Source organism: Streptomyces sp. NPDC044106 (assembly GCF_056433985.1).
Window position 1 is genome coordinate 393449 of record NZ_JBWKFZ010000004.1, and the last position, 55353, is coordinate 448801.

The window sequence follows — 55353 nt, forward strand, 5'->3', positions numbered from 1 at the left end:
GAAGGGGATGAAGAGCAGCCCACCGCGGATGCCGGTGATCCGCAGTCGGCCGCGCGGCGTCGAGACGTCCACCAGATCGCCCTCGCCGAGCCCGAGCGCGGCGGCGTCCTCGGCGGCGGCCTCGACCCACACATCGGGCGCGGCCTCGTTCAACTGGGGGACGCGTCCCGTCTTCGTGCGGGTGTGGAAGTGGTAGATCGTCCGGCCCGTGGTCAGCCGGAAGGGGTACTCCGGGCCCGGTTCCTCGTGCGGCGGGAGGTACTCGGCCGCACGGATCATCGCCTTGCCGTCGGGGTTGGTCGCGCGGTAGTCCGTTTCGGCGTAGGCGGTGCCGGTCGCCAGGTCCTTCCCGCACCTCTTTCGCGGGACCCCACCTGATCCCTCTGCCGCCAGTGCTGCATCAGCCACACGTACCCGGGCCGCCGGGTCTCACCCGATTCGCTGTCGCAGCCGTCCGGGGGATGCGCCGCCTGTGAAAAGCCGTTCCGGGTATACGGCTCTGCGTGAAGGCTCCTCATACGACACTCGAGACACCACAAGCTCCCGCGCCGCTCAAGAAGGCCCTGACCACTCCTCTGCTCTACTTCTTCATCCTCGGAGACGTCCTCGGCGCCGGCGTGTACGTCCTGGTGGGCCAGGTCGCCGCCGACGCGGGAGGCGCGGTGTGGGTGCCGCTCGTCGTGGCGTTGTGCCTGGCCCTGCTGACCGCGACGTCGTACGCGGAGCTGGTCACCAAGTACCCGCGCGCGGGCGGCGCCTCGCACTACGCGACGTTGGCGTTCGGCCCCTTCGCCGGGTTCCTCGCGGGTTTCTGCATGCTCGCCGCCGGCATCGTGTCGGTCGCCGCGCTGGCCCGCGGGTTCGGCGGTGACTACCTATCCGAGTTCGTCACGCTCCCCGTGGCGCTCGTCACCGTCGTCTTCCTGGCCGTCCTCGCACTGCTCAACGCGCGGGGCATCCGCGAGTCGACGCGCGCCAACGCCGTCGCCACGGTCGTCGAGGTGAGCGGGCTGCTGCTCGTGGTCGGGCTCGGGGTCTGGATCGTCGTACGCGGCGACGGAGATCTGGGAAGGCTGACCCAGCTGGGCACCGCGAGCAAGGGGCCTGCCGCGGCCGTGCTGAGCGGCGCCGTGCTCGCGTACTACTCGTTCGTCGGGTTCGAGACGTCCGTCAACGTCGCCGAGGAGACCCGCGATCCCCGGCGCTCGTACCCCAGGGCGCTCTTCGGCGCCCTGGTCACGGCCGGCGCGGTGTACGCCCTGGTCGGCGCCGCCGCCGCGGCAGCCGTACCGACCAGGACGCTGACAGAGTCCAGCGGGCCGCTGCTCGAAGTCGTGCACAAGGCAGGCGGCGTCCCCGCGGAGCTCTTCAGCGCCGTCGCCCTGGTGGCCGTCGCCAACGGCGCGCTGCTCACGGGCATCATGTCGTCGCGGCTGGCCTACGGCATGGCGCGGGACGGCCTGCTGCCGCGGTTCCTGACGAAGGTGCTGCCGGGGCGGCGCACGCCGTGGGCCTCGATCGCCGTCACCACGGCGCTCTCGCTGCTCCTCGCGCTCACCGGCGACGTGGCCACGCTCGCCTCCACCCTGGTCCTGCTCCTCCTCGTGGTCTTCTTCCTCGTCAACACCGCGGCTCTCGTGCTGCGCCGTGGCGCGCCGCCCGGGGACCACTTCGCGGCGCCGGCCGTCGTGCCGCTCCTGGGCGCCGCGTCCTGTGTGCTCCTGGCGACCCAGATCGAACGCGACGTCTGGCTGAGGGGCCTGGCCGTCCTCGCGGTGGGCGCGGCGCTGGGCATCGTCGCCGCCCTGCGGGTACGTCGCGCCCCCGAGGCGGGCCGTTAGCCCGAAGGAATGCGCAAGGGAACAGCTGGTAGCCGAAGCCCGTCACCGCGCCCGGTTGCCCGTGCTCTCCTCGGTGGGTTCGTCGGCCAGGACGACGGCGGCCTTGATGCGTTTGCCGACGGGCTCGCGGTGCACCTCGAAGCTGCGGCACACCGCCATCACGATCTCCAGACCGTGCTGGCCGATACGCCCGGCGTCCGGGGGCTGCACCACCGGCATCGCCGCGCTGCTGTCCCACACCGTCACCTCGACCGCCCCCTCGCCGAGCCCCAGGGTCAGCAGGCACGGTCCCGGAGCGTATTTGCGGGCGTTGGTCACCAGCTCGCTCACCACGAGCTGGATCATGCCAACCACCCGTGCCGACACCGGCACGCCGTGCAGAGTCTGCAACGATGCCAGGAAGTCACGGGCCAGTCCGCGGGCGACAGCGATCTCTTCGCTGCCGTCGAAAGCCGCGGACGTCTCGATCGGGCGGCCCGCGAGAAGCCGCTGCTTCTCGCTCTGTTCAGCCAGGTTCATACAGTTCGCCTCACTGCCGAAGCGTCGTCATTCAACCACCCGCTTACCCCGGAAACATCACCGCATTCCCCGGACATTTCTCCCCGGGATGTTTGAGCGACAGCGGCTCGCCGGGATCCGTAGGGGTCGTTACGACACCCATCAGCCCTCCGGGGATCCCGGGGGTTCCGGAGGCTCCGGCGGGTCCGCCGGATCCGGCAGGTGCAGGCCTTCGTGGACGATGGCGTGGGCCACGTCGGAGAGGTCAGTATGACGCGTGTGGGCGTGGGCGCGCAGGAGGGCCAGTGCCTGGGCGGCGGTGAGGTCGTGGCGGTAACTGATCATGCCGGTGGCCTGGTGGACGATGGCGTCGGTCGGCAGGAGCCAGGCCTCCGCGACCTCGTCCCCCTCGGGGGCGGGGACGGACAGGAGCAGAAGTTCGGCGGCGTCCGCGTGCGTGCGGGCGGTGTCCAGGTCCTGTTCGGGGAGTGTGCCGGTGCGGTCGCGGTAGAGCGAGAGGACGAGGCCGGGCTGCGGGGTGCTGGGCCGGGGGCCGACGACGGGAAGCGCGAAGACGGCCCGGATGCCGTGGGCGCGGGCCTCCGTCGCGTACATGGGCCAGTCGGCGACGACCTTCTCGTCGTCGAGGTCCGCGGCGAGGACCGGGCGGTAGCGGCGGAGGGCCTCCACGCAGGGGCCCTCGCCCAGATTGATCTGCAGGGCTTCGCCTCGTGCCGCCAGCGGGCCCTCGGCGGCGAGGGAGACGCGCTGGGCCAGCGCGGCGTCCGCCGCGAGCGTGAGACCCACCGAGCAGGACACGCTCAGCGAGGAACGGCACGCTCGGGTGAGGCTCTTTGCGGGGTCGGAGCGGTCCAGATGCAGGGCGGCGAGCTCGACGGCGGGCGCCCGGGGGCCGGTCACGGGATACAGACGTAGGGCACGGACGAGAAGAACGCGCCGGGGTGTGTGCGCATGGCCGTGCTTTCCGATCTTTGGCACTCACCGCCGATGCTGCCCAGGATCGGAAGGAAATGTCAGGGTTGCCGTACGGGGCAAAACCATCTGATGGATGCGGGCAGCCTGCATTTCCACCCTACGCCCCCGCGGACCTCCCGCGAGGTCAGTACTGCCGATGAGTCTTGGCGCCATAGACTTGGGGAAGCCGCTTCCCGTAGGGGTTCGGCCAGGCAGGAGGTGAGTGGCCGTGGCCACGAAGGGCGACCTTGCCGCCGTGCTGGGGAGCCTGCGCCCGGAGCCCGGTAGCGGGGGCCTGGTCGGGGCGGATGCGGCGCGGTGCGCCGATGCGCTGGGCTTCGACGGTGTGGCCGTGTCCGTGACGGTCGGCAGCGACTTCAACGAGTTGCTGTGGGCCACCGCGGGGACCAGCACGCACCTGGAGGACCTGCAGTACACGCTGGGGCAGGGGCCGGGCCCCGAGGTCGCCGCGTCGGGTGCGGCCGTCGCGGCTCCGGACCTGGCGCGGGAGCGGGAGAGCCGGTGGCCCGCCCTGCTGCCCGAAGCCCTGGCGCTCGGGATCGGCGCGATCTTCTGCCTGCCGTTGCGGGCGGGCAGCGCCTGCCTCGGCACCATGACGTTGCAGCGTGCCAGACCCGGCCCCCCGGCGGAGCCGCCGCCCGCCGACGCGTGGCTCGTCACGCACGCCCTGACCGCCGCGCTGGTCCAGGACAGCGGCCAGTGGGAGGCCTTCGCCGCCGGAGAGGACGGCTCGCACTTCTACCGCGCCGCCGTGCACCAGGCGGCCGGGATGATCAGTGTGCAGGCGGATGTGTCACTCGCGGAAGCACTGATCCGGCTGCGTGCCCATGCCTTCCGCCACGGCCGGCCGGTGGTCGAGGTCGCCGATGACGTGGTGGCCCGACGGGTGCATTTTCGCCAAGATGATGGAGACGAGCCGGGCGCCTATGGCCGGCGGAGGGACTGAATGGCCATGACTCGAGAAGAACGCCTGCTGGCGGCCGTCATCGACGCGGTCGACACGCTCGTCGACGACTTCGACCTGATCGACTTCCTGCACACGCTGTGCGATCGCTGCACCGAGCTGCTCGACGTGTCGGCGGTCGGTGTCATGCTCGAAGATCCCGGCGGCACGCTCCAGTTGATCGCCGCCTCGGACGAGCACACCCGGCTCCTTGAGCTCTTCGCCCTCCAGCACGAGCAGGGCCCGTGCGTCGACTGTCACCGCACCGGCGCCATGCGACTGAACATCGACCTCACGTCGCCCGTGCAGACCGCGCCGTTCGCCGTGTTCGCGGCCAAGGCCCGCCAGGCCGGGTTCACCGTGACCCACGCGCTGCCGATGCGGCTGCGCGAAGAGGTCCTCGGCGCGCTGAACCTCTTCGACGTCCGCAGGCAGGACCTGTCCGCCGCCGACGTACGGGTGGCGCAGGCGCTGGCGGACGTGGCGACCATCGCCATCCTGCAGCACCGCACGATCACCCACGCCAACCAGCAACGCGCCCAGATGCACGCGGCCCTGACCAGCCGCGTCGTCATCGAGCAGGCCAAGGGCATCCTCGCCGAGCGCTGGAACACCAACGTGGACGCCGCGTTCGACGCCCTGCGCCGCTACGCCCGTTCCCGCCAGCTCGGGCTGACCCAGCTCTGCCGCCAACTCGTCGACGGCGAGGTCGACACCGCTGCCATCGGCCGCCCCTGACCCCCTCCCCCACCCGGCCTTCCACAACTCCCCGTTGGGACACCCGATGCATGAGGACGACCACGCCGCCACTTGGCGCAGGATCGGCGACGCAGGCGGCGGCATCACCCTCGCCACGGCCTCCCGGGCCTGCGCGGCGGATCTGGAGGCCGACTGCCTCGGCGTCTCCCTGGTCGTCGCGGGAGAGCTGCGGCTCCTCGGCTACGCGAGTGACGAGCGTGCCCGAGGCCTGGAGGACGCCCAGCTCACCACGGGAGAGGGGCCCTGCACCGATGCCTTCGTGCAGCGAACCCTGGTCGAGGAGGAGGATCTGCACCGGGCGCACCACCGGTGGCCCGCCTTCGCCCAGGCCGCCGCGGGGCTGAAGGTGCGCTCCGTGACAGCGCTGCCCCTGACCACCGGCCACTTGCGCATCGGTGCCCTGGACATCTACCGCACCACGCCCGGCTCCCTCTCCGACCGGGACAAGTCCGTGGCGTACGCCTACTCCCGCATCCTGGCCATGCTCGCCCTGGACGAGCACCCCTACCTGCTCACCAGCGACCATCGCCCCATCCGGCCCGGACCGCAGGGCTACCCGCCCAGCGTCCACCTGGCCGCGGGCATCCTCGCCGAGAAGTACCAGCTGCCTCCGGACGACGCCCTGGCCCGTATGCGCGCCCACGCCTTCCGCCACGACCGGCCGCTCCACCAGATCGCCGACCACGTGCTGACCCACCGCTCCCTCGACTGAGAGCCTGCCTGTTTCAGCGCGTCGCGGGGGCGGGTTCCAGGGTCGCGAGGAGGTCGGCGAGGCCGCCGGGGGCCCGCCCGCGCAGGCGGGCCGCGGTGTGGACGGGGTGGCGGTCGGTACGGGCCAGCCGATGGCCGCTCGCGGCCAGCCGCCGCACCAGATCGCGGTCCTCGCCGGTGGGCAGCGCGGCGAAGCCGCCCGCGCGCCGGTAGGCCGGGGCGGACAGGCCCATGTTGGCGCCGTGGACGTGCGGGTGCTCCCACGTCGCGGCCATGCCGGCCCGGGGCCTGGAGCGGAAGTAGTCGGCGTCGTGCCGCGCCACGACAAGGGTGCCGGACGGGTTCGGGGCCAGCCGGATGGTGCCGAGGACGGCGTCGTAGCCGCGCCGGGCCCACGCGACCTGGTCGGTGAGCCAGCACTCGGGCACGGTGGTGTCGGCGTCCGTCATCGCCAGCCACACGTCGGGACCGGCGTCCGCGAGCAGTTCAAGGGCGACATCGGTGCCGATCGCCCGTGCGGCTCCGACGTTGTGCCGGTCGATCTCCACGACCTCGGCCTCCTCTGCGGCCAGGGCGGCGGTGGCGTCCTTGCAGGCGTCCGCCACCACCACGATCAGCACGGGCAGCGGCGCCGCCCGTGCCGCCGCTCTGTGCAGGCTGCGCAGGCAGGCCGTTATGCGGTGCTCCTCGTTGTGCGCGGGGACCACCACGGCCAGGGCCCGGGGGGTCACGCAAGCCCTTCCGCGCGGGCCGGCGAGAGCGCCGGGGCCGTGTCCGGGCGGTGTTCGTGGACGGTGAGGGTGAAGTCGGGGTCGTCGTAGCGGGCCAGCGGGCTCAGGCCCGTCAGGGTGTCGAGGCGGGAGGCGATGTCCCGGCCCGTACAGGTGTGTTCGGCGACGGGATGGTTCCAGTGGACCGTGACCAGGTGGCCGCCCGCGTGCAGGCTCCGCACGCTCCGGTCGAGCAGCCGGGCACGGGTGCCTTCGTCGAAGTAGTAGAGGAGTTCCGAAAGGACCACGAGGTCGAAGGACTCCTGCGGCCACTGCTCGGGCACGGTCATCCGGCGCACGTCGACGTGGTCGAGGCCCGCGGTACGCCCGGCGGTCGTCCCGACGGCCGAGGCGGCGCGGTCGGTGGAGAGCAGGCGGTCGCACCGGGCGGCGAGGAGTTCGGTCAGGACGCCCACCGAACAGCCCGGTTCGAACGCCCGCGCGTAGCGGGGGCGGGGCAGGGCCGCGACGGTCAGGTCGTACTTGCGGCGGTCGTACCAGCGCTCGCCCAGGTGCCAGGGGTCGGCGGCGCGGGCGTACTGGGCGTCGAAGTAGGCGGCGGGCGTGTTCATCGCAGCACCGTCTCGAAGGCGCGGGTGTGGTGGGCGATCTCCTGCGCGGGCAGCACCGGGGCGCCGCCGGGCCCGCGCGGCTCCAGCTGGCTGACGAAACGCGCCACGGCCGCCTGCTTCCGTTCGAGCACCTCGTCGCTGAGCGGCAGGACGCCGGAGCGGTGCCACGGGACGCGCAGGTCGTGGGGGCGGGCCCAGTGCCACATCCACACCGGGTACGACCACAGCGGCAGCGAGCTGCGGCGGCAGGCGCGCCCCGCGGCCCGTCCCGCGGCCTCGTGGTCGCTGTGCAGATCGCCCTCCCAGGGCGCCACGCACACCGCCGCCCCGACCCGGCCGAGGAGTTCCCCGATCACATCGGTGGCGTCGTCCTCGTACGCGTCGAGTGCTGTATCGGGCAGGGCGGCGAAGACAGGGTCGGGCAGCGGCCCGAGCTCGCCCAGGGCGGCGGCCAGCTCCGCGCGGCGCCGGGCCGCCAGCTCCGACTGCGCGGACGCGGACGCGGGGCCGTGGGACGCCTCCCCGTCGGTGAGGCACACCGTGTGCACCTCGGTGCCCGCGTCGAGCAGCGCCGCGATGGTGCCGCCGAAGCCCAGGACCTCGTCGTCGGGGTGGGCCGCCACCACCACGACAGGACCGGCCGGAACGGCCAGGTGCGGAAGGCGTTCGGACAGCGCCGCCTCCTGCCACTCGGCCTCGTCGGTCCCCTGGCCGTCGATGGCCGCGGCGGCGGCCCGCCTCGTGAGGGAACGGCCTGCGGTCCGCGCCGCGCTCATCGGTCCGCTCCCGCGGCCTCCACGGTGGCCAGGCGGCCCAGCGCCGCGAGATCCGCCTCGGCGTGGTGCTGGCGTACGTAGACCGTCAGGTCCGCCACCGCGCGGGCGTGCGGTTCGTCGTGGCACAACGGCCCCGCTCCGGTGGCGCGCCCCACGCGGTCGAGGATCTCCGTGCAGGCCTGCGCGACGAATGCCCGCACCCGCAGGCCCCGTATCCGTGCTTGCGCCCGCTCGTCCAGAGGGTCGGCGTCGATGTTTTCGCCCGCCTGCCGTACCAGGGTGTCCGCGGTGTGCAGCAGCAGGTCGACGGCGCCCAGGTGCGTCGCCGCGTGGTCGTTCAGCCGTCCGGCGGCGGCCCGCTCGTACAGCGGCGCGGCCACCGCGTGGGCGCCGCCGAGCCAGCAGGCGGCGACGCCGGCCCCGCCGTGCTCGAAGCCGGGCCGGTCCAGGTAGGCGTCCGCCTCGCCGACGGCGCGCGCGGGGACGTCGGTGAAGGACACGTCGAGGCTGTCGCTGCCGGCCATGCCGATCGCGGGCCACGTGCCCGGCACCGGCGCCACGCCGGGCTCCGCGAGCGACACGGCGAAGAGCCGGTAGCCGTCGTCCGCGTCCGCGCTCACCAGGGCGTGCGTGCAGGCGCGGGCGCCCGAGCAGTACGGCTTGAGGCCGCTGAGCGTCCAGCCCTGCCGCGTCCGGGTCGCGCGCACGCCGGGACCCGGCGGACGCGCCGCCCATACGCCCCACCGCTCCCCCGCTCCCGGTGAGGACCCGGCCAACTCGTCGAGGATGGCGACCGCGTCCAGATGCCCCTCGGCGAGCCGTGCCAGGGACAGGTCGCGCCGTCCCAGGGCGGTGAGGGCGGCGAACCGGCGGGCCGTCCCCCGGCCGGGCAGCGGCACACCGGCCGCCTCCTGCTCGACGAAGCGGGCGAACAGGTCCGCGGTGCACCGCTCCGGGTTGTCGAGCGGCTGAACGGGGGCGGACAGCTCGGGGGGCGTGGTGATCACGCGGGCCTCCTGTACATCCTCGGCGACGTCGTCCCGCCTCTCGTAACCGGAGGATGGGGCTCAAAACCGACGTATACGGAGGTGACGGGCCGGGAGAACAGCATCCACCGGCGTAGGGGCCGCCGCCACTTCGGACACCGGCCCGCCGTGCGGCCGGGGCCGGCACGCCGCACCCTTGAGACATGGCACCGGCCCCGATAGTCGTCCACCGGCCGTCCCCTTCGGGCGGCCGACGGGTGACGGTGCGCGGGCAGATCCTCGGCCTCGCGCACTGCGACCGCGACGTCGTGGAGTTCCTGCGCCGTGCCGGGCTGCCGGACGCGGAGGAACTGCTCGACGACCGTACGTGGGTGACGTGGCGGGGCGGACGCGCCCACCACTACGAGGCGGCGTAGGAGCCTGTCTTCGAGCGCGTGCGGTGCGCGAGGCGGGCCGTGCGCGTGGCGATGTCGACGGTGTACGCCTCGATCGTCATCGCCCGCTCGGACACCTTGAGCACCATGAAGCCGTGCTCCGAGAAGTTCTGCCAGGCCGAGGGGTGGTCGAAGTGGGCCTTGCCGTCGCCGGACTTGGCGGCGGCGCCGCAGACGACCTGCCGGGTGCCGCCGGTGCGCGGGGTGGGCTCCAGGATCTGCAGCGTGTGGTCGTGGCCGGACAGGATCAGGTCGGCGCGCCCGCACACCACCTCCTCGTACAGCTCCTTGAGGTGGATGCCGCTGGTGTAGTGGCCGATGACGAAACCGTCGTACGAACCCGCGCTGCCGTGCTGCCCGTTGTTCAGGTAGGGGTGGTGGCCGAGCACGACCTTCCAGCGGGCCCGTGAGGCCGTGAGCGCGCCCTCCAGCCAGCCGCGCTGCTCGCGCATGTAGGGGCCGTTCCACCAGTAGTGCGGGTCGGGTTGGGCGACGTACGACGAGACGGGATTGGTGTCGAGGGCGAAGAACTCCACCAGCGGGTCGCCGTCGGTGCCCGGCGCGGCGGGCAGGGCGACGTTGTAGTAGCGGCTCGGCATGTACCAGCGGGGGGAATGCGCGGCGTAGGCGACCTCGCGGTCGCCGCGTGCGGGGGACCCGCCGCTGCCCGGGATCAGTCCGGAGCAGTCGTGATTGCCGAGGACCATCAACCACGGGATGTCCAGACCGGAGTTGGGGTCCTCGAACTTGGTGCGGAACTCCGAGTCGTCGGCCGACTCGGGGCCGTTCTCGTAGATGTTGTCGCCGAGGCCGACCGCGAGAGCGACACCTTCGGCGCGGCACACCTCGCGGGCCGCCGCGGCCACCGCGTGCTGGGCCTCCTCGCCGGTACCGGCGTCGCCGGTGAGGAGCACGGCGTACTCCCCTGACCGGTTCGGGGCGGTCGGCAGGGGGAACTTGCCGGTGCGGGCGGCGGGCGCGGCGGTGGCCGGTGTCCCGCCCGGCAGGACCGCCAGGGCCGCCGCTCCCGCGACCACGCCGCCGAGCACGGTCCGCCGCCGCGGTGCCCGCATCTGACGGATCCGCTCCCCCACCGGGCCTTCGGCCAGCGCCGGATCGGCCCGCAGCCACTGGTCCTCCGTCAGATCCGCGCGCGGCGGTATCAGCTCGTCATCGCACATGGAGGGTTTTCTCTCACGGGCGCGCGTGCCGATGGTGGGGAACCGATGAACTCCTGGTGGACGAATGGACACGGCTCGCCCTGCGGCAGGGCCGACGGGCCTTCAGGCCGCCTCCACGACCTCCGGCGCGTCCGACGGCTCCGTCGGTTCCGTCGGTTCCGTCCCCTTGGCGAACTGTGTCCGGTACAGCTCCGCGTACCGTCCGTCCAGGGCGAGGAGTTCCTCGTGCGTGCCGCGTTCCACGATCCGGCCAGCCTCGACGACGAGGATCTGGTCGGCGGAGCGGACCGTGGAGAGCCGGTGGGCGATGACCACGGCGGTACGGCCCTCCAGCGCCTCGCCCAGGGCCTCCTGGACCGCGGCTTCGGAGGTGTTGTCGAGGTGGGCCGTCGCCTCGTCGAGGATGACGACCCGCTGCCCGGCGAGGAGCAGCCGCGCGATGGTCATCCGCTGCCGTTCGCCGCCGGAGAGGCGGTAGCCGCGCTCGCCGACCACGGTGTCGAGGCCGTCGGGCAGGGAGCGTACGAGGTCTTCAAGGCGGGCTCGGCGCAGTACGTCCCACAGGTCGTCCTCGCTCGCGTCCGGCCGGGCGAGGAGCAGGTTGGCGCGGACGGACTCGTGGAAGAGGTGGCCGTCCTGGGTGACCATTCCGAGGGTGGCCCGCATGGACTCGGCGGACAGGTCGCGTACGTCGACGCCCCCGATGCGGACGGCTCCCTCGTCGGTGTCGTACAGCCGGGGCAGCAGTTGCGCGATGGTCGACTTGCCCGCTCCGGAGGACCCGACGAGCGCGACGGTCTGGCCGGGGTCGGCGCGGAAGGAGATGCCGTGCAGGACCTCGTCGCCGCCCCGGGTGTCGAGCGTGGCGACCTCTTCGAGGGAGGCGAGGGAGACCTTGTCGGCGGACGGGTAGCCGAAGCGGACGTTGTCGAACTCGACGGCGACGGGCCCATCGGGCACCGGCACCGGCTCCTCCTTCTCCTCGATGAGCGGCTTCAGGTCGAGCACCTCGAAGACCCGCTCGAAACTGACGAGCGCGCTCATGACCTCGACCCGCGCGCCGGCCAGCGAGGTCAGCGGCGCGTACAGCCGGGTGAGCAGCAGCGCCAGCGAGACGACGGCTCCCGCCTTCAGCGAGCCTTCGAGGGCGAAGTACCCGCCGAGGCCGTACACGAGGGCGAGCGCGAGGGCGGAGACCAGGGTGAGCGCGGTGATGAACGCCGACTGCGCCATGGCGGTGCGTACGCCGATGTCCCGCACCCGCTGGGCGCGCTCGGCGAACTCCGCGGATTCGGCACCGGGCCTGCCGAAGAGCTTGATGAGGGTGGCGCCGGGCGCCGAGAATCGCTCGGTCATCCGCGTTCCCATGGCGGCGTTGTGGTGGGCGGCCTCGCGCTGGAGGCGGGCCATGCGGGTGCCCATCCGGCGTGCGGGCACGACGAAGACCGGCAGCAGCACCAGCGCGAGCAGTGTGATCTGCCAGGAGAGCGTCATCATGACGACGAGGGTCAGCAGCAGCGTCACGATGTTCCCGACGACGCCGGACAGCGTGTTGCTGAACGCGCGCTGCGCGCCGACGACGTCGTTGTTGAGCCGGCTGACCAGCGCGCCGGTGCGGGTGCGGGTGAAGAAGGCGACGGGCATGCGCTGTACGTGGTCGAAGACGGCGGTCCGCAGATCGAGGATGAGGCTTTCGCCGAGGTTCGCCGACAGCCAGCGGCTCAGCATCCCCAGGCCGGCCTCGGCCACGGCGATGCCCGCGATGAGCAGGGCGTAGCGGACGACGACGGAGGAGTCGTCGCCCGACACGATGGCGGTGACGACGTATCCGGCGAGGACCGGCGTCGCCACGGCGAGCAGTGCGGTGACGATGCTGAGCAGGACGAACTGCCAGATGCGTCGGCGGTGGGGCCGTGCGAAGACGCCGATGCGGCGAAGCGTGGCACGGGCGAAGGGGCGGCGGTCCTGCTGGGCATGCATGACGCTGTACATCTGCGTCCATGCCGTTGTTTCCATGCTCATGCGGAGAACGTTATGACCTCAACTAAACTTGAGGTCAAGCCTTGTTCGCCTTTTTCACCCTGCGCCTGCCCCGCCGCGGGGCGCCGTGGTGCACGGCTCTCAGCGGCAGAGGGCCGTTTCCACGACGTCGTCGACGCGCTGCCTGGCCGCCGCGTCGTCGAGCTGGACGCTCACGGCGATGTTGGCGGCGCGGCCGTCCTCGGTGGCCCCGCCCCGGGTCTCGTAGCCGGGGAAGCTGCCGCCGTGGCCCCAGTAGAGGCCCTCGTGGCGGCCGTCGCACACGAGCGGTTTGCTCACGAGGCCCAGCCCGTAGCGGGCGCCGGGGCCGAAGGTGACGTCGGCGGGGACGGTGTGGGCGCGCATCTGGGCGAGCTGGGCCGGCCGCAGGAGGCGGCCGTCCAGGAGCGCGGAGTAGAACCGGTTGAGGTCGGAGTTGGTGGAGATCAGCTGGCCTGCCGCCCAGCCCCAGGAGGGGTCCATCTCCGTGACGTCGAGCAGGGGCGCGCCGGCCGCGTCCCGGTAGTAGCCGTGCGGGTGGGGCTCCCGGATGGTCGCGTCACCGGGGGCGGGGAAGTAGGTGTGGCGCAGCCCGGCGCGCTTGATGACGCGCTCGTCGATCTCCTGGGCGAGGGGGTGGCCGGTGACCTTCTCGACGATCAGTCCCGCCAGTACGTAGTTCGTGTTGCTGTACTTCCAGCCCTTCCCGGGGGCGAAGTCGGCCTTGTGCCGCAGCGCCATGTCCAGGAGTTCGCGGGGTTCGTAGTGCCGGACGTCGTCGTCGAGGTCGCTGGTGTAGTTGGGGAGTCCGCTCGTGTGCTGCAGGAGCTGGCGGACGGTGATGTGCCGGCCGTCGATACCGTCGCCCCGGACGACGCCCGGCAGGTAGGTGTCGACGTTGACTGGCGCGTCGAGGCCGATCTTCCCTTCGCCGACCAGTTGCAGCACCACCACCGCGGTGAACACTTTGGTGTTGCTGCCGATCCGCACCTGGCCGTCCCTGGGCACCTTCGCGCCGGTGGCGATGTCGCCGACCCCGGCGGTGTACGTACGGGTGCGGCCGTGGCGGTCCTCGACGCTGCCGAGGGCGGCCGGCGGCCCGTCGGGGCCGACCAGCGCGTTCAGGCCCTGCCGCACGGGGTCCGGCCTGCCGGTGGCGGATGCCTCGGGCGGCGGCGCCAGGGCACTCAGCGCCACGACGCCGACGGCCACCGCCGCCGCGGCCGACGCGGCCGCGCGCCGGCCGCCCTGCGGTCGCTCGGAAGAACGGAACTTCTGCCATGCCTGCGCACGCACGTGCCAACTCCTGGGGATCGTCGGGAGGTATCGACGGAGATCGGGGATCAACGCCGGGACCAGCATGTGCGCAGACGATCTCCCGGACGATCCCGCTACCCGCCCTCCCTCAGGTAGGGCTATCCCCCCTGCGTCCGGCGCGCGGCTAGCCCAGTTCAAGTGAGGTGACGCCGAAGACCCGTTCCTGCGCGTAGGCCCTGACGGGGCCGGTGTACATCCGGGCCGTGTCGAACGTGGGCTTCATGCCGCGTGCCTCGGCGAGCGCCACCGCGTCCCTGTTGGTCTCTGGCACGTCCATCGCGACGAGGTCGCCGTCCGCCTCGGCGGCCAGCGCGCCCAGGAGCGCCTCGGCGTCGGCCCGGGTGTCGGCGAAGAGCGGCCCGACGCGTCGGGCGTCGCGGCCGGGCCGGAGCACGCCGTACCCGGTCAGCCTGCCGTCGACGATGCGGGCGAGCGACCGGTGCCCCGGGGCGGTGAGCCAGGATTCGAGGAAGCGCCGCCGGTCCGCGGGCAGACACGCGTTGTCGTACGCCATGAGCGCCCGCAGGCCCGCCGCCTCGACCGGGCGCACATGTCGGTCGGGCACGTCGGCCGCGGGCAGCGGGCCGACGTAGCGCACCGTCCCGTGGCTGTGCTCGAAGCCGGAGCGGCGGTAGTTGTCCTGCTGGGCGGGGACGCCGTCCAGGCCCACGGTCCGGCCCCCGGCGTGGGCGAGGCCCGCCCGCCAGATGGCGAGGCCGAGGCCCCGGCCCCGCTGGTCGGGGCGGACGAGGTAGAAGCCGAGAAAGGCGTAGGTCTCCCCGTAGTTGACGACGGAGACCGCGGAGACCGGTTCGCCGTCGAGGCGTCCGAGGAAGAACCCGTCGGGGTCCTGGGCGAAGAACGAGGGGGCGTCGCCGAGGCCGGGGTTCCAGCCCTCGTCCGCCGCCCACTCCGTCACCACTCGCCAGTCGTCGAGCGTCGCCCGTGAGACCGCGAGCCGCCCTGGAGCCGAATCCGTCATCGCCGCACCCTTCTCGATCCGTCACGGTGCGCCGTGGGAACCGCACCGGGTGCATCCTGCCCGACCCGGTGTCAGCCGATGCCCGCCACATGCCGTTCCCGTGCGGCGCCGAACCCGGCCACGACCTGCGGCACGAGCAGGACGAGCAGGAGGACGAGCGGCACGGTCCAGCTGTGCGAGACGTCGTGGACGGCGCCGAGCAGGGTCGGCCCGGTGGCGGCGAGGATGTAGCCGAAGCACTGGGCCATGCTGGACAGCTGGGCCGCGTGCCGGGCGTCGGGGGCCCGCTGCACGATGAACAGCAGCGCCAGGCTGATCGCCGCGCCCTGGCCGAGGCCGAGCAGCGTCATCCACAGGTAGGCGCCGCCGACCGGCGCGATGAGCAGGCCGCCGAAGCCGAGCGCGCAGAGCACCGCCCCGAGCGCGGCCAGGGCCCCCGGCCGCAGCCGCCGCCCGACGATCACCGGGGCGAGGAAGGAGCCCGCGATGCCGAGCAGCGAGGAGAAGGAGAGCATCCAGCCGGCGTCCCCCGCGGCCATCCCCGCGTCCTGGAACACCGTCGGCAGCCACGCCGCCGCCGCGTAGTAGTTGAGGGACTGCAGGCCCATGTACGCGGTGACCTGCCAGGCCAGCGGGGAGCGCCACAGGCCGCGTACGGGATGCGCGGCCTGTCGGGCCGCCGCCGCGTCCACCCGCGTACGCGACCGGATCTGCGGCAGCCACACGAGCAGGGCGACCACCGCGAGCGCGCCCCAACACGCCAGTGTGGTCCGCCAGTTCATGCCGCTGGACTGCTGTACGGGCAGGGTGACACCGGCCGCGAGCGCGGCGCCGCCGAACAGCGACATCGAGTACAGGCCCGTCATCAGGCCCGCCTTCGCGGGGAAGTCGCGCTTGATCAGGCCGGGCAGCAGGACGTTGGCGACGGCTATGCCCGCGCCGATGACGATCGTGCCCGCGAAGAGGGCGACGACCGAGTCGAGCAGGCGCAGGGCCGTGCCCGCGCAGATCAGCGCCATGGTGCCGAGCAGCGACCGCTCCATGCCGAAGCGGCGGCCGAGCCGCGGCGCGACGGGCGCGAGCAGGCCGAAGCAGAGCAGCGGGAGGGCGGTGAGGAGGCTGGTCGCGGCGGCCGACATGCCGCTGTCGTCGCGGATGGTGTCGGCGAGCGGGGAGACGGCGACGAGGGCGGGCCGCAGGTTGAGGGCGAGGAGCACGACGCCGAGGGCGAGGTAGAGCGCGCGGCGTCCGGGGGGCGGGGTGGAGGAGGCCGGGGGCGCCGGAGCGGCGGTGGTGCCGCTGCGCACGGCAGCCTCGCCACCGGACGCCGTTACCGCTGTCTCACTCATGCGCTGCCGCTCCCGGTCCTCGTCCCGTTTCCGGTTCATGTGCGGCCCCCGCTTCGTGCCTGTCGTCGTCGGATCCGTCCAGCGGCTGCGCGCGCAGTGCGGCCATGCCCTCCGCGAGATGGGCGAGCACCGCCGCCTCCGCGGCCTCGGCGTCGCGTGCCTCGATGGCGTCGACGATCGCCGTGTGCGCTTCGAACTGGTGGCGTACCGAGTCGGGGACGGGCGCGCCGATGACGGACTGCACCGTGGAGCGCAGCGCGTCGCTGAGGTGTGCGTACAGCTCGGCGAGTACGCCGTTGTGCGCGGCCTCCGCGACGGTGCGGTGGAAGGCCATGTCCGCGTCGACGAACGCGGCCGTGTTCCCGCTCCTCCACGCCAGGTCGCGCTCGGCGAGAGCGGCCCGCAGGGTCGCGAGGTCCTCGTCCGTGCGGCGCTCCGCCGCGTACCGGGCGGCGTCCCGCTCCAGAGAGGCACGGACCTCGTACGCCTCGAGGACGCCCGCCCTGCGCAGCCGGCGCTGCACGGCGGCCCCGAAGTCGCTGCTTGCCCTGACGTAGGTGCCGTCGCCCTGGCGGGGTTCGAGCATGCCGGTGTGCACGAGCGCGCGGACCGCCTCCCGCACGGTGTTGCGGCCGACGGAGAGCTGCTCCACGAGCAGCGGCTCGGCCGGGATCTTCTCGCCGACCTTCCACTCGCCGTCGGCGATGAGGCTCTCCATCTGGGCGATGACGAGTTCCACGAGGTTGGTCCTTGCGGCACTGCGCAACGGCATGGATCGGCACCTTCTCTCTTGAGGACGCCACACATGGGAACATCCCATGTATGTAAGCCATGGGAACATCCCATGTTTCTGCTGTCAAAACGATCAGTCACGTGCGGGCAGCATCAGATTTTACCTTCGCCATCTGGTCTAGACCTTGACAGGTTCAGACCATTTCGCTTGAGTCGCGGCACCCCCATGGCGGCGCGGGCCCCGCGAACCGCCCCGCCCGTAAGGAGAGTTGGCATGATCAGACGCATCACCGGCTTCGCGTCCGCGCTCGCCGCACTCGGCGCCATGCTCGTCCTCGGCCCGGCCGCCGCCCCGGCGTCCGCAGCCGAGTGCGCCGCGCCGTGGAGCTCCTCGTCCGTCTACACCGGCGGCAAGCCGGCCTCGTACGGCGGGCACAACTGGACCGCCAAGTGGTGGACGCAGAACGAGACGCCGGGCCGCTCCGACGTCTGGGCGGACCAGGGCACGTGCGGCGGCGGAACGGGCCCGGGCACCCCCGACCCCTCCGGCTTCGTCGTCAGCGAGGCCCAGTTCAACCAGATGTTCCCGAACCGGAATTCGTTCTACACGTACAAGGGCCTGACGGACGCGCTCAAGTCCTACCCGGGCTTCGCCACCACCGGCAGCGACACGGTCAAGCGCCAGGAGGCGGCGGCGTTCCTCGCCAACGTCAGCCATGAGACGGGCGGCCTGGTGTACGTGGTCGAGCAGAACCAGAGCAACTACCCGCATTATTGCGACAAGACGCAGCCGTACGGGTGCCCGGCCGGGCAGGCCGCCTACTACGGCCGCGGCCCGATCCAGCTCAGCTGGAACTTCAACTACAAGGCCGCGGGCGACGCGCTCGGCATCGACCTGCTCAACCATCCCTACCTGGTGGAGCAGAATCCGGCCGTCGCCTGGCAGACCGGCCTCTGGTACTGGAACACCCAGAAGGGCCCCGGCACCATGACACCGCACAACGCCATGGTCAACGGCGCGGGCTTCGGCGAGACCATCCGCGCCATTAACGGCACCCTGGAGTGCAACGGCGGCAACCCCGCCCAGGTCCAGAGCCGCATCGACCGCTACAAGGCCTTCACCCAGATCCTGGGCACCACACCGGGCTCGAATCTGAGCTGCTGACATCGCCCCGCCGGGGCGGGCCCGGCATCCGGGCCCGCCCGCACCTCACGCCGGTGGCACCAGCCGGAACACCGGATGCCGCACCGCCTCCGCGGCGAACTCCTCGTCCGTCGAGTCGGCCGTCACGTCGAAGTACGCGCGAGTGACGGGGACTTCGTCCCAGTACTGCCGCAGCACCGGCACGCTCTCCGCCGGACCGAGCTCGACCACTCCCACACTCTCCGACCTGCCGCCCCTGCTGAGGCCCACCTGCCCCGCCGCACGCGCGTTGCGCACCCACTGGGCCACTCCGTAGGCGCCGACCACCCAGCGCTCGCCACCGGCGGACATGACGTCGACCGGAGTGGAGTAGAGCCGCCCGGACTTCCTTCCCGGCACGCTCAGGTTGTGCCGGTACCCCTTGCCGAGCCCGAGTGCGGTCATCGTGTGGAACACCCGGTTGATCACACGCGTGCCGAACGACACGCGGTACGTCTTCGCCATCACCCCTCCTTGATCCGAACTGTCGGAGCTTAGAGCCTGGCGAAGACAGGCCCTTACGGCGCGTGCCACGGCAGCCGGGTGTTTCCCCCGCGTACACGGGGCACCCGGATCGCACACCGACAGGCAAGGAGGTTCACATGACCACCGCACGCGAGATCATGACTCCGGGCGCGGAGTGCGCCGGGGCCGATGAGACGGTGCTCCGGGCGGCCGAGAAGCTCACCGAACTGGGTGTCGGGGCGCTGCCCATCTGCGGCACCGACAACCGTCTCAAGGGCGTCATCACCGACCGGGACATCGTGGTCAAGGTCCTCGGCAAGGGCAAGGACCCCGCCAAGGTCCTCGTGGGTGACCTCGCGCAGAGCGAGGCGGTGACCATCGGCGCGGACGACAGCGTCGACGAGGTGTTCGCGACCATGACCAGCCACAAGGTGCGCCGGCTGCCCGTGATCGACGGCCGCGACCTGGTGGGCATGGTCGCGCTCGCCGACGCCGCCCGCGCCCTGCACGACCCGAAGGCCGGGCAGCTTCTTGAGGCGCTCTCCACGGACTGATCCGCGCGCCCCGGGACCATGACGAACAGCCGCCGTGGGACGGGCCACCCGTCCCACGGCGGCGGGCTGCGCACCGGGCCGTCGGCGCCCCGCATGCCCGCTCGCGCGGGTCGGCCTAGGCTGAGAGCCTGTCTTTGAACCCCCGGGGCCGCACCGCTTGCCACCCCCAGGACCTGGGCACCGAGGACCCCGAGGAGGAACCGCATGCCCATCGCCACGGTCAACCCGGCCACCGGTGAGACCGTCGAGACCTTCGACCCGCTTGCGCCCGACGAGATCGAGCGCCGCCTCGCGACGGCGGAAGCCGCGTACGCCCACCACCGCACCACCGAATTCGCCGAGCGCGCCCGGCTGCTCCACCGCGCCGCCGATCTCCTGGAGGAGGACACCCCGGAGATCGCCCGCACCATGACCACCGAGATGGGCAAGCCGGTGAAGGCGGCCAGGGCCGAGGCGGCCAAGTGCGTCAAGGCCATGCGCTGGTACGCGGAGCGCGCCGAAGGGCTGCTCGCCGACGAGCATCCCGCCCAGGACGATGTGACCGACTCGGGCGCGTCCCGGGCGGTCGTCCGTTACCGTCCGCTCGGCGTCGTGCTGGCCGTGATGCCGTGGAACTTCCCGCTGTGGCAGGTCGTACGCTTCGCCGCCCCCGCCCTGATGGCGGGCAACGTCGCCCTGCTCAAGCACGCGTCGAACGTTCCGCGCACCGCCCTCTACCTCCAGGACCTCTTCACCCGCGCCGGCTACCCGGAAGGCTGCTTCCAGACGCTTCTGATCGGCTCCGGCGCCGTCGAGGACGTCCTGCGCGACCGACGGGTGGCCGCGGCCACGCTCACCGGCAGCGAGCCCGCGGGCCGCTCGGTGGCGTCCGTCGCGGGCGACGAGATCAAGAAGACCGTCCTCGAACTGGGCGGCAGCGACCCCTACCTCGTTTTGCCCAGCGCCGACGTCGAGCGCGCCGCGACGACCGCGGTGACCGCCCGCGTGCAGAACAACGGCCAGTCCTGCATCGCCGCCAAGCGCTTCATCGTGCACACCGACGTCTACGACGCCTTCCGGGACCGATTCGTCTCCGGCATGCGGGAGTTGACCGTCGGCGACCCGATGGACGAGGGCACCGACGTGGGCCCGCTCTCCTCGGAGCAGGGCCGCGACGACCTGGAGGAACTCGTCCAGGACGCGCTGGGCCGGGGCGCCACCGCGCTGTGCGGCGGGCAGCGGCCCAAGGAGCAGGAGCGGGGCTGGTACTACTCCCCGACCGTGCTGGCGGACATCACCCCGCAGATGCGGATCCACCGGGAGGAGACGTTCGGCCCGGTGGCCACGCTCTACCGCGTGGCGAGCCTGGACGAAGCCGTGGAACTGGCCAACGACACGCCGTTCGGGCTGAGTTCCAATGTGTGGACCCGCGACGATGCGGACGTCGAGCGGTGCGTACGGGACCTCCGGGCGGGCGGCGTCTTCTTCAACGGCATGACCGCCTCCCACCCCGGCCTCCCCTTCGGCGGCGTCAAGCGCTCCGGCTACGGCAGGGAACTCTCGGGCCACGGCATCCGCGAGTTCTGCAACGCGACGACGGTGTGGCACGGCAGCGACTGACCGAGCGCGGGCACGAGAAATCCCGGGGCGCCCTCTTGGCACCCCGGGATACGCGTGCGAGACCGTCCGCCCACCGTTCGACGACAGGCCCTCAAGCCGTCAGCAGCTCAAGCCGTCAGCAGGGAGTCGTCCAAGGTCCGTGCGCCCGGCAGCCGGTGGCCCGCCGCGACGACGGCGGCGTCGATATCGCTGGTGCCGGTCGCCAGGCACAGGCTGTACACGATGTCCTCGTACGCCTGTCGGCTCTCGGCACTGCCCTGGTCGGCGCGGAGCACGGCCAGGGCCTTGTAGCGCTCCAGCAGGTCTTCCAGTACGACGGGGTGCGCCAGCAGCACTAGGGGCCTCCCTCTGGGTCGGGGGTGATGATCGTCGGGGATGAAGATCACTCTGCCTCCCGTCTGCCCGCCCGCGCCGACTCGAATCACTACAGCCGTGTGCGTTTGTTCAGCCGGTTTTTCGTGGGCAGACTCGTGATGTGAACGCGTCGAACAGCGAGGCAGAGGCAGGGAACGGACCCGGTACGCGCGCCCCGGGCGACGACCGTCGCGAGACGGAGAGCGAGCGCGCCGATCGCCGCTGGGGAGAACTGATCCAGGAAGTGCGGGTGGCGCAGACCGGTGTGCAGATCCTGTTCGGCTTCCTCCTGACGGTCGCCTTCACTCCACGCTTCGCGCAGCTGAGCGACACCGACCGCACGATCTACGTCGTGACGGTGATCCTCGGCTCGACGGCGACGGGCGCCCTCATCGGCCCGGTCTCCTTCCACCGCATCGTCTCGGGTCGCAAAATCAAGCCCGAGGCGGTGGTGTGGGCGTCCCGCCTCACGTTCATCGGTCTCGTCCTCCTGCTCGGCACGCTGACGGCCGCCCTCCTGCTCATCCTGCGCGTAGCCACCGACAACGCCGTCGTGCCCTGGCTGGTGGCCGGTGTCGTCACCTGGTACCTGCTGTGCTGGTTCGTGCTGCCCGCGTGGGCGCGGCACCGGCACACGTCCGCGGACTGAACCGAGCCGGGCTCCGGGGGGCTCAGGTATCGGTGTTCTTGCCGACGTACAGCTCGGCGAAGGCCGCCGCGCCGGTCGGCGAGCCGAGGAGTCTGCGCAGGCGGGCACCGGCGTGGCGGTGGTCTCCGGGGAAGCGGCGCCTCCCCCTCCACTGCGCGCAGGTGTGGATCACCGCGCCGGGGGCACCCAGAGTCAGGACCGAAGCAGGCAGCAAATCCGCACTGTTCACGAAAAGTCACCACCTGTCACCGTTCGAGTGGTGGGCGACCGCGAACTGGCGGAGCGTGGAAGGAGGAGCGCCCTCGTGGAGTTCCCGCAGACGGGAGATGCCGCATGACCACGCACACACGCACACCGATGCCGACGACGGCCCGCCCGGCGCCCCTGCTCACCCTGCCGGGCGTCTACGCGCCGCAACACGACACCGCACTGCTGGTCCGCGCGCTCGACCGGGAGGGCATCGACGACGGCACCTCCGTACTGGACCTGGGAACCGGCTCGGGCGCACTCGCCGTGGCGGCCGCCCGGCGGGGGGCCCGGGTCACGGCCATCGACATCTCCTGGCGAGCGGTGCTCACCGCCCGGCTCAACGCACGGCTCAGCGGCCAGTCGGTCGCCGTGCGCCGCGGCGACCTCACTGCCGAAGTGCCGTCCGGACCGTACGACCTGGTGGTCAGCAACCCGCCCTACGTGCCCTCTCCTTCGCCTCGGCTGCCCCGGCGCGGGCCCGCCCGCGCGTGGGACGGCGGGCCCGCGGGCCGGTTGGTCGTGGACCGCGTCTGCGACGCCGCTCCCCGGGCCCTGCGGCCCCGAGGCGTCCTGCTGATGGTGCACTCCGCGCTCTGCGACGTGGACGCCACGCTCGACCGGCTCGCGTCGCGGGGCATGGACGCGGAGGTCGCCGACCGGCGGTCCGTCCCCTTCGGCCCGGTGCTGCGATCGCGCCAGGCGTGGCTGCGGCGCCGCAACCTCATCGGCGCCGACGAGACGAGCGAGGAGTTGGTGGTCGTCCGTGCCGAACGCCGCTGAACGCCCCCGCCGCGTCACGGTCGACCCCGAGGGGCCGCTTCTGGTGGAGGGGCCCGTCGAGGTGGTCGCCGACGACGGGACCGTCTCCGTCTCGCGGCGTTTCGCCGTCGCGATCTGCACCTGCCGACGCAGCCGCACCTACCCGTGGTGCGACACGAGCCACCGCCGGCGGGTGAAGCGCCGGCAGGAGGACAATCCGTCCACGACCGACACCGAGGAGCCGGAGGCCTCGTCATGACCGCCCCCGCCGCAACCACCACCACGGCCGCCACGACCGCCGCCGAATCCCCCCACCACAGCCCCGAACTCCCCGCGCCCCGCGGCGAATTGTCCCGCGACGTCCTCACCGCTCTGCGGGGCGGCGGCCCGGTCCCCGAGCCGCGCGAGGCCGAGCGGGCCGCCGCGTACGGAGAAGATCTCCAGCTCACCCTCTACCTCCTCTACGAGCTCCACTACCAGGGGTTCTCCGGGGTGGCCGAGGAGTGGGAGTGGGACCCGGACCTGCTGGCCCTGCGGCGCACGCTGGAGCGGCGCTTCCTGAGCGCCCTGCACGCCGACGTGCCCCGCTGCGAGGACGCCGAAGAGGCCCTGGCCGCGCTCCTCGTGGAACCCGTCGGGCACGACGCGGCGAGCGTCAGCCACCACCTCCAGCGCGACGGCGAGGCGTGGCAGGTCCGGGAGTACGCGGCGCTGCGCTCCCTGTACCACCTCAAGGAGGCCGACCCGCACGCCTGGGTCATTCCCCGGCTGCACGGCCGGGCGAAGGCGGCGATGGTGGCCATCGAGTACGACGAGTTCGGTGCGGGGCGCCCCGAGGAGATCCACGCACGGCTCTTCGCCGACCTCATGACCGACCTCGGCCTGGAGACGGCCTACGGCCACTATCTCGACGCCGCCCCCGCCGAGGTCCTCGCCACCGTGAACCTCATGTCCCTGTTCGGTCTGCACCGTGCCCACCGCGGGGCGTTGGTCGGTCACTTCGCCTCGGTCGAGGTGACGTCCTCGCCCGGCTCGCGGCGGTTGGCCGCGGCGCTGCGCCGGATCGGCGCGGGGCCTGCCGCGCAGCGCTTCTACGACGAGCACGTGGAGGCGGACGCCGTGCACGAGCAGGTGGTGCGCCGGGACGTCGTCGGCGGTCTGCTGGCCGCCGAACCCGCTCTCGAAGCCGACGTCGCCTTCGGCGTGCGCGCGACCGGCTTCCTGGAGGACCGCCTCGCCGCCCGGCTCCTCGACGCGTGGCGGGAAGGGCGGAGCGCCCTGCGCACCCCGCTGCTGCCCGACGGGCCGCAGGCGTCCGGCTGAGCCGTCAGCCGCCCTCGACGCCGGTCGCGTCGTGCGCCGCCCCGACCGGCTTTGACTCCGGTGATCCGCGCTGGCGCAGGTAGACGGAGAAGACGGCCATCGATCCGACGGCGAGGAGTTCGGACTGCCAGTTCTGCAGGGTGCGGCCCCAGAAGTCGGCGGCCCCGAGGTACTGGAACCAGCTGATCGGCGCCTGCAGTTCACGCAGGTGCTCCTCGTTGTACGCGGCGACGCCCGCCACGGACTGGGCCAGCCAGGAGAGCAGGAAAAGGGTGCACATGACGATGCCGAGCGACCTGGCGTACCAGGCCTGGCGCAGGCCGCCCACCGAGGCCCAGCGGGGCGATTCGGGCCTCGCGTGCGCGCCGACTCTCTGCCGCTCGTCGGACTCCGGGCCCGCCTTGTCGACCTCCTTGGACTCTGGCGAGCCCCGCTGGAGCAGCCAGACCGTGCCGAAGATGTAGAGGAAGAACTGCAGGTACTCGGACTGCCAGTTCTCCGTCACGTCCACGGCGAAGTCGGAGGTCATGACGTAGCCGCCGAAGCTCACCGGGGCCAGCTCGGCCGCGGTGAGCTGATTGTTGAAGTCGGCGTGCCCGGCGATCGCCTGTCCGGCCAGGCTGAGGAGGAACCCGGCGCCGAACGCCAGGGCGAGGCCGTTGTCCCGCAGGAAGCGCCGTGCCCGCCTCACCGCCGCATCAGCCCAAGCGCCAGGCAATAGGCAAGACCGGCCGTCACCATCAGCAGATACAGCAGGAACATCGTCCGCATCCGTCACCCGCCCTTGATCAGACACTGGTACGGCTTCTCGGGGCACGCGGTGCAGCCGGCGGCCGTGACCTTCCAGCCGCGCGGGAAGGACGACAGGAAGAGCGTGTCGCGGTCGGTCACGACGCGTGCCTGGCGCCCGTACACGTCGACGTGCCGCACCTTGGTCGCCGTGGGCAGTCCCGCGTCGGGCAGGGCCCGTGCGCAGGGCAGTCCGGCGGACTGCTCCAGTTCGTCGAGCGTGCCGGGTGCGAGCTCCCGGCAGCCGCGCGCGGCGTCCGGGGTCCGCAGGCTCGCCTCGAAGCGGGTCACCGCCCGGGCGGCGGCGTCCTCGCGTGCCGTGACGCCACCGCATCCGGCGAGCGCACAGCACAGCAGCGCCACGGCCACGCACTGTCTTGTTCCGCGCACCGGCTCCGCGCTCCTTCACTGCACCGTCGGTCGGTGGCTGCCGCACCGCGACGGGAACGCGTGCGGATACGGGTCCTTCCGACGATGCCGCACCACTGTCCGGTGGGTGGAAGAACCTCGTGGTCCGACACGCGGGCATACGCCCGATCGGAGCGCACCCGGTGCACCCGGTCAGGCGTCCTCGGCGGGCGCGCCGTGTTCGACACCGGTCAGGCGCAGCTGTACCTCGACCTCCTGGTCGCCGGAGACGGTGCCGACGGTCGAGACGACGAAGGCGGATTCGAGCGCCTCGCGCAGGCGGGCCACCGGGACGGGGCCGCCCTGGAGGTCGGCGGTGACGGAGCCCGCGAGCAGGACTCCCCGGGCGGGGCGCGGACTCCCGGCGACCCGGAACTCGCCGGTCCAGACGGCGGGCGTCTCCTGCTCGGTCTGGCGGGGCGCGTCGGCCCCGCGGTCGGTGGGGAAGTGGGAGCGCAGGACGGTGAAGACGGTGTCGGCGTCGGCCACCGAGCACTCGCCGAGGACCACTTGGACGAGGTCCGCGGAGGACGGGGGCAGGGGGTCCGGGGCAGGTGTGGCGGGGCTCGCTGTGTTCTGCACGGTGTCTCCTTGGGTGGTGGGCTCCCGGCGCGTCACAGTTCCCGCAGCGCGGGCAGCAGCTTGCGCTCGGCCCAGTCGATGAAGGGGCGCTGCTGGTCGCCGCCCACCTGGACGAGGGCGATCTCCGTGAAGCCCGCCTCGGCGAAGGGGCGTACGGCTTCGACGAAGTCGTCGACGTCGTCTCCGCAGGGGATCTGCTCCGCGATGTCCTCCTTGGTGACGTACTGCGTGGCACCGGCGAAGGCCGCGGGCCCCGGCAGCTCGGCGTTGACCGGCCAGCCGCCGACGGACCAGCGGAACTGGTCGTGGGCGCGGGCGATCGCCGCGTCCTTGTCGGTGTCGTAGCAGACGGGGAGCTGACCGACCCGGGGCTTGCCGCGGCCCCCGTGCCGGTCGAAGGACTCGACGAGGTCGGCCTTGGGCTCGGTCGCGATGACGAGGTCCGCGTACTTCCCGGCCAGTGCGCAGGAGCGTTCGCCGGAGACGGCGATGCCGATGGGTGGCAGCTCGTCGGGGAGGTCCCACAGGCGGGCGTTCGCCACGTCGAAGTGGGTGCCCTCGTGGTTGACGTTGTCGCCGGTGAAGAGCGCGCGGATGATGCCGACGGCCTCCTCGAACATGTCGAGGCGGACCCGGGCGGAGGGCCAGCCGCCGCCGACGACGTGTTCGTTGAGGTTCTCGCCCGAGCCGAGCCCCAGCCGGAAGCGGCCCTCGGAGAGCAGCTGCATCGTCGCGGCCTTCTGCGCCACCACGGCGGGGTGGTAGCGGGTCGTCGGGCAGGTCACGTACGTCATGAGCGGAATGCGCGCGGTGGCCTGCGCCGCCGCGCCGAGCACGCTCCACGCGTACGGGGAGTGCCCCTGCGAGGTGAGCCACGGAAAGTAGTGGTCGGAGGTGACGGAGAAGTCGAATCCCGCCTGCTCCGCCGCGACCAGATCATCGACGAGCGCGCGCGGTCCGGCCTGCTCGGTCATCATTGTGTAGCCGATTTGCACCATAAATGAACGGTTTGCCGAACCGCCTCCGCTGAAACCTCCGCCGGACTGTTGTACTACCGGACGGCTGCATACGCGGTGCGGGGGTACGGGAGGGATCCACAGCACGACGGAACAGAGAGGCAGCCACCATTGCGCACCGTAGGAGTGGAGGAAGAACTCCTCCTGGTCGACCGTAACAGCGGCGAGCCGCGAGCCCTTTCCTCGGCGGTCCTGGCGCGAGCCGCCAGGAACACCGCGGAGAACCCGGACAGCGAGAAGCAGGAGACCGACTACCGCGAGCCCGAGGACGAGGCCTTCGAGAGGGAACTCCACGGCCAGCAGCTCGAATTCGCCACGCAGCCGCGGACCAGCATGGACAGCCTCACGGAGGAGGTCGTCCGGTGGCGCGCGGACGCGGCGCGGCACGCAGGTGACGTGGGCGCCTCGGTCGCAGCCCTCGCCACCTCGCCCCTGCCGGTGAGCCCCGCGGTCAACACGGGCAGCCGGTTCCAGTGGATGGAGGAGCAGTTCGGGCTGACCACGCAGGAGCAGCTGACCTGCGGCTGCCACGTGCACGTGTCGGTCGACTCGGACGAGGAGGGCGTGGCCGTCATCGACCGCATCCGGCCCTGGCTCCCGGTCCTGGTCGCCCTGAGCGCCAACTCACCCTTCTGGCAGGGGCACGACAGCCTGTACAGCAGCTACCGCAACCGGGTGTGGGGCCGCTGGCCGATGGCAGGCCCGACCGAGCTCTTCGGCTCAGCCGAGCGGTACGAGGAGCAGGTCCGCGACCTGGTCGCCACCGGCGTGCTGCGCGACCGGGGCATGGTCTACTTCGACGCACGCCTCTCCCACCGCTACCCCACCGTGGAGATCCGGGTCGCGGACGTCTGCCTGGAGGCGACCTCCACCGTCCTGGTCGCGGCTCTCGCACGGGGACTGGTCGAAACGGCGGCGCGCGAATGGCGGGCCGGCCGGCCACCGGCGGCGCACGCCGTCGGCCTGCTGCGCCTCGCCGCCTGGCGGGCAGCGCGGTCCGGTCTCGACGACACCCTGCTCCACCCGCTGACCATGCGGCCCGCGCCCGGCCACGAGGTGCTGCGGGCGCTCATCGACCACGTGCGCGACGCGCTCGAGGACAGCGGCGACCTCGACATGGTCACCACGGTGGGCGGGAACCTGCTGGAGCACGGCAACGGCGCCCGCGTCCAGCGGGAACTGCTGGCCCGGACGGGGAGCCTGAGCTCGGTGGTCGCGGAGTGCGTGCGCCGCACCCAGGCGGGGTGAGCGCGAAGAGGTGACACGGTGCGGCCTGCGGTATAAGGGAAGTCCGGGCAGGGAAGTCCTCGCAGGGCAACTCCGACCCGTACAGCAACTGACCCGTGTCGAACCCGGCGGCCCGGGTACCGGTGCTACCTGAAGCAGGGATCGTCGGAGACCGGCGGCCTGCACGGTGAGTGCAGCGCGGCCGGGGTCCGGAAACGGAGCAGCAGGTGACGCCGAACGCAGAAGACACCACTCGCGACGCACAGAAGCCGGTGACGGAACTGCGTCCGACAGGAGGAACCGCCGCAGGACCGGTCGGGGGCTCCCCGCACCACGAGATGTGTGCCGAGGAGCTTCCGCCCGATCTCAACCAGGCCATCCTGGAGGCGACCAAACAGGTCGCCGCCATCCTCAAGAGGCGCGAGCACGACTTCGCCCTCGCCGGCAGTGTCGCGGTCTACGCCCACGGCGGCACCGGCAACCTCCAGCACGACGCCGACTTCTGCATCAAACCGGAGGACGCCGCAGCGGTGGCGGCCTCGCTTGAGGAGGCGGGGCTCCCGGTGTACGCGCCACCGGAGGACTGGCTGCTCAAGGCCAAGTGCCTCGGCCAGGACATCGACCTCATCTTCCGGCTGGCGGGCGAGCCGGTCACCACGGAACTCCTCGGCCGCGCCGCGCAACTGCCGGTCGACTCGGTGCACATGCCGGTCCTGGCGCCCACCGATCTCGTACGGGCGCTGCTCGCCGCGTTCTCCGAGCACCACTGCGACTTCGGCGCCGTGCTGCCGATCGCGCGGCAGCTGCGCGAGATGGTCGACTGGGAGGCGCTGCGCGACGAGTACGGCGACATGCCGATGCCCGCCGCCTTCCTCTTCCTGCTGGAACGGCTGGAAGTCATCGCGCCGCGAGAAGGAGACCGATGAACGACCAATCCAACGTCGAGTACCGCATCGCCCACCTCAAGGACCGGCTCGCCGCGGAGGAACCGGGTGAGCTGGGCATGCGCGTCGAGGCCCGCGGATCGTCCGTGATGGTCGTCGGCACCGTGTCCACGGCGCAGTGCCGCGAGGAATTGCTGCGCACCGTGAACGAGGAACTGGCCGGCCTGACGGTCCACTTCGATGTCGCGGTGACCGACGCGACGGCCCCGGACCACTCGGAGGAAGTGACATGATCCGCATCGCGGCCGTGGGGGACATCCATATGGGGCTGGAGAGCCAGGGAGTGCTCCGGCCCGCCTTCGAGACGCTCGACGACTGCGCGGACCTGCTGCTTCTCGCCGGGGACCTGACCCGCCACGGCACCCCCGAGGAGGCGCGGGTGGTCGCCAGGGAGGTGACCGGCCTGCCGGTGCCCGTGGTGGCCGTGCTCGGCAACCACGACCACCACGACGAGCGGCCCGACGAGGTCACCGCGATCCTGCGCGACGCGGGCGTACGCGTCCTCGAAGGGCAGGGCACGGTCGTCGAGGTCGACGGGGCCCGGGTGGGCGTCGCCGGCACCAAGGGCTTCGGCGGCGGCTTCGTCGGCCGCAGCGGCAGCGAGTTCGGCGAACCGCTGATGAAGGAGTTCATCCGGTACACCCGCCACTGCGCCGAGGGCCTGCGGACCTCGCTCGACGAACTGGCCGAGCAGGGCTGTGACACACGGGTGGCGCTGACGCACTTCGCGCCCGTGCCCGACACCCTCGCGGGCGAACCCCTGGAGATCTACCCGTTTCTCGGCAGCTACCTCCTGGCGGAGGCGGTCGACGCGGCGGGCGCGAACCTGGCCGTCCACGGCCACGCCCACGCGGGCACCGAACACGGGATCACGAGCGGCGGCGTACCGGTGCGCAACGTCGCCCAGCCCGTCATCCGCAAGGCGTTCAACGTCTACCACCTGCGCGGCGACCACGCCGCGGAACCGGCGTCGGCCGCGCGCAGCGCGACGTAGTCGGCGGGCCCGCCGACCGGTGCGGCCGTTCCGGTCGGCAGGTGGAGCCGGTTCAGTGCCCCTCGATGGTTCAGTCCCCTCGGTGGTTCAGTCCCCCTCGGCCTCGAAAGTGCGCAGCAGATCGGCGGCGACGCTCACGGCGATCGTCGCGGGTTCCTTTCCGGTGATGTCCGCGAGACCGATCGGGGTCTTGATCCGGTCGATGGTGGCCTCGTCGTGGCCGCCCTCGGTGGCGAGGCGGCGGCGGAACCGCACCCATTTGGCCGCCGACCCGATGAGTCCGACGGAGCCGAGGTGGGGCGTGCGCAGGGCGGCGTCGCACAGCGCGGCGTCCTCGGCGTGATCATGGGTCATGATCAGCACGTGGGTGCCCCGGGGCAGCTCCGCGAGGACCTCCTCGGGCAGCAGCGGCGTGTGATGCACGTGCACCTGCCCCACCGCGTCCGCGAGGACTCCGAGACGCTTCTCGGTGAGAATGTCGGAGCGGGTGTCGACCAGATGGAGGTCGAGGTCCTGACGTGCCAGGATGCGCGCCAGTTCCAGCCCCACGTGCCCGACGCCGAAGATCGCCACGGCCCTTGCCACCGCCAGCGGTTCGAGCAGTACCGTGACCGTGCCGCCGCAGCACTGCACGCCGTGCCGGTTGGTCACCTTGTCGTTCAGGGCGAAGTCCATCAGCTCCGGCTCCGGCTCGGCCGCGGCGATCATCTCCCGGGCCCGGTCGATCGCGACGGCCTCGACGTTGCCGCCGCCGATCGAGCCCCAGGCGCCGGTCTCCCCCACGACGAGTTTCGCGCCCGCGTCGCGCGGGGCGTGGCCGCGCACGGCCGCGACGGTCACCAGCACGCCGGGCTCCCGGCGCGCCCGCAGCCGCCCGACCGCCGCGACCCATGACATGTCAGGCACCGCTCAGTACTTCGGCGTCGCTGCGGATCCCGCCGTCGGCGGCGGAGCCGTCGCCGGAGACCTCGTGCCGACGGGCCGCCTGGATCGCCCAGTACACCGCTTCCGGCGTCGCGGGTGAGGCCAGCTCGACGCCGGCCCCGCTCGGCCCGAACGCGGCGGCCGCCTGCCGCAGCGCCTCGCGCACCGAGAACGCCAGCATCAGCGGGGGCTCGCCGACCGCCTTGGAGCCGTAGACCACGCCGTCCTCGGTGGCGTTCTCCAGGAGCGTGACGTTGAACTCCTCGGGCATCTCCGAGAAGCTCGGCAGCTTGTAGGTGCTCGCGGCCTGGGTGAGGAGACGTCCACGGTTCGGCCCCTCGCCGCTGTCCCAGCGCAGATCCTCGAGCGTCAGCCAGCCCGCGCCCTGCACGAATCCGCCCTCGACCTGGCCGATGTCGATCATCGGGGAGAGGCTGTCGCCGACGTCGTGCACGATGTCCACCCGCCGGATGCGGTACGCGCCCGTGAAACCGTCGACCTCCACCTCGGCCGCGGCGGCGCCGTAGGAGAAGTACTTGAACGGCGTGCCGTGGAACAACTTCGCGTCCCAGTGCAGCCCCTCGGTCCGGTAGAAGCCGGCCGCCGACAACTGCACCCGCTGGAAGTACGCGGTGCGCACCAGGTCGTCCCAGGCCAGCGCCTTGTCACCGCCCAGGGAGCGTGCGACGCCCCCGACGATGCGTACGTCCGACGCGTTCGCACCCAACTGGACCGCGGCCACCTGCGACAACCGCTCGCGCAACTGCTCACAGGCGTTCTTCACCGCCCCGCCGTTGAGGTCGGCCCCCGCGCTCGCGGCGGTGGCGGAGGTGTTGGGCACCTTGTCGGTCCGGGTCGGGGCGAGCCGCACCTTGTGCAGCGGGATGCCCAGCGTGGTCGCGGCCACCTGCAGCATCTTGGTGTGCAGGCCCTGGCCCATCTCGGTACCGCCGTGGTTGATCAGGACCGAGCCGTCCTTGTAGATCAGCACCAGCGCGCCGCCCTGGTTGAAGGCGGTGAGGTTGAACGAGATGCCGAACTTGACGCCGGTCAGCGCGAGGGCCCGCTTGGTGTGCGGGTGCGCGGCGTTGAAGGCGGCGATCTCGCGTCGGCGGTCGGCGATGCCGCCGTTCTCCTTGACCTTCTCCCAGACGGCGGAGATCCGCTCGTGCTGGGTGACCGGCTGGCCGTACGGTGTCGTCTGACCCTGCCGGTAGAAGTTGCGCTCGCGCAGCTCCATCGGGTCGAGGCCGAGCAGTGGCGCGCACCGGCCCATGATGTCCTCGATCACCAGCATGCCCTGCGGCCCGCCGAAGCCGCGGAACGCGGTGTTGGAGACCTTGTTGGTCTTGGCGATGCGGCCCGCGACGCGCGCGTTGGGGATCCAGTACGTGTTGTCGATGTGACACAGCGCACGGGCCACCACCGGTTCGGAGAGGTCCAGGCTCCAGCCGCCGTCCGCGGTCAGGGTGGCGTCCAGGGCGCGGATGCGGCCGTCGCCGTCGAAGCCGATCCGCCACTTCGCGTGGAACCCGTGCCGTTTGCCGGACATGGTCAGGTCCTGGGTGCGGTTGAGCCGCAGCCGGACCGGCCTGCCGGTCAGTCGGGCGCCGAGCGCGGCGACGGCCGCGAATCCGTGCGGCTGCATCTCCTTGCCGCCGAACCCGCCGCCCATGCGCAGACATTGCACGGTCACCTCGTGGCTGGGCAGCCCGAGCACGTGCGCGACGATCTCCTGCGTTTCCGAGGGGTGCTGGGTGCTGCTCTGGACGAACACCTGCCCGTTCTCGTCGACGAGGGCCAGCGCCGCGTGCGTCTCCAGGTAGAAGTGCTCCTGGTCGGAGAAGTGGAACTCGCCGGTGAACACGTGCGCGGAGTCGGCGAGGCCCGCGTCGACGTCGCCGGTCACCATGACGGGCCGTGCCCCGTGGAAGCTTCCGGCCGCGATCGCCTCCTGAAGGGTGATCAGGGAGGGCTGTTCGTCGACGGTCACCTCGACGGCCGCCGCGCCGAGCCGGGCCGCCTCCAGGGTCTCGCCGAGCACCCAGGCGACCGCGTGGCCGTGGAACATGACCTCGTCGGGGAAGAGCGGCTCGTCGTGCTTCATCCCGGCGTCGTTGACGCCCGGCACGTCGGCGCCGGTCAGCACGCGCACCACGCCGGGCACGGCGAGCGCGGGCCCGGTGTTCAGCGCGGTGACCCTGCCGCAGGCCTTCATGACCTGGACCGGGTACGCGTGCAGCACGTCCTTGGTGCGCTGGACCAGGTCGTCGGTGTAGAGCGCGGTGCCGGTGACGTGCTGGTACGCACTTTCGTGCGGCATGGGGACGCCGACGACGGGCTTTTCGGGGCGTTCGGACAACTGGCTCATGACGAAACCGCCCCGGTGGTCCGCGCGTACGACTTCAGCAGGCTCTGACCGAGCATCGCGGAGCGGTAGCGCGCGCTGGCGCGGTGGTCGTTCATCGGTGTTCCTTCCTTCTCCAGCAGCCTGGCCGCGGCCCCTACGGTCCCGGCGTCCCAGGGTCTGCCCTCCAGGGCCGCCTCGACGGCGAGCGCGCGAAGGGGCGTCGCGGCCACGCCGCCCAGGCCGATCCGTGCCTTGCGTACGATCCCGTCGTCGATGTCGAGCGCGAAGGCGACCGCGACGCTGGAGATGTCGTCGAAGCGACGCTTGGCGATCTTGTGGAAGGCCACGACCGGCGACAGCGGCAGCGGGACGCGCACCGCGCGGATCAGCTCGCCGGGACGGCGCACGCTCTGCCGGTAGCCGGTGAAGTACTCCGCCAGCGGGACCTCGCGCTCGCCGTCGGCGTCGGCGAGCACCAGGGACGCCTCAAGGGCGAGCAGCGCCGGCGGGCTGTCGCCGATGGGAGAGCCGGTGCCCAGATTGCCGCCAAGAGTCGCGCTGTTGCGGATGAGCCGGGACGCGAACTGCGGGAACAGTTCGGCCAGCAGCGGTATGCGGCCGTCGAGGCGGCGTTCGACCTCGGTGAGCGTCAGGGCGGCCCCGATCTCGACGTGGTCGGACGCGACGCGCAGCCCCCGCAGTTCGGGCAGCCGGTCGACGGCGACCACGACATCCGCGCGGCGGGAACGGATGTTCACCTCGACGCCCCAGTCCGTGGATCCCGCGACCACCACCGCGTCGGGCCGCTCGCGCAGCAGCCGCAGCACGTCCGCGAGGGTGGCCGGTCGGTGGAACGCTTGGCCGTCCCTGGTGTACTCGGTGGCGACCGGCGGGGGCGGAGCCTGCTCACGGCGCCGGGCCAGGGGGTCGTCGTCGGTGGGCGTGCCGACGGCGAACGCGGCGTCGCGAATGGGGCGGTAGCCGGTGCAGCGGCACAGGTTGCCGCTCAGGGCGTGCAGGTCGAAGCCGTTCGGCCCGTGCTCGGCGTCGCCGCTTCCGGTCGGCACAGCGCTCGCCGCGTCGGCGTGCGCGCAGCGGTCGGGCCGGTAGTACTCGGACGCCATGCTGCACACGAAACCCGGTGTGCAGTACCCGCATTGGGAGCCGCCGCGGGCCGCCAGCTCCTCCTGCACCGGGTGCAGGGTGGCAGGTGTGCCGGGTTCGCCGGCGGTGGCGAGGCCTTCGGAGGTGATGACCTCCTGGCCGTCGAGCGCCGCGGCCGGCAGCAGGCAGGCGTTGACCGCCACCCAGTCGGTGGGCTTGTCCACGCCTGGCCGGGCGACCAGGACCGAGCAGGCGCCGCATTCGCCCTCGGCGCAGCCTTCCTTGGTGCCGGTGAGGCCTTGCTCGCGCAGGAAGTCCAGCGCTGTGGTGTGTGGCGGAGCCGGTGAGAGCAGTGCTTCTTCCCCGTTGACCGTGATCCGGGCCTCTGTCATGACAGGCCTTCGTTCCGGTGCGCGGTCGGTCGCTTCATGATGTTCGCCAATTTCGGGCAGCTTTCTGTGTTCAGGCGCGCCGGACGAGGAGAGGGGCGCAGGACGGCACGCGACGGTGGCGCGCCGAAGGAGAAGAGGAAACCGAAGAGGAAGAGGGAAGGGCGGGCCCGAAGACCCGCGACGTGCCGAGGGCGGGCAGCCACGAACGTGCCACGTACGGGCACAGCAGAACGGCGTACTCAGGCGCCGTGTGCGATGCGACCCGGGACCCAGACCGTGCGCTGGGCGAGGCGACCGAGATCGGAGTCGGTGTTCATCCGCTGGTCGCCCCCTTTCGTCAGCAACAGGTCGACGGCCACCGCAACCTATGGGCTGGCGCCACCGGGGTCAAGAGGGGAACGGGACGGCGGCAGCGGGGGCCGGGCACCGGATGGCGCCGCCGTACCGTTTGCCGGTCTCCCATGATCGGCTCAGACTTACGGCGACACGGCTTTCTCTCGGCAGGCAAGAGGAGAAAAGCTCCATGGTGAAAGGCCACTCGCGCGGCGCTCCCCGAAAGCCCCGCGCGACGGAGGGCGAATCGCGCGCCTCGCATTCGGCGACCGACCGTATGGCACGCACGCTGCTGCGCCGCAGGAAGAAGGCGCTGAGCAGCGGGGACATCATGGTCTCGGACCGCCCGAAGGTGCGGCGCGCCGTCACGGCGGCCGCACTCGGAAACACCATGGAGTGGTTCGATTTCGGTGTCTACGCCTATTTGGCGGGCACCATCGGCAAAGTCTTCTTTCCCTCCAGTTCGCCGGGCGCGCAGGTCGTCTCCACGTTCGCCACATTCGCCGCGGCATTTCTCGTCCGCCCCTTGGGCGGTCTCGTGTTCGGGCCGCTCGGCGACCGCATCGGCCGACAGCGGGTGCTCGCCGCGACCATGATCATGATGGCTGTGAGCACCTTCGCGGTGGGCCTGCTGCCGACGTACGCCTCCATCGGCTTCGCCGCCCCGCTCCTGCTCCTCCTGTGCCGCCTCGTCCAGGGCTTCTCCACGGGCGGCGAGTACGCGGGCGCCACCACCTACATCGCCGAGTACGCCCCCGACCAGCGGCGCGGCTTCCTCGGCAGCTGGCTCGACTTCGGCACCTTCGTCGGCTACTCGCTCGGTTCGGGCCTTGTCACGGTGCTCACCCTGACGCTCGGGACCGACGGCCTGGAGAGCTGGGGCTGGCGCATCCCGTTCTTCGTCGCGGGACCGCTCGGGCTCATCGGTCTCTACATGCGGATGAAGCTGGAGGAGACCCCCGCCTTCCAGCAGGAAGCGGCGGCGTCGGCGGCCGAGCGGGAGACGGAGGCCGAGGAGGGTGAGAGCGACCCGGTCGAGCAGGCCCGCCAGTCGGGCCAGGGCCGCCTCAGGGAGATCTTCTCCCGCCACTGGCAGGCGATCCTGATCTGCATGGGCCTCGTGCTGCTCTACAACGTCACCAACTACATGGTGACGTCGTATCTGCCGACGTTCATGACGGTGACGCTCGGCGAGAGCGACACGACCGCGCAGCTGCTGGTCCTCGGCACCATGCTGCTCGTGGTGCTCGCCATCACCACGGTGGGCCGCAGCTCGGACCGGTGGGGCAGACGGCCGATGTTCATGGTCGGCAGCATCGCGATGATCGCCCTGGCCGTTCCCGCGTTCCTGCTGATCCGCGAGGGCGGCATCCTCCTGCCCGCGTTCGGCTGCGCAATCCTCGGCCTGCTCCTGGTCTGCTTCGCCGGTACGGCCGCGGCCACGCTGCCGGCCCTCTTTCCCACCCGGCTGCGCTACGGAGCCCTGTCGATCGCCTACAACATCTCCGTCTCCATCTTCGGCGGCACCACCCCGCTGCTCGCCTCGTTCCTGGTCGACACGACGGGCAACACGCTGGTCCCGGCGTTCTACCTGATGGTGGCCGGGGTGATCGGTCTGATCTCGACCTTCTTCCTCCACGAGACGGCCGGCCGCCCCCTGCGCGGCTCCGGCCCCATGGTCGAGACCCACGACGAGGCCCGCGAGATGGTGGCCCGCAGCCGATCGGAGGCGGGCCGCCACGCACGGGACGTATGGCTGCGGCTGTGGCATCCGCGCGGGGGCGGGCGGGGCGGCTCCAAGGGCCGGAGGGGGGAACGGCACGGTCGGGAGTGACAGGCCACAGGCTTTCCGAGTGCAGAAGGTGCCTCCCGGCGTCCCGACGGCTGAGCGAGGCGTCCCCCACACGCACCTCCGCCGTCGCTCCGGCCGCATCCGTCGCCGGTTCTTCCTTCTCGCGCACCGCACGGAAGCGGCGGCCCTAAGCTCCCCTAGCGGATGACAGTTGGTCACGTGAGTGACCGCTCGCGGGCAACGGGGGGACGGGACCACATGACCGTCGAGGAGTACTGGAGCAGGAGCGACGACGAGCTGTACGCCTTGCTGGGAGCGGAGCTCCTGGGTGCGGGCGTGGGGCTCTCCCCCGCTGATGACGAGGACAAGCGCCGGTTCGGGCAGCAGTGGTTCGCCAACAAGCACCGGGAACTGCAGAGCAAGATCTGTCATCACGAACGGGCCCAGGCACTCATGGGCACCACCGGTTCGGACCGGCTCCTCGACGCCTACGCCCTCCAGGAACTGCTCCAGCAGTCCATCGGCGACCCCATGACCGCCACCCTCATTGCCGTCCTCGTCGCCAGAATCGGACTCGGTACCTTCTGCCACAACGCGCCCGCGCGCCCATGAAGACCCTGGCGGACCGCAAGCGCGCGCTCCTCCAGGCGGACCGCGAGGCGGCGCTGGCGGAGAAGCGGCGGCAATTGCGGGAACTCGGAGCCCACGACCTGCTGCGACGGGTCGACGACTACTCCACCGACTGGCGACAAGACCCTGGGTACAAGCCGGGCACCGACCTGTCCGTCGGCTTCGTGGACATGGTGGGCGAGGAGTTGAGGGCCGCGATGGCCGACCTCGGGGCGAGCGCCGCCCGGCTCGACTCGGTACGCGTCGTCACCACGCTCGACCAAGCCGTGTCGGCCCAGATGACCCCCTTCGCCGACGGTTCGGGCCTGGTCATCGTCGCCGACGGGATCTTCGGCATGTGCTCCAGCTACTGCCAGTACCTCGCTCTCTGCGCCGACAAGAGGTCCCACGCCACGTCACGGCCGACGGCCCTCTGGCGGCTGCTGCGCGACCTGGGCAAGGGGGAGGTCTTCGGGTACGAGGACGTGCTCACCGCCCTGCTGCGCTACCACACCGCCCATCAGCGGGCCCTGGCCGTGTCGACGCAGTTGGGAGTGCGGCTCAGCCCGGCGGGTGAGCGGTACGCCTCGCAGCTCAGTCACCTCGCCTATCGCTTCGTCATCGGCCACGAGATGGCCCACCACGTTCTCGGACACTCCCACGGCCCGAGCGCGTTCGTGCCGGACGAGCACCTCCCGGCCTGCTCCGCGGACGACCGCAGGGAACGGGAGGCGGACCGGCTCGCCTTCCAGGCCACCAGACGGGCCAGTGAAAGGCAGAGCAACGGCCGGTGGGAAACCATGGTCATGCTGGAGCGGGCCACCATGGCCGCGCTGATGGCCATGATGGCCCTGCACGTGGCGGAGCGGACGGTGTTCGTCCACCGCGGTTGCACGCATCCCCCGGCCGCGGTCCGGACGGGCTGGCTGCTGGAGCAGCTCAAGCCGGGCAAGCAGCGATCCACACGCCGTCTCCTGTGCGTACCGATGAAGGCCACGGAGGCCGCCACCGATCTGTCGGAGCATGCCCGGCCCTTCTCCTGGCAGGCGTTGGACCCGGACCTGGTGTACAGCCCCATGCCCCGCTCCCACCTGGAGGCGATCGGCGAGCTCGACGCGCTGCAGTGCGAACCGGAGGACTTCCACGTCGCCTGGCTCGAACGGCACGCCACGGCCGACACCGCCTGGCTGGGCGAAGGAGCGCGGCTGGCCGCCGCCGGGGAACCGGTGCCCGCGCTGCGACGCTGGGGCGTGGACGAGGACACCGCCAGCACGCTGGGCGACCCTCAACGGGCGCTCACCTTCTACACGTTGAAGGAGCACATCGCCCGGTCCTTCACCGTGCGGGGCATCGCGGAACCGTGGGTGGCGCCACACGCGCTGGCGGCGGCCATGCTGATCGCCAGACGCGTGCAGCCGCGCCGAGCCCATCTCGCGCAGGGCCCGGGGTAAGCCGACCAGGAGCGCGCCGGACGCCGTCAAACATGGCGATGTCCACCGGGGCAGCTCCGCAGGCCCCCAAGATCACCGCCGGCGAACCACTGAGGGCGCCCACCGCCCGCGGCGGCGAATGACCAGCGGGGTGCGGACGACGGCCTTCTCTCCACCACAAACCCGGCAACACGGCGGCGATACGGGGTAGTTGACATGCCGACACAGGTCGGGCCGAGGGGGCTTGGCCGCGACGTATGAACGGGGCGCTGCGATGATGAGTCTCGCTGTCTCGGCCACGGTGATGGCACGCGGGAACAGCATGGACGGGCCGACCGACTGGGCCCTGTTGGCCGGGGTCCTCGTGCTCTACTTGGCGATCGGCTTCGGCCTTGAGTACCGGGCGAAGCGGCGCCGGGGTGCGGACGAGCCGGTGAAGGCGGCGGCGAAAGGGCTCTTCGCGGAGCGGGACGGCAGCGCCGGCGCCGACCCGCAACAGTACTTCGCCAGTCGCATGGTGATGCTGGTGGGCGCCTTGGCCACGGGCCTGGCCGGCTACCTCACGCACAGCGCGCCCACTGCCGTGCAGGCCCTGGTGATGAGTGCGGTGGCGGTCGTGGCGATCTCCGCGTGGGCGTACTTCGACTACCGCACGGAGCCGCGAAACGAGTCGTGACCTGACGCCGGTCCCCGGCTGGTCCCCAGAAATGATCAAGGGCCGGTTTCGGATGTCTCCGAAACCGGCCCTGATCTGCGACTGTCTCCAGTCGGGACGACAGGATTTGAACCTGCGACCCCTTGACCCCCAGTCAAGTGCGCTACCAAGCTGCGCCACGTCCCGTGGTGATCGGTGCGGTGTTCCGCGTGATCACAGGTAGAACTCTACCCCACGTCGGAGGGTGCTCCGTTCTCCGGTGACCGTCGTCAGCCACGCGCGACAATCGACGTATGAGCACCGCACCGGAACCGCACGACAGTGGCCGTCAGCGTGATCGCGACGAGGAGGGGCGGGCCCGCAATCAGCGGCCTCGTGACGGGCTCGGCCGGCCGCTGCCCTATGGCTCCGACGGGGTGCCGCGGCAGCCGGAGGGGGTCGTCCGGACCCCTGAGGAGTCCGTCGTCGAGGCGCAGGCGCTGCTGGACGCGGGGCGTCCCTTCCACGCGCACGAGGTCTTCGAGGATGCCTGGAAGGCGGGGCCCGCGGCGGAACGCGGGCTGTGGAAGGGGCTGGCTCAGCTCGCCGTCGGTCTCACCCACTCGGCCCGCGGCAACACCACGGGCGGGGCGCGGCTGCTGCTCCGCGGGGCCGGGGCCGTCTCGGCCTGGAGCGCGGAGTCCGGGCAGCCCCGGCCGTACGGGATGGACGTCGCGGAACTGTGCCGCTGGGCAGAGGCGTTGGCGGAGCGGCTGGGGCGTGAGGGGGCCGCGGTGGACGCGGCGGCTCACGCGCCGCGGTTGCGGGAGGGCTGAGCGGGGTGGAAGGGGCGGCTCACGCGCCGCGGTTGCGGAAGGCTGAGCGGGCCGTGGAGGGGCGGCTCACGCGCCGCGGGTTGTGGGAGGGCTGAGCGGGGTGGGAGGGGCGGCTCACGCGCTTCGTACGGGTCCGCCCACGCGCCTCGTGCGTGTCCGCCCCTGGCGGGCCGCTCGCCACCCTCCCTCCCCCCCTCATCACCGAACCGGCCTCCCCCCACATGCACACCCCCCGCCCCGATGTGAGGGTGGCCGTGTGACCACGACCGATCCGCCGACCGCGTCCGCGTCCTCCCCCGCAGGGGCGCAGGGCCCGGCGCAGGCTCAGGCGCCGCCCGTCCTCGACCGGCGGCGTCGCAACGTCATCTTCGTGACGATCATGCTGGGGATGCTGCTCGCCGCGCTCGACCAGACCATCGTCGGCACCGCGCTGCCGACGATCGTGTCGGATCTGGGCGGGGCGGAGCACATGTCGTGGGTCGTCACGTCCTATCTGCTCGCGGAGACCGTGGCCACGGTGCTCGTCGGGAAGTTCGGTGACCTGTTCGGGCGGAAGGTCGTCTTCCAGCTCTCGGCGGTCATCTTCATCACGGGCTCGTTCCTGTGCGGCCTGTCGACGAACATGACCTTCCTCATCGCCTGGCGGGCGATGCAGGGCATCGGGGCGGGCGGCCTGATGGTCACGTCCATGGCGCTGATCGCCGACGTCATCCCGCTGCGCGAGCGCGGCAAGTACCAGGGTGCGATCGGCGCCGTCTTCGGGGTGTCCACCGTGATCGGGCCGCTGCTCGGCGGGCTCTTCACGGACCACCTGAGCTGGCGCTGGGCGTTCTACGTCAACGTGCCCATCGCGATCGTCGTCGTCCTCGCCGCCGCCCGCACCATCCCCGTGGTGAAGTCCGCCGTGCGGCCCGTCATCGACTACCTCGGCATCGCGCTCGTCGCCATCGGCGCGAGCGCGCTGATCCTGGCGACGAGCTGGGGCGGCAACCAGTACGCGTGGGGTTCGCCGACCATCATCGGTCTCTTCGTCGGCGGTCTGCTCGCGCTGGCGCTGTTCTGCGTCGTCGAGACGCGCGCGGCCGAACCGATGCTGCCGATGCGCCTTTTCGGCAACCCGGTCTTCACGGTCTGCTCGATCCTCAGCTTCATCGTGGGCTTCGCGATGCTCGGCGCCATGACGTTCCTGCCGACGTACCTCCAGTACGTCGACGGGGACTCGGCCACCATTTCGGGTGTACGGACGCTGCCCATGGTCGTCGGGCTGCTCATCGCCTCCGTCTTCAGCGGCAACGTCGTCAGCAAGACCGGTACGTACCGCATCTTCCCCATCGTCGGCGCGCTGGTGATGGCCCTCGGGCTCTACCTGCTCTCGCTGATGGGCAGCGCCACCAGTACGTGGCTGGAGTCGCTGTACATGTTCGTGCTCGGCGCCGGGATCGGGCTGTGCATGCAGGTCCTCACGATCGCCGTGCAGAACACCGTCCCGTACACGGATCTGGGCACGGCGACATCGGGGGTGACCTTCTTCCGTACGCTGGGCAGCTCGTTCGGCACGGCCGTGTTCGGCACCATCTACGCCAACACCCTCGCGCCGAACCTCAAGGACGGGGTCGGCGCGGCGGTACGGGCGGGCGGTGATCCCTCCGTCGTCGGCAAGGCGGCGCAGAGCCCCGCGGGGCTGCACGAGCTGCCCGGGGGCGTCGCCGCGCCGATCATCAAGGCGTACGCGGACACCCTGCAGACCGTCTTCCTGTGGACCGTCCCCGTCGCGCTCATCGGGTTCCTGGTAGCGCTGTTCCTCAAGCAGGTCGAGCTGCGCGACAGCGCGCGCATGGGCGCCCCCGACATGGGCGAGGGCTTCGCGCAGCCGATGAGCGGCGACTCCGGGCACCTGCTGGAACGGGGCGTCGCCAACATCATCGGCAATGTCGGCATGACCACCGCGCGTGGCATCATCCGGGACTCCGACACCCGTCTGGACATCGCGGGCGCCTGGGCGGTCATGCAGGTCTCGCTGTTCACCCGGCTGGTCGGGCACGCGAGTCTCGGGCTGATCGCCGCGCGGCGCAGGATTCCGCCGGAGGTCCTGGTGCCGGTCTTCGACCGCATGGTCGAGGAGGGCTATCTGACCCGTACGGGCACGTACTTCTCGCACACGCCCGCCGGGGAGCGCGAGGCGGAGGTCATCTCCCGGGCGTGGGCCGCCTGGCTGGGCGAGGAGGTCGAGAAGGACCTCGGTCGTCCCGCGGACGAGGAGCTCACCGCGGCCGTCGACACGATCGCCAAGCGGCTGCTCGCCGAGGACCTGGAGGACGGGCTCTCGACCGAGACGTCGGGCGCCACGGTCGCCGTGCGCTGAGAGCCTGTCTTTGGACAGGGCTCAGCGCAGCAGCAGTTGGAGGCCGCCGAGGACGGTCGCGCCGATCACCAGCTGTTCGAAGAGCCGCTGGTCGATGCGGTGCACGGTGTACTTGCCGAGGACCGCGCCCGGCACCACGAACAGCACAAGGGCCGCGTCAAGGAGCAGTGAGCGGGCGTCGATCAGACCGAGGCCCACGCTGAACGGCACCTTGGACGTGTTGACGATCAGGAAGAACCAGGCGGACGTGCCGAGGAAGCCCAGTTTCCTGAAGCCCGCCGAGAGCAGGTACATCGACAGCACGGGGCCGCCCGCGTTGGCGACCATGGTGGTGAAGCCGCCGAGTACGCCGTAGGAGGGGGCCTTGAGGCGGCTGCCCCGCTGCCCTGCTTCCTCCGCGGGCTCTGCTTCCTCCGCGGGCCCCGCCTCCGCCGCCGATCTGCGGCGGGCGACGGTGACGGCCGCCATGAGCAGCAGGATCACCCCGATGGACATGCGGACGACGGCGTCGTCGGCCCACCTGAGGAAGAGCGTGCCGAGGACCACTCCCCCGGCGACGGCGGGGAACAGCCGCCACAGGGTGGGCCAGTGGGCGTGCCTGCGGTAGGTGAGCACGGCCAGGATGTCGCCCGCGATCAGGATGGGGAGCAGGACGCCGGTCGACGCGCGGGCGGGCAGGACCGCGGCGAAGAGCGCGAGGCTGATGGTGTTGGCGCCGCTGACGGCGGTCTTCGAGAAGCCGACGAGCACCGCCGCCGCGGCGAGTGCGGCGAACTGTCCCGGTGCAAGATCCCATCCCATGCGGGCATTGTCGCGCGCGTTCGTCCGTGCTTCCCGCGCGCCTCCTACGCGCTGTAGTGGGTGCGCAGTTCGCGCTTGAGGACCTTCATGCTGGGGCCGAGCGGAAACGCGTCGGTGAACTCCACGCGGCGCGGGTACTTGTGGCGGCCCAGGTGCTCCTTGGACCACTCGATGATCGCTTGTGCCGTCTCGGGCGCCGGGTCGGCGGCGGGGACGAGGACCGCGCAGATCTCCTCGCCGTGCACGGGGTCGGGCAGGCCGATCACGGCGGCCTGTGCGACGGCCGGGTGGCGCATCAGGACCTCTTCGACCTCGCGCGGGTAGACGTTGAAGCCGCCGCGGATGATGACGTCCTTCTTGCGGTCGACGATGGTCAGGAAACCGTCGGCGTCCTTGGTGCCCAGGTCGCCGCTGCGGAACCAGCCTTCGACCAAGGCCGCGGCGGTCGCCTCGGGGCGGCCGAGGTAGCCGGAGAAGACGTTGTGGCCGCGGACGACGACCTCGCCGACTTCGCCGGTGGGCAGGAGTTCGACACGGTCGTCGATGTCGGCGCGGGCGATCTCCACGTCGACGCCCCAGAGGGGGTGGCCGATGCTGCCTGCCCTGGTGCCGAAGTCGGGCTGATTGACGGAGGCGGTCGGGGAGGTCTCGGAGAGCCCGTACCCCTCGTACACGGGAGTGCCGAAGGCCTTCTCGAAGCGTTCGAGTACGGCTACGGGCAACGAGGCGCCGCCCGAGATGCAGATCCGCAGCCGGGGCAGCTCGACGGCGTCCGCTGCGTCCGCGGCGGCCGCCACCAGGCCGACGTACATGGTCGGCACACCGTGGAAGGTGTTGACGCCCTCCGCGACCATCAACTCGATGGCGCGGGCGGCGTCGAAGCGCGGCAGCAGGACGAGTGTCGCGCCCGCCCGCCACGTCGAGTTCATGGAGACGGTCTGGCCGAAGGCGTGGAAGAGCGGCAGGGCGCCGAGGGCGACGTCGTCGGGGCGGACGTCGTTGGCGTCGAAGGCGTTGACCGTCGCGTTCATCACCAGGTTGAAGTGGCTGAGCACAGCGCCTTTGGGGACGCCCGTGGTGCCGCTGGTGTAGAAGATGACGGCCGGGTCGTCGGCTTCGCGCGTGGCGTACGTGGTGAGGGGCTCGGCGGCGCGGGCCAGGGTCTCCAGCTCGCCCTCCTCGCCGAGCCGCAGCATGCGTACGCCGGTGGCCTCGGCGGCGGCCGCGCCCGTCCGCGCCTGCGCGGGGTGGCACAGGAGCAGGGTCGCGCCGCTGTCCCGCAGCACGTGCTCGACCTCCTCGGCGGAGAGCAGCAGGTGGACGGGTACGACGACTCCCCCGGCGGCGAGGACGGCGTAGTAGGCCTTCGGGAACTCGGCGGTGTTGGGACCCATCAGGGCCACCCGGTCCCCCGGCCGCACGCCGAGCCCGGCGAGGGCCGCGCCCTGGGCACGGGCCTGACGCCACAACTCCGCGAAGGTCAGCCGCACTTCACCCTCGACGAGCGCGATGCGGTCCGGGTGACGGCGGGCGGGTTCGGCGAGGATCGCGGCGAGGGACAGCGTGGCCATGAGGGGAGGGCTCCGTTTTCGTGGGGCTTGCGGTGGATCCTGGCTCGTGGGGGGGGCGGGACGTACCGAGGGGGCGACCTGTTCGCCGACAGCGGCGGCGCACATCCGCCGCCGTCGGCCGCGCACCGTGTCCGGGGCGCGCGTGAACCCGCCGTCAGTCGCGCTCGACCAGAAGCGCGCTGCCCTGCCCCACGCCCACACACATGGTGGCGAGGCCGCGCGTGGCGCCGGTGCGGCGCATCCGGTGCAGCAGGGTGGTGAGGATGCGGGCGCCGGAGCAGCCGAGCGGGTGGCCGAGGGCGATGGCCCCGCCGGTCGGGTTGACCAGCTCCGGGTCGATGCCGAGGGCGTCCACGCAGGCCAGTGCCTGGGCGGCGAACGCCTCGTTGAACTCGGCCTCCTGGACGTCGTCGATGCCCCAGCCGACACGGTCGAGCACCTTGCGGGTGGCGGGGACGGGCCCGAGACCCATGACGTCCGGGTGGACGCCGGCAGAGGCGCCGGCCGCGTACCGGCCGAGGGATTCGAGGCCGAGGTCGTTCAGCGCCTGCTCGCTGACCAGCAGCAGTCCGGCCGCCCCGTCGTTCATCGGTGAGGCGTTGCCCGCGGTGACGGTGCCGTCCTTGCGGAAGACGGGGCGCAGGCCGCTGAGCTTCTCGTACGAGGTGTCCTCGCGCACGCATTCGTCCGTGGCGACGACGACGCCGTCCGGGCGCGTGACGGGGAGCAGCTCGTCGTCGAAGTGGCCGTCCTTGCGGGCGGCGGCCGCGCGCTGGTGGCTGCGCAGGGCGAAGGTGTCCTGGCGCTCGCGCGAGATACCGTGCCGCCCGGCGACCTCCTCGGCGGTCTCGCCCATCGCGAGGACGCCGTGCAGGTCCTTCATCCTCGGGTTGGTCAGGCGCCAGCCGAGGCGGGTGTCCGCGGTCTCCATGCGGTGCGGCAGCGCGTCGTCCGGGCGGGGCAGCACGAAGGGAGCGCGGCTCATCGACTCGGAGCCGCCCGCGAGGACGACGTCCGCCTCGCCGGAGGCGATGGTGCGCGCGGCGGTCGTGACGGCTTCGAGACCGGAGGCGCACAGCCGGTTCACGGTCGCGCCGGGCACGGATTCGGGGAGGCCCGCGAGGAGGGCGGCCATGCGAGCCACATTGCGGTTGTCCTCGCCCGCCTGGTTGGCGGCGCCCCAGTAGATGTCGTCGATCCGGGCGGGGTCCAGCTGGGGGATGTCGGCGAGGAGTCCCCTCACGACGCCCGCTGCGAGGTCGTCGGGGCGGACTGAGGAGAGGGCGCCGCGCAGCTTCCCGATGGGGGTGCGGCGGGCGGCGGCGAAGTGAACGGTGCGCACGATACGGCTCCGGATCGTTCTGCGGGGACTCACTGCGTAAGAGGACTCGCTATGTAAAGGGACTCATCAGCTAAATTAGCGCTGCTAGTTTTGGAGTCTATGCGGGAGGCGGGGGCAGGGGAAGGGGGGACCAGGTCAAGGTCGTCGGCTCGGTGAGAACCCGCCGAGGGTGATCCGGACCGCGCCGCCCCTGGGGTCCACCCTTGCCGTCCAGTCCCCGGAGATCCGGAAGGGCCGGTTCGGGACGGTCTGGCGGCGGGGGCGGGCGCGGTGCAGGGTCCTGCCGTCCTGTGTGACCAGCAACGTCGGGCGCGCCACGGACTCGGCGGTGCAAAGCGTGATCTCACTCGCGGGCTCACCCGGTGTCAGGCGGTTCGGGGCGACCCAGGCGAGCGGGGCCGTGACGCGCAGCGGCACCGACGTCGCGGGCCAGTCGCCGTCGAAGAGGTAGCGCCGCACGGCCGCCGCCGCCAGTGCCCCCTCGCGCGCCACCGCGCGCGCCGGTTCGGCGGCGTGCAGCACGTTGCCGACCGCGAAGACACCGCGCCTGTCGACGCGGAAGGCGGCGTCGATCGCCGGTCCCCGCGTGCCCGGGTCCATCAACAGGCCGCCGCGCCGGGCCAGCTCGTGGTCGGGGACGAAGTCGCCGGTGAAGACGACCGTGTCGCAGGCGACGTACGCCGTCCTGCCGTCGCGGTGCCGCAGCCGGACCCCCGAGATGCGGCCCCGGCCGAGGAGCTCGGTGACGGTGGTGTTCGTGAGCAGGGGCACCCCGCGCCCGAGGCGGGCTTCGAGGGCGCGGGTGCGCGGGGCCTGGTGGCGCGGGTGTTCCGTGACCAGCGCGGCGACGGTGATACCGGCCCGCCGCAGCGTGTCCAGGGCCGCGAAGCCCACCGGCCCGGCGCCGATCACGACGGCTCGCCTGCCGATGTACTGATGGTGCAGGTGAACGGCTTGCTGGAGCTCGCCCGTGGTGAACACCCCGGCGGGTCGGGTGCCCGGCACCAGGCGGGCGGCGCGCGGCCGTTCGCGGGCACCGGTGGCGAGGACGACCGCGCGGGCGGTGATGCGCTCCAGGCCGCCGGGGGTTGTTGCGTCCAGGGTGAGCGGGGTCGAAACGTAAGGAGTGAGCGGGGTCGCGGCATCCGCGGTGACCGGGGGCATGGCGTCCCGCGCGAACGGGATCGCGGCGTCCGGGCCGTACGGAGACGCGGCGTCCCGCGCGAACGGGATCGAGGTATCCAGACCGTACGGAGACGCGGCGTCCCGGGTGAACGGGATCGAAGCATCCGCACCGTACCGAGCCTCGGCACCCCGACCGAACGGCATCGCGGCGCCCGAACCGTACGCAGACACCCCATCCCCCGCGAGCGGCCCCGCGCCCTCCAGGTCGCCCGGCGCCCCGGTGTCCGGCCTGCGCGGTGGAGCCGCCCAGCCCGTCACCGTCACGCCGGTCCGCAGGATCGCGCCCGCGCGCACGGCCGCCGCCACACAGCGCTCCGCGTACTGCGGCCCCGCCAGCCCGGGGCGGCCGAAGCCGCCGTGCAAGCAGTGCCGGGGGATGCCGCCCGCCTGCCGCTCCCGGTCGACCACCTCGACCTCGCCGACGCCCGCCGCGGCGAGCCCGGCCGCGGTGGCGAGGCCCGCGGGGCCCGCGCCGACGACCAGGACATCGACGATGCGCTCACGCCTCATCGCGCCGCCACCTCCCGCCCCGCTCGTAGAGTTCGCGCACCTCGGCACCGCAGTAGAAGCCCTGGCACCGGCCGCCCCGCGCCCGCGTGCGGCGGCGCAGGCCGTCCAGTGAGCCGGGCGGTACCGTCGCCGCGAGGGCGTCGCGGATCTCGCCGCGCGTCACCCGCTCGCAGTGGCAGACGATGTCGCCGTACGCGGGATCGGCCGCGATGAGGTCGGCGCGGTGATACGGGCGCGGGAAGGCCTCGCCGAGGTTCGGCATGCGGACGGGCGGCAGGTCGCGGGAGGCGCCGGGGTCCAGGCCCGTGCTCGCCAGCAGACCGGTGACGTGTGCCGCGATGGCCAGGGACGCGGTGAGGCCGGTGGAGCGGATGCCGCCGACGGTGACGTAACGCTGCGCCTTGTGGGCGCTGATGCGGTAGTCGTCGTGCTCGGTGGCGGCGCGGAGTCCGGCGTAGACCGCGGTGACCTCCTCGTCGAGCAGTTCCGGCAGGATGCGGCGGCCCTTCTCGCGCAGCGCGGCGACGCCCTCGGCCGTCGACCCGGTGGCCGTCTTGTCGTCCAGCTCCTCCGCGGTCGGACCGAGCAGGACGTTGCCGTACACGGTCGGGGCCACCAGGACGCCCTTGCCGAGCGCCGTGGGGACGGGCAGCAGGATGTGGCGCACCAGGTCGCGGGCGAGCTTGTCGAAGACGAGGAGCTGGCCGCGGCGCGGAGTGACGGTGAAGTCGTCGTGGCCGAGGAGCCGGTCGACGGCGTCGGAGTGCAGGCCGGCCGCGTTGACGAGGTGACGGGTGCGGACGGTGCCGCGGCTCGTGTGCAGCAGGTGCCCTTCGCCGGTCGGCGTGACGTTCTCCACCCGGCAGTTGAGGAGAAGGTCCACTCCTGCCCGTACGGCCTGGGTGGCGTAGGCGAGAGTGGTGGTCCACGGGCAGATGATGCTCTCGCCGGGGACGTCGAGCGCGCCGAGGGCGCCGGGGCCGAGGTGCGGCTCGCGGACCCGGGCCTCCGCCGCGCCGATGATGCGGGCCGCGCCGTAGCCGTTGCGCTCCGCCTTCGCCAACAGGTCCGGCAACGCCGCGAGTTGGTCCGCGTCCCAGGCGACGAGCAGTGCGCCGACCGGTTCCACGGGGATCCCGCACTCCGCGGCGTACGCGGCGAGCAGCCGTCGCCCCTCGCGGACCAGGCGGGCCTCCAGAGAGCCGGGCACCGCGTCGAACCCGGTGTGCAGGATCGCCGTGTTCGCCTTCGACGTGCCGTCACCGACATCGTTCGATGACTCGATCAGGGCGATGCGCAGGGCCGGATGGCGGGCCAGTTCACGGGCGACGGCCGAGCCGACGACGCCGGCGCCGACGACCGCCACGTCGTACGTCACGTCCGGCGGCGCGCCGCGCCTGGTGAGTGCCATCAGGGCGTACGTTCCGTCAGCGCCGTGACCGCCGAGCGGAAGCCCGCGAGGCGTTCGGACGCGAGGTCGGCGTCGATCCGCGGTTCGTAGACGGCGGCGGGCCGCCACTCCGGTACCGCGTCGGCGACCGTGAGCGAGGGGTCCAGGCCGATGCGGGCCACGGCGGCCGCGCCGAGTCCGGTGACGTCGGGCAGCGCCGAGACCTCCACGGGAAGTTGGAGCAGGTCGGCCTGGGTCTGCATGAGCAGGGCCGACCGGGTCAGGCCGCCGTCGACGCGCAGGGTCGTCAAGGGCTGCCCCAGGTCGTCGGCCACCGCGTCGGCGAGCGCGACGACCTGCGCGCAGATGCCCTCGCAGAGGGCGCGCACCAGGTGTCCCGCGGTGGTGTCGAGGCCGAGCCCCGTCAGCGATCCGCGCAGGTCACCGCGCCACCAGGGCGCCGCGAGGCCGGCGAGCGCGGGCACGAAGGTGACGCCGCCCGCATCCGGTACGGCCGAGCCCACGGGGTCGAGATCCTCGGCGCCCGCGATCACGCCGAGGTCGGTGAGCCAGCGGACGGCTGACGCGACCGTGTAGACCTGCCCGTCGAGGCAGTAGCTGCTCCGGCCGGCCAGCCGCCAGGCGACGCAGCTGACGAGCCCCGACGCGCCGCGCCGCGGGCGCCCGCCGGTCTGGGCGAGCAGGAACGCCCCTGTTCCGTAGGTGCACTTGGCGCTGCCCGGCGTGGTCACGTCCTGAGCGAGCAGGGCGGCCTGCTGGTCGACGAGGAGGCCGGTGACGGGGAGCTCGGGGCCGAACGCGGTGGTCGTTCCGACCGGTCCCGCCGCGTCGACGACGCGGGGCAGGTGCTCGTCGGCGAGCCCGTAGAGCTCAAGGGCGCGCGGCGACCACTCGACGGTGTCGAGGTCCAGGAGCTGGGTGCGGCCGGCCGTCGCGGCGTCGGTGACGTACGCGCCGGTGAGCCGGTGGACGAGCCAGGCGTCGCTGGTCGTCACCACGCCCTGCCGGGTGCGGTGGCGGCGTATCCACGCCATCTTGGGCGCGGCGAAGTACGAGTCGAGCGGCAGTCCGGTGAGGGCTTTCAACTCCTCCGCGTGGGCGGAGAGTCCGTCGCAGACCGACTGCGCTCGGCGGTCCTGCCAGACGAGCGCGTCGGTCAGGGGGTTCCCGGTGGCCGGGTCCCAGGCGAGGACCGTCTCGCCCTGGTTGGCGAGGCCGACGGCGGCGACCGGTTCGCCCGCGTCGGCGAGCGCCCGGCGGCCCGCGTCGACGACGGAGGCGAACAGCTCGGCGGGGTCGGCCTCCACCAGGCCGCCGGGCAGGAAGCGAGGGCGTACGGGCGCCGTGCCCGAGCCGATCACGCCACGCTCCGGGCAGACGACGAGGGCCTTGGTCCCGGAGGTGCCCTGGTCCACGGCGAGCACGGGCCGCTGCGCCGGGGGCCGCCGGTCATAGGTGATCACCGCGGCAGACTGCTACAGCGGCCCGGAGTGCGTCAAGAGATCGAAAAGACATCGGAAAGACAGAGACTGCACGCCAAATGTCCGTTCGGCGCGCCGTGTTGACAAGTAAGGGTCACAAAAGATCCACGAATGGCCTTGGATCTGGAGAACTCGGCTCTACACTGACCGCCGTGCCACACCGTCAACTCCCTTAACAAATGCACCGCTTATCCCATCAGCCTCCGCCCTCTTCCCCCAACAGAGGACTCATGCCCATGCCGTCAGGCCGCCCGGTGTACCACCCGGCGGGCCACGACGCAGCGTTGCGCGCAGTGCTCCAGGACCTCAGGACCGGTCGCTGGGTCTCCACCCGCAACCTGCTGACCGAGACACCCGACTGGGGGCTGTGGACGCAGCGCACCCAGGTCCTGGCCGCCGCCGTGGCCGGTTCCGACGTGGTACGGGCCTGGCGCGCCGAGGAACCGCACAGCGCGTCGGGCGCCGTGCTGTACGCGCGGGTCCTTGTCGAGCGCGCCCTGCGCGCCCATCGCACGGAGCACCGGCAGACCAACGACCTGTGGCGCGAGGCCGTCACCGCGTGCGGCGAGGCCTCCGCCCTGTCGCCCGAGGACCCCGTGCCGTGGGTCTGCCTGCTGGCCCTGGCCCGGCTCGACGTGGGCCAGCGGTGGGACGAGCACCGGGTGGCGCCGCCCGAGCCGATGCTCTTCCCCGGCCCCTGGCAGCTGCTCGCCGAGGCCGACAAGCGGGATCCGGGCAACCGCGAGGCGTACCACCGGATGCTGCAGTTCGTGTACGGGCGCCGCGCGCGGGGCCCGCTCACCGAGGCGTACAACTTCGTGCAGTGGGCCTCGGCCGCGGCGCCCGCCGGCTCCCCGCTGCACCTGCTGCCGCTGTACGTCCGGGTCGAGCGGTACCGCAGGGAGGCCGGGCAGGAGCAGGCCCTCGACCTGCACTGGATCTCCGAGGACGCCACGCGCGCCGCGCTCCTCGCCCTCCAGTTGTGGTTCGACCACACGACGCCCGCCACCGCGTCGCTCCTCGACCTCAACCACCTGGCGCACGCGCTCTGGGGCGCGCACCAGTTCCACGACGCGTCGCGGGTCTTCCAGGCCCTCGGCCCGTTCTTCACCACGGTGCCGTGGGCCTACCGCACCCACTCCCCCGCCGACGCGGACGCCGCCGCCGAGGTCTTCGTCCAGGCCCGCACCCGCTGCTTCAGCGCCTCCCGCGGTCCGGGCTAGACCCGGAACCGCCCACTCGCCCCGCACGTCCCCGCAGCCGCCCACCGGAGGTCCCACCGTGTCCCGCACCACCTGGTCGTCGAGCACCGCCCCAGCGCCAGTGCCCGCCCAGGACGAGGAAGAGCGACTCAGAGAGCTCGGCTACCAGCCCGTCCTGGCCCGCCGCATGGGCGGCTTCGGCAACTTCGCCATCAGCTTCTCCGTCATCTCCATCCTGTCCGGCTGCATGACGCTGTACGGCTTCGGCATGGGCACCGGCGGCCCCGCCGTGATGCTCTGGGGCTGGGCGGGCGTCGGCCTCTTCGTGCTCTGCGTGGGCATGGCGCTCGCCGAGGTCACCAGCGCGTACCCGACATCGGGCGCCCTCTACTACATGGCGGACCGGCTCGGCGGACGCCGGTGGGGCTGGTACACGGGCTGGCTGAACCTGCTCGGGCTGCTCGGCGCGATAGCCGGCATCGACTATGGCGCCGCGCTGTTCACCGGCGCGTTCCTGAACCTGAAGTTCGGCTTCACGCCGACCACGGAGAAGACCTTCCTGATCTTCCTGTGCATCCTGCTCCTGCACGCCGTCCTGAACCTCTTCAACGTAAAGCTGGTCAGCCTCCTCAACTCGATCAGCGTGTGGTGGCACGTGGCCGGCGTCGCCGTGATCGTCGGCGTCCTCGTGATCGTGCCGGACCACCACCAGTCGGCCTCGTTCGTCTTCGGCGAGTTCGTGAACGACACGGGCTGGGACAACCCGCTCTACGTGACGGCGATCGGCCTGCTCCTCGCCCAGTACACCTTCTGCGGATACGACGCGTCCGCCCACCTGTCCGAGGAGACCTCCAACGCCTCGGTCACCGCGGCGCGCGGCATCGTGCGCGCCATCTGGGCGTCGTGGCTCGCCGGTTTCGTCCTGCTCGCCGGGCTGACCTTCGCCATCCAGGACTACGTGGGCGCCCAGGAGAGCGCCACCGGTGTACCGCCCGCCCAGATCATGATCGACGCGATCGGCGAGTCCGGCGCGACGGCGCTGCTGCTCATCGTGATCGTGGCGCAGCTGTTCTGCGGCAACGCCGAGACCGCCGCGGCCAGCCGCATGGTGTTCGCGTTCAGCCGCGACAACGCGCTGCCCGGCTCCGCGCTGTGGCGCAAGGTCAGCTCCCGCACGCAGGTCCCGGTGCCCGCGGTGTGGCTCTCGGTGGGCCTGGCGGCGGTCATCGCCCTGCCCTCCCTGTACTCGACGACCGCGTACACGGCGGTCACCGCCATCAACGTCATCGGCATCACCCCCGCGTACGCCATCCCGATCTTCCTGCGCCTTCGCGCGGGCGACCGCTTCCGGCCCGGCCCCTGGAACCTGGGCCGCTGGAGCAAGCCGGTCGGCTGGATCGCGGTACTCTGGGTGGTGTTCGTGACGGTGCTGTTCTGCCTGCCCCAGTCCTCGCCTGTGACGGTCGACTCGATGAACTACGCCTCGATCGCGCTGGCCGTGGTGCTGCTCCTGGCCACCGTGTGGTGGTTCGTGGCACGCCGCTCCTACAGCACCCCGCAGGCGTACGGATCGGACCGCGAGCAGGCGGAGGTCGCGGAGAACATCGTCTGAGAAGGAGGGGGCCCGGTCGACCCGGGCCCCAATCCCCCTACACCGGTCGGTCGTCGAGGATCTTGTGGAAGAGCCGGTGGTCACGCCAGGCGCCATTGATGTGCAGGTAGCCCGGCGCCATCCCGTACTCCACGAAACCGCACTTCGCCAGCACGCGCTGCGACGCCGTGTTGTCGAGGAGGGTGCACGCCTCCACGCGGTGCAGGCCGAACTCGCCGCCCGCTGCCGCGCAGACGTACCGCACGGCGGCGGAGGCGAGGCCGCGGCCCACGTGTTCGGCGTCGATCCAGTAGCCGAGGCTGCCCCTGCGCGCCGGGCCCAGCACGATGTTCGTCAGCTCGGTGTGACCGACGATCTCCCCGTCGCTCTCGAGGACCCAGTGCGCGGACCGGCCCGCGCGGCACTCCTCCAACTGGCTCCCGATCCGCTCCGCCTGCCCCTCCGTGGTGTCGAAGGAGGCGGGCCTCACCGGCTCCCAGGGGCTGAGGTGGGCACGGTTGCGGCGACGGGCCCCGGCGAGTCGCGCCGCGTCGTCGAGCGTGAGGGGCCGGATGAGGACGCCCTGAGCGAGGGCGGCGGAACCAGTGATCATGCCCGCAGCGTACGAGAGTCCGATCCGTCCCCGGCAGTCGTCGGGCGAGGTCAGCGCCCGCCCGCCACCCGCAGGACCGTGCCGGTCGCGTACGACGCGTCGTCCGAGAGCAGCCAGGACACGGCCCCGGCGACTTCCGAGGGCTGACCGGAGCGGCCCAGCGGGATGCCCGCCGCGAGTTTCGCGGGGCGCTCGGGGTCGGTGTGGAACTCGGTCCAGATGACGCCGGGGGCGACGGCGTTGACGCGGATGCCGTCGGTCGCGACCTCCTTGGACAGGCCGACCGTCAGCGTGTCGACGGCGCCCTTGGCGGCCGCGTAGTGCACGTACTCACCGGGGCCGCCGAGGGTGGCCGCGGCGGACGAGATGTTCACGATGGCTCCGCCGCCGTGGGCCCGCATGTCCCGCACCGCGCGCCGGGCGCAGAGCAGGTAGCCGAGGACGTTGACCTCCAGCGCCCGCCGCATGCCCTCGGCGTCGGCGTCGGCGAGCGGGCCGACGGGACCGCCCACACCGGCGTTGTTGACGAGTCCGGTGACCGGGCCGAGTTCGGCGGCGGCGGTGTCGAAGAGGCGGTCGACGTCGCTCTCGTCGGCGGTGTCGACCTGGACGGTGACGCAGCGGCGGCCGGCCGCGCGGACCGTCGCCGCGACCTCGTCGGCGGCCGTGGCGTTCGAGCGGTAGCCGATGACGACGTCGTGGCCGTCCTCGGCGAGACGGGCGCTGACAGCCGCGCCGATACCGCGGCTGCCGCCGGTGACGACGGTGACGGGCTGGTGCTGCACAGGGGACCTCCGGCTCTGGGTGGCTGACTGTCGCGCCGCCCGGACGCGGGGGTCGCCCGCGTCCGGATCACGCCGTCATCCTATGAAGCGGTGCTCCTGACCGGCCGGGAGGGCCGGGTCGAGGCGGATCAGGG

At 72.1% G+C, this 55353-nt stretch carries 55 protein-coding genes, 1 tRNA gene and 1 pseudogene (2 of these 57 only partly in view); 24 read left to right on the forward strand and 33 right to left on the reverse strand.

Going from position 1 to position 55353, the window contains the following annotated elements; genetic code table 11:
- Positions 1 to 351, reverse strand: a pseudogene (locus AC07DI_RS09345) (molybdopterin dinucleotide binding domain-containing protein) (its annotated part extends 303 nt beyond the left edge of the window); the annotation flags it as partial.
- A 152-nt stretch (positions 352 to 503) separates the two neighbouring features.
- Between AC07DI_RS09345 and AC07DI_RS09350 the strand changes: the two are divergent.
- Positions 504 to 1841, forward strand: a complete 1338-nt coding sequence (locus AC07DI_RS09350) for an APC family permease (RefSeq protein WP_384247113.1) — start codon at positions 504 to 506, stop codon at positions 1839 to 1841.
- 42 nt (positions 1842 to 1883) lie between these two features.
- Here the strand turns inward: AC07DI_RS09350 and AC07DI_RS09355 are convergent, their stop codons facing one another.
- Together AC07DI_RS09355 and AC07DI_RS09360 are read right to left on the reverse strand one after the other, a co-directional pair.
- Entirely contained in the window at positions 1884 to 2360 is a 477-nt protein-coding gene (locus AC07DI_RS09355) for an ATP-binding protein (protein ID WP_478903308.1), read from the reverse strand.
- A 141-nt stretch (positions 2361 to 2501) separates the two neighbouring features.
- A complete protein-coding gene (locus AC07DI_RS09360; RefSeq protein WP_478903310.1) occupies positions 2502 to 3260 on the reverse strand; it encodes a GAF domain-containing protein in 759 nt (252 codons plus the stop codon).
- Between the two features lie 283 nt (positions 3261 to 3543).
- Between AC07DI_RS09360 and AC07DI_RS09365 the strand changes: the two genes are divergently transcribed.
- The 3 genes from AC07DI_RS09365 to AC07DI_RS09375 are packed head-to-tail and all read left to right on the forward strand — an operon-like array spanning position 3544 to position 5749.
- On the forward strand, positions 3544 to 4281 hold the full coding sequence (locus tag AC07DI_RS09365; RefSeq protein WP_478903312.1) for a GAF domain-containing protein: 738 nt from the start codon (positions 3544 to 3546) through the stop codon (positions 4279 to 4281).
- Between the two features lie 6 nt (positions 4282 to 4287).
- Complete coding sequence (locus tag AC07DI_RS09370; RefSeq protein ID WP_478903314.1) at positions 4288 to 5016, forward strand: ANTAR domain-containing protein; 729 nt, start codon at positions 4288 to 4290, stop codon at positions 5014 to 5016.
- A 46-nt stretch (positions 5017 to 5062) separates the two neighbouring features.
- Entirely contained in the window at positions 5063 to 5749 is a 687-nt protein-coding gene (locus tag AC07DI_RS09375) for a GAF and ANTAR domain-containing protein (protein WP_478903316.1), read from the forward strand.
- 13 nt (positions 5750 to 5762) lie between these two features.
- Here AC07DI_RS09375 and AC07DI_RS09380 read toward each other — a convergent pair whose 3' ends face one another.
- Genes AC07DI_RS09380 through AC07DI_RS09395 form a run of 4 tightly spaced genes read right to left on the reverse strand, consistent with a single transcriptional unit; the run spans position 5763 to position 8870 of the window.
- Positions 5763 to 6479, reverse strand: a complete 717-nt coding sequence (locus AC07DI_RS09380; protein WP_478903318.1) for a glycosyltransferase family 2 protein — start codon at positions 6477 to 6479, stop codon at positions 5763 to 5765.
- Positions 6476 to 7090 (reverse strand): SAM-dependent methyltransferase, encoded by a 615-nt coding sequence (locus AC07DI_RS09385; RefSeq protein WP_478903320.1) that lies wholly within the window; start codon positions 7088 to 7090, stop codon positions 6476 to 6478. The genes AC07DI_RS09380 and AC07DI_RS09385 overlap by 4 nt, the downstream gene beginning before the upstream one ends.
- Complete coding sequence (locus tag AC07DI_RS09390) at positions 7087 to 7866, reverse strand: PIG-L deacetylase family protein (RefSeq protein WP_478903322.1); 780 nt, start codon at positions 7864 to 7866, stop codon at positions 7087 to 7089. The genes AC07DI_RS09385 and AC07DI_RS09390 overlap by 4 nt, the downstream gene beginning before the upstream one ends.
- Entirely contained in the window at positions 7863 to 8870 is a 1008-nt protein-coding gene (locus tag AC07DI_RS09395; RefSeq protein WP_478903459.1) for an acyl-CoA dehydrogenase, read from the reverse strand. The genes AC07DI_RS09390 and AC07DI_RS09395 overlap by 4 nt, the downstream gene beginning before the upstream one ends.
- A 185-nt stretch (positions 8871 to 9055) precedes the next feature.
- Between AC07DI_RS09395 and AC07DI_RS09400 the strand changes: the two genes are divergently transcribed.
- Positions 9056 to 9268 (forward strand): hypothetical protein, encoded by a 213-nt coding sequence (locus tag AC07DI_RS09400; protein ID WP_384247136.1) that lies wholly within the window; start codon positions 9056 to 9058, stop codon positions 9266 to 9268.
- Here AC07DI_RS09400 and AC07DI_RS09405 read toward each other — a convergent pair.
- From AC07DI_RS09405 to AC07DI_RS09430, 6 genes are all read right to left on the reverse strand, one after another.
- Entirely contained in the window at positions 9253 to 10467 is a 1215-nt protein-coding gene (locus tag AC07DI_RS09405; RefSeq protein ID WP_478903324.1) for a metallophosphoesterase, read from the reverse strand. The two genes, AC07DI_RS09400 and AC07DI_RS09405, sit on opposite strands and share 16 nt — an antisense overlap.
- A gap of 102 nt (positions 10468 to 10569) precedes the next feature.
- Positions 10570 to 12489 (reverse strand): ABC transporter ATP-binding protein, encoded by a 1920-nt coding sequence (locus tag AC07DI_RS09410; RefSeq protein WP_478903326.1) that lies wholly within the window; start codon positions 12487 to 12489, stop codon positions 10570 to 10572.
- A gap of 99 nt (positions 12490 to 12588) precedes the next feature.
- The gene (locus AC07DI_RS09415; RefSeq protein ID WP_478903328.1) at positions 12589 to 13782 is read right to left on the reverse strand and encodes a serine hydrolase domain-containing protein; all 1194 of its coding nucleotides are present in this window, start codon (positions 13780 to 13782) and stop codon (positions 12589 to 12591) included.
- Between the two features lie 145 nt (positions 13783 to 13927).
- Positions 13928 to 14785, reverse strand: coding sequence for a GNAT family N-acetyltransferase (locus AC07DI_RS09420; protein ID WP_478903330.1), 858 nt, complete (start codon positions 14783 to 14785; stop codon positions 13928 to 13930).
- A 71-nt stretch (positions 14786 to 14856) separates the two neighbouring features.
- Positions 14857 to 16134 (reverse strand): CynX/NimT family MFS transporter, encoded by a 1278-nt coding sequence (locus AC07DI_RS09425; RefSeq protein ID WP_478903332.1) that lies wholly within the window; start codon positions 16132 to 16134, stop codon positions 14857 to 14859.
- Positions 16127 to 16906: a FadR/GntR family transcriptional regulator gene (locus AC07DI_RS09430; RefSeq protein WP_478903334.1), complete on the reverse strand. Its 780-nt coding sequence runs from the start codon at positions 16904 to 16906 to the stop codon at positions 16127 to 16129. Before AC07DI_RS09430 ends, AC07DI_RS09425 begins: the two co-directional genes overlap by 8 nt.
- Before the next feature lie 234 nt (positions 16907 to 17140).
- Between AC07DI_RS09430 and AC07DI_RS09435 the strand changes: the two genes are divergently transcribed.
- Positions 17141 to 18031 (forward strand): glycoside hydrolase family 19 protein, encoded by an 891-nt coding sequence (locus AC07DI_RS09435; protein ID WP_478903336.1) that lies wholly within the window; start codon positions 17141 to 17143, stop codon positions 18029 to 18031.
- Positions 18032 to 18076: 45 nt separating this feature from the next.
- Here AC07DI_RS09435 and AC07DI_RS09440 read toward each other — a convergent pair whose 3' ends face one another.
- On the reverse strand, positions 18077 to 18514 hold the full coding sequence (locus tag AC07DI_RS09440; protein ID WP_478903338.1) for a nitroreductase/quinone reductase family protein: 438 nt from the start codon (positions 18512 to 18514) through the stop codon (positions 18077 to 18079).
- A gap of 137 nt (positions 18515 to 18651) precedes the next feature.
- On the opposite strand from AC07DI_RS09440, the gene AC07DI_RS09445 reads away from it, so the two are divergent.
- Entirely contained in the window at positions 18652 to 19068 is a 417-nt protein-coding gene (locus AC07DI_RS09445; RefSeq protein WP_384247159.1) for a CBS domain-containing protein, read from the forward strand.
- Between the two features lie 204 nt (positions 19069 to 19272).
- Entirely contained in the window at positions 19273 to 20667 is a 1395-nt protein-coding gene (locus AC07DI_RS09450; protein WP_478903340.1) for an NADP-dependent succinic semialdehyde dehydrogenase, read from the forward strand.
- A 107-nt stretch (positions 20668 to 20774) separates the two neighbouring features.
- On the opposite strand, the gene AC07DI_RS09455 is transcribed toward AC07DI_RS09450, so the two are convergent.
- Positions 20775 to 21002 (reverse strand): DUF5133 domain-containing protein, encoded by a 228-nt coding sequence (locus AC07DI_RS09455; protein WP_384247163.1) that lies wholly within the window; start codon positions 21000 to 21002, stop codon positions 20775 to 20777.
- A gap of 140 nt (positions 21003 to 21142) precedes the next feature.
- Between AC07DI_RS09455 and AC07DI_RS09460 the strand changes: the two genes are divergently transcribed.
- On the forward strand, positions 21143 to 21670 hold the full coding sequence (locus tag AC07DI_RS09460) for a DUF6328 family protein (RefSeq protein WP_384247166.1): 528 nt from the start codon (positions 21143 to 21145) through the stop codon (positions 21668 to 21670).
- Between the two features lie 22 nt (positions 21671 to 21692).
- Here AC07DI_RS09460 and AC07DI_RS09465 read toward each other — a convergent pair whose 3' ends face one another.
- Positions 21693 to 21899: a hypothetical protein gene (locus tag AC07DI_RS09465; RefSeq protein ID WP_384247168.1), complete on the reverse strand. Its 207-nt coding sequence runs from the start codon at positions 21897 to 21899 to the stop codon at positions 21693 to 21695.
- 104 nt (positions 21900 to 22003) lie between these two features.
- On the opposite strand from AC07DI_RS09465, the gene AC07DI_RS09470 reads away from it, so the two are divergent.
- The 3 genes from AC07DI_RS09470 to AC07DI_RS09480 are packed head-to-tail and all read left to right on the forward strand — an operon-like array spanning position 22004 to position 24001.
- Positions 22004 to 22699 (forward strand): HemK2/MTQ2 family protein methyltransferase, encoded by a 696-nt coding sequence (locus AC07DI_RS09470; RefSeq protein WP_384247170.1) that lies wholly within the window; start codon positions 22004 to 22006, stop codon positions 22697 to 22699.
- The gene (locus tag AC07DI_RS09475; protein ID WP_478903344.1) at positions 22683 to 22937 is read left to right on the forward strand and encodes a CDGSH iron-sulfur domain-containing protein; all 255 of its coding nucleotides are present in this window, start codon (positions 22683 to 22685) and stop codon (positions 22935 to 22937) included. Before AC07DI_RS09470 ends, AC07DI_RS09475 begins: the two co-directional genes overlap by 17 nt.
- The gene (locus AC07DI_RS09480) at positions 22934 to 24001 is read left to right on the forward strand and encodes an iron-containing redox enzyme family protein (protein WP_478903346.1); all 1068 of its coding nucleotides are present in this window, start codon (positions 22934 to 22936) and stop codon (positions 23999 to 24001) included. The genes AC07DI_RS09475 and AC07DI_RS09480 overlap by 4 nt, the downstream gene beginning before the upstream one ends.
- 4 nt (positions 24002 to 24005) lie before the next feature.
- Here AC07DI_RS09480 and AC07DI_RS09485 read toward each other — a convergent pair whose 3' ends face one another.
- The 4 genes from AC07DI_RS09485 to AC07DI_RS09500 form a co-directional block, all read right to left on the reverse strand.
- Positions 24006 to 24692: a DUF6766 family protein gene (locus AC07DI_RS09485; protein ID WP_478903348.1), complete on the reverse strand. Its 687-nt coding sequence runs from the start codon at positions 24690 to 24692 to the stop codon at positions 24006 to 24008.
- An 83-nt stretch (positions 24693 to 24775) separates the two neighbouring features.
- Positions 24776 to 25180, reverse strand: coding sequence for a hypothetical protein (locus tag AC07DI_RS09490; RefSeq protein WP_478903350.1), 405 nt, complete (start codon positions 25178 to 25180; stop codon positions 24776 to 24778).
- A gap of 171 nt (positions 25181 to 25351) precedes the next feature.
- The gene (locus AC07DI_RS09495; RefSeq protein ID WP_478903352.1) at positions 25352 to 25780 is read right to left on the reverse strand and encodes a hypothetical protein; all 429 of its coding nucleotides are present in this window, start codon (positions 25778 to 25780) and stop codon (positions 25352 to 25354) included.
- Positions 25781 to 25812: 32 nt separating this feature from the next.
- A complete protein-coding gene (locus AC07DI_RS09500; RefSeq protein ID WP_478903353.1) occupies positions 25813 to 26778 on the reverse strand; it encodes an LLM class F420-dependent oxidoreductase in 966 nt (321 codons plus the stop codon).
- A gap of 129 nt (positions 26779 to 26907) precedes the next feature.
- On the opposite strand from AC07DI_RS09500, the gene AC07DI_RS09505 reads away from it, so the two are divergent.
- The 4 genes from AC07DI_RS09505 (at position 26908) to AC07DI_RS09520 (ending at position 29961) form a co-directional block, all read left to right on the forward strand.
- Positions 26908 to 28044, forward strand: a complete 1137-nt coding sequence (locus AC07DI_RS09505) for a glutamate--cysteine ligase 2 (RefSeq protein ID WP_384247186.1) — start codon at positions 26908 to 26910, stop codon at positions 28042 to 28044.
- Between the two features lie 206 nt (positions 28045 to 28250).
- Entirely contained in the window at positions 28251 to 28949 is a 699-nt protein-coding gene (locus AC07DI_RS09510) for a nucleotidyltransferase family protein (protein WP_384247188.1), read from the forward strand.
- Complete coding sequence (locus tag AC07DI_RS09515) at positions 28946 to 29200, forward strand: hypothetical protein (RefSeq protein WP_478903355.1); 255 nt, start codon at positions 28946 to 28948, stop codon at positions 29198 to 29200. Before AC07DI_RS09510 ends, AC07DI_RS09515 begins: the two co-directional genes overlap by 4 nt.
- Complete coding sequence (locus AC07DI_RS09520) at positions 29197 to 29961, forward strand: metallophosphoesterase family protein (RefSeq protein ID WP_478903357.1); 765 nt, start codon at positions 29197 to 29199, stop codon at positions 29959 to 29961. The genes AC07DI_RS09515 and AC07DI_RS09520 overlap by 4 nt, the downstream gene beginning before the upstream one ends.
- 87 nt (positions 29962 to 30048) lie before the next feature.
- On the opposite strand, the gene xdhC is transcribed toward AC07DI_RS09520, so the two are convergent.
- Genes xdhC through AC07DI_RS09535 form a run of 3 tightly spaced genes read right to left on the reverse strand, consistent with a single transcriptional unit; the run spans position 30049 to position 34731 of the window.
- Positions 30049 to 30858, reverse strand: a complete 810-nt coding sequence (gene xdhC / locus AC07DI_RS09525) for a xanthine dehydrogenase accessory protein XdhC (protein ID WP_478903359.1) — start codon at positions 30856 to 30858, stop codon at positions 30049 to 30051.
- Between the two features lies 1 nt (position 30859).
- Positions 30860 to 33256, reverse strand: a complete 2397-nt coding sequence (gene xdhB, locus AC07DI_RS09530; RefSeq protein ID WP_478903361.1) for a xanthine dehydrogenase molybdopterin binding subunit — start codon at positions 33254 to 33256, stop codon at positions 30860 to 30862.
- Positions 33253 to 34731, reverse strand: coding sequence for a xanthine dehydrogenase small subunit (locus tag AC07DI_RS09535; protein WP_478903363.1), 1479 nt, complete (start codon positions 34729 to 34731; stop codon positions 33253 to 33255). Before AC07DI_RS09535 ends, xdhB begins: the two co-directional genes overlap by 4 nt.
- Positions 34732 to 35341: 610 nt before the next feature.
- Here AC07DI_RS09535 and proP point away from each other — a divergent pair.
- From proP to AC07DI_RS09555, 4 genes are all read left to right on the forward strand, one after another.
- Positions 35342 to 36898, forward strand: coding sequence for a glycine betaine/L-proline transporter ProP (proP, locus tag AC07DI_RS09540; RefSeq protein WP_478903365.1), 1557 nt, complete (start codon positions 35342 to 35344; stop codon positions 36896 to 36898).
- Between the two features lie 216 nt (positions 36899 to 37114).
- Positions 37115 to 37468 carry a hypothetical protein gene (locus AC07DI_RS09545; protein WP_384247204.1) on the forward strand — a complete coding sequence of 118 codons (354 nt, stop codon included), beginning with the start codon at positions 37115 to 37117 and terminating at the stop codon, positions 37466 to 37468.
- Positions 37465 to 38916, forward strand: coding sequence for an ImmA/IrrE family metallo-endopeptidase (locus AC07DI_RS09550; RefSeq protein ID WP_478903367.1), 1452 nt, complete (start codon positions 37465 to 37467; stop codon positions 38914 to 38916). The genes AC07DI_RS09545 and AC07DI_RS09550 overlap by 4 nt, the downstream gene beginning before the upstream one ends.
- Positions 38917 to 39169: 253 nt before the next feature.
- Entirely contained in the window at positions 39170 to 39571 is a 402-nt protein-coding gene (locus tag AC07DI_RS09555; protein ID WP_478903369.1) for a hypothetical protein, read from the forward strand.
- A 91-nt stretch (positions 39572 to 39662) separates the two neighbouring features.
- Here the strand turns inward: AC07DI_RS09555 and AC07DI_RS09560 are convergent.
- Positions 39663 to 39736: transfer RNA gene (locus tag AC07DI_RS09560), tRNA-Pro, on the reverse strand.
- 107 nt (positions 39737 to 39843) lie between these two features.
- On the opposite strand from AC07DI_RS09560, the gene AC07DI_RS09565 reads away from it, so the two are divergent.
- On the forward strand, positions 39844 to 40365 hold the full coding sequence (locus AC07DI_RS09565) for a DUF309 domain-containing protein (RefSeq protein WP_478903371.1): 522 nt from the start codon (positions 39844 to 39846) through the stop codon (positions 40363 to 40365).
- Between the two features lie 256 nt (positions 40366 to 40621).
- Positions 40622 to 42727: an MDR family MFS transporter gene (locus tag AC07DI_RS09570; protein WP_384247220.1), complete on the forward strand. Its 2106-nt coding sequence runs from the start codon at positions 40622 to 40624 to the stop codon at positions 42725 to 42727.
- 21 nt (positions 42728 to 42748) lie between these two features.
- On the opposite strand, the gene AC07DI_RS09575 is transcribed toward AC07DI_RS09570, so the two are convergent.
- The 6 genes from AC07DI_RS09575 to AC07DI_RS09600 form a co-directional block, all read right to left on the reverse strand.
- Positions 42749 to 43528 carry a sulfite exporter TauE/SafE family protein gene (locus AC07DI_RS09575; RefSeq protein ID WP_478903373.1) on the reverse strand — a complete coding sequence of 260 codons (780 nt, stop codon included), beginning with the start codon at positions 43526 to 43528 and terminating at the stop codon, positions 42749 to 42751.
- Positions 43529 to 43572: 44 nt separating this feature from the next.
- Complete coding sequence (locus AC07DI_RS09580) at positions 43573 to 45099, reverse strand: long-chain-fatty-acid--CoA ligase (RefSeq protein ID WP_478903375.1); 1527 nt, start codon at positions 45097 to 45099, stop codon at positions 43573 to 43575.
- Between the two features lie 154 nt (positions 45100 to 45253).
- Positions 45254 to 46441 (reverse strand): thiolase family protein, encoded by a 1188-nt coding sequence (locus tag AC07DI_RS09585; protein ID WP_478903377.1) that lies wholly within the window; start codon positions 46439 to 46441, stop codon positions 45254 to 45256.
- Positions 46442 to 46576: 135 nt separating this feature from the next.
- Positions 46577 to 48136, reverse strand: coding sequence for an NAD(P)/FAD-dependent oxidoreductase (locus AC07DI_RS09590; RefSeq protein WP_478903379.1), 1560 nt, complete (start codon positions 48134 to 48136; stop codon positions 46577 to 46579).
- Positions 48126 to 49547 carry an FAD-dependent oxidoreductase gene (locus AC07DI_RS09595; RefSeq protein WP_478903381.1) on the reverse strand — a complete coding sequence of 474 codons (1422 nt, stop codon included), beginning with the start codon at positions 49545 to 49547 and terminating at the stop codon, positions 48126 to 48128. The genes AC07DI_RS09590 and AC07DI_RS09595 overlap by 11 nt, the downstream gene beginning before the upstream one ends.
- A complete protein-coding gene (locus tag AC07DI_RS09600) occupies positions 49547 to 51010 on the reverse strand; it encodes an FGGY family carbohydrate kinase (RefSeq protein ID WP_478903383.1) in 1464 nt (487 codons plus the stop codon). Before AC07DI_RS09600 ends, AC07DI_RS09595 begins: the two co-directional genes overlap by 1 nt.
- A gap of 248 nt (positions 51011 to 51258) precedes the next feature.
- On the opposite strand from AC07DI_RS09600, the gene AC07DI_RS09605 reads away from it, so the two are divergent.
- Both AC07DI_RS09605 and AC07DI_RS09610 read left to right on the forward strand, forming a co-directional pair.
- Positions 51259 to 52251: a hypothetical protein gene (locus AC07DI_RS09605; protein ID WP_384247237.1), complete on the forward strand. Its 993-nt coding sequence runs from the start codon at positions 51259 to 51261 to the stop codon at positions 52249 to 52251.
- 58 nt (positions 52252 to 52309) lie between these two features.
- Positions 52310 to 53842, forward strand: a complete 1533-nt coding sequence (locus AC07DI_RS09610; protein ID WP_384247239.1) for an amino acid permease — start codon at positions 52310 to 52312, stop codon at positions 53840 to 53842.
- A gap of 37 nt (positions 53843 to 53879) precedes the next feature.
- Here AC07DI_RS09610 and AC07DI_RS09615 read toward each other — a convergent pair whose 3' ends face one another.
- The 3 genes from AC07DI_RS09615 to AC07DI_RS09625 all read right to left on the reverse strand — a co-directional run.
- A complete protein-coding gene (locus AC07DI_RS09615) occupies positions 53880 to 54434 on the reverse strand; it encodes a GNAT family N-acetyltransferase (protein ID WP_478903386.1) in 555 nt (184 codons plus the stop codon).
- A 50-nt stretch (positions 54435 to 54484) separates the two neighbouring features.
- Positions 54485 to 55219, reverse strand: coding sequence for an SDR family NAD(P)-dependent oxidoreductase (locus AC07DI_RS09620; RefSeq protein ID WP_478903388.1), 735 nt, complete (start codon positions 55217 to 55219; stop codon positions 54485 to 54487).
- Positions 55220 to 55294: 75 nt separating this feature from the next.
- A protein-coding gene (locus tag AC07DI_RS09625) for a hypothetical protein (RefSeq protein WP_478903390.1) crosses the window boundary here: on the reverse strand, positions 55295 to 55353 show its final stretch. 247 nt of this gene lie beyond the right edge of the window; the window shows 59 of its 306 coding nt (coding positions 248–306); its start codon lies beyond the right edge, outside the window — the gene reads right to left on this strand; it ends in the stop codon at positions 55295 to 55297.

Bases quoted from the DNA above. Each gene is read 5' to 3' on its own strand.
- AC07DI_RS09355 (WP_478903308.1), bottom strand. From the start codon at position 2,360: ATGAACCTGGCTGAACAGAGCGAGAAGCAGCGGCTTCTCGCGGGCCGC.
- AC07DI_RS09370 (WP_478903314.1), top strand. From the start codon at position 4,288: ATGACTCGAGAAGAACGCCTGCTGGCGGCCGTCATCGACGCGGTCGAC.
- AC07DI_RS09375 (WP_478903316.1), top strand. From the start codon at position 5,063: ATGCATGAGGACGACCACGCCGCCACTTGGCGCAGGATCGGCGACGCA.
- AC07DI_RS09385 (WP_478903320.1), bottom strand. From the start codon at position 7,090: ATGAACACGCCCGCCGCCTACTTCGACGCCCAGTACGCCCGCGCCGCC.
- AC07DI_RS09390 (WP_478903322.1), bottom strand. From the start codon at position 7,866: ATGAGCGCGGCGCGGACCGCAGGCCGTTCCCTCACGAGGCGGGCCGCC.
- AC07DI_RS09400 (WP_384247136.1), top strand. From the start codon at position 9,056: ATGGCACCGGCCCCGATAGTCGTCCACCGGCCGTCCCCTTCGGGCGGC.
- AC07DI_RS09405 (WP_478903324.1), bottom strand. From the start codon at position 10,467: ATGTGCGATGACGAGCTGATACCGCCGCGCGCGGATCTGACGGAGGAC.
- AC07DI_RS09410 (WP_478903326.1), bottom strand. From the start codon at position 12,489: ATGAGCATGGAAACAACGGCATGGACGCAGATGTACAGCGTCATGCAT.
- AC07DI_RS09420 (WP_478903330.1), bottom strand. From the start codon at position 14,785: ATGACGGATTCGGCTCCAGGGCGGCTCGCGGTCTCACGGGCGACGCTC.
- AC07DI_RS09425 (WP_478903332.1), bottom strand. From the start codon at position 16,134: ATGAGTGAGACAGCGGTAACGGCGTCCGGTGGCGAGGCTGCCGTGCGC.
- AC07DI_RS09430 (WP_478903334.1), bottom strand. From the start codon at position 16,906: ATGCCGTTGCGCAGTGCCGCAAGGACCAACCTCGTGGAACTCGTCATC.
- AC07DI_RS09435 (WP_478903336.1), top strand. From the start codon at position 17,141: ATGATCAGACGCATCACCGGCTTCGCGTCCGCGCTCGCCGCACTCGGC.
- AC07DI_RS09440 (WP_478903338.1), bottom strand. From the start codon at position 18,514: ATGGCGAAGACGTACCGCGTGTCGTTCGGCACGCGTGTGATCAACCGG.
- AC07DI_RS09445 (WP_384247159.1), top strand. From the start codon at position 18,652: ATGACCACCGCACGCGAGATCATGACTCCGGGCGCGGAGTGCGCCGGG.
- AC07DI_RS09450 (WP_478903340.1), top strand. From the start codon at position 19,273: ATGCCCATCGCCACGGTCAACCCGGCCACCGGTGAGACCGTCGAGACC.
- AC07DI_RS09470 (WP_384247170.1), top strand. From the start codon at position 22,004: ATGACCACGCACACACGCACACCGATGCCGACGACGGCCCGCCCGGCG.
- AC07DI_RS09480 (WP_478903346.1), top strand. From the start codon at position 22,934: ATGACCGCCCCCGCCGCAACCACCACCACGGCCGCCACGACCGCCGCC.
- AC07DI_RS09500 (WP_478903353.1), bottom strand. From the start codon at position 26,778: ATGGTGCAAATCGGCTACACAATGATGACCGAGCAGGCCGGACCGCGC.
- AC07DI_RS09515 (WP_478903355.1), top strand. From the start codon at position 28,946: ATGAACGACCAATCCAACGTCGAGTACCGCATCGCCCACCTCAAGGAC.
- AC07DI_RS09520 (WP_478903357.1), top strand. From the start codon at position 29,197: ATGATCCGCATCGCGGCCGTGGGGGACATCCATATGGGGCTGGAGAGC.
- xdhC (WP_478903359.1), bottom strand. From the start codon at position 30,858: ATGTCATGGGTCGCGGCGGTCGGGCGGCTGCGGGCGCGCCGGGAGCCC.
- xdhB (WP_478903361.1), bottom strand. From the start codon at position 33,256: ATGAGCCAGTTGTCCGAACGCCCCGAAAAGCCCGTCGTCGGCGTCCCC.
- AC07DI_RS09535 (WP_478903363.1), bottom strand. From the start codon at position 34,731: ATGACAGAGGCCCGGATCACGGTCAACGGGGAAGAAGCACTGCTCTCA.
- proP (WP_478903365.1), top strand. From the start codon at position 35,342: ATGGCACGCACGCTGCTGCGCCGCAGGAAGAAGGCGCTGAGCAGCGGG.
- AC07DI_RS09545 (WP_384247204.1), top strand. From the start codon at position 37,115: ATGACCGTCGAGGAGTACTGGAGCAGGAGCGACGACGAGCTGTACGCC.
- AC07DI_RS09550 (WP_478903367.1), top strand. From the start codon at position 37,465: ATGAAGACCCTGGCGGACCGCAAGCGCGCGCTCCTCCAGGCGGACCGC.
- AC07DI_RS09555 (WP_478903369.1), top strand. From the start codon at position 39,170: ATGATGAGTCTCGCTGTCTCGGCCACGGTGATGGCACGCGGGAACAGC.
- AC07DI_RS09565 (WP_478903371.1), top strand. From the start codon at position 39,844: ATGAGCACCGCACCGGAACCGCACGACAGTGGCCGTCAGCGTGATCGC.
- AC07DI_RS09575 (WP_478903373.1), bottom strand. From the start codon at position 43,528: ATGGGATGGGATCTTGCACCGGGACAGTTCGCCGCACTCGCCGCGGCG.
- AC07DI_RS09580 (WP_478903375.1), bottom strand. From the start codon at position 45,099: ATGGCCACGCTGTCCCTCGCCGCGATCCTCGCCGAACCCGCCCGCCGT.
- AC07DI_RS09590 (WP_478903379.1), bottom strand. From the start codon at position 48,136: ATGAGGCGTGAGCGCATCGTCGATGTCCTGGTCGTCGGCGCGGGCCCC.
- AC07DI_RS09595 (WP_478903381.1), bottom strand. From the start codon at position 49,547: ATGGCACTCACCAGGCGCGGCGCGCCGCCGGACGTGACGTACGACGTG.
- AC07DI_RS09605 (WP_384247237.1), top strand. From the start codon at position 51,259: ATGCCCATGCCGTCAGGCCGCCCGGTGTACCACCCGGCGGGCCACGAC.
- AC07DI_RS09615 (WP_478903386.1), bottom strand. From the start codon at position 54,434: ATGATCACTGGTTCCGCCGCCCTCGCTCAGGGCGTCCTCATCCGGCCC.